Annotated in this window: 50 protein-coding genes and 1 riboswitch (2 of these 51 only partly in view); of the genes, 26 read left to right on the forward strand and 24 right to left on the reverse strand. The window is 71.9% G+C overall.

Translation table 11 applies throughout. The features are described 5' to 3' along the window. Nucleotides 1-374: the 5' portion of a TerD family protein gene (locus EV567_RS19790; protein ID WP_130441939.1), read on the reverse strand. The gene continues 202 nt to the left of window position 1, outside the view; the window shows 374 of its 576 coding nt (coding positions 1-374); its start codon is at nucleotides 372-374; its stop codon lies off the left edge, out of view. A gap of 309 nt (nucleotides 375-683) precedes the next feature. On the opposite strand from EV567_RS19790, the gene arfB reads away from it, so the two are divergent. Beyond that, nucleotides 684-1058, forward strand: a complete 375-nt coding sequence (arfB, locus tag EV567_RS19795) for an alternative ribosome rescue aminoacyl-tRNA hydrolase ArfB (protein ID WP_242620909.1) — start codon at nucleotides 684-686, stop codon at nucleotides 1056-1058. A gap of 66 nt (nucleotides 1059-1124) precedes the next feature. On the opposite strand, the gene EV567_RS19800 is transcribed toward arfB, so the two are convergent. After that, entirely contained in the window at nucleotides 1125-1628 is a 504-nt protein-coding gene (locus tag EV567_RS19800) for a GNAT family N-acetyltransferase (protein WP_130441943.1), read from the reverse strand. 57 nt (nucleotides 1629-1685) lie between these two features. Next, nucleotides 1686-2204: a flavin reductase family protein gene (locus EV567_RS19805; protein ID WP_165430443.1), complete on the reverse strand. Its 519-nt coding sequence runs from the start codon at nucleotides 2202-2204 to the stop codon at nucleotides 1686-1688. A 480-nt stretch (nucleotides 2205-2684) separates the two neighbouring features. On the opposite strand from EV567_RS19805, the gene cdgB reads away from it, so the two are divergent. Together cdgB and EV567_RS19815 are read left to right on the forward strand one after the other, a co-directional pair. Then, nucleotides 2685-4388, forward strand: a complete 1704-nt coding sequence (gene cdgB / locus EV567_RS19810) for a diguanylate cyclase CdgB (RefSeq protein ID WP_130441945.1) — start codon at nucleotides 2685-2687, stop codon at nucleotides 4386-4388. Nucleotides 4389-4561: 173 nt separating this feature from the next. Continuing rightward, the gene (locus tag EV567_RS19815; RefSeq protein WP_130441947.1) at nucleotides 4562-5518 is read left to right on the forward strand and encodes a carbohydrate-binding protein; all 957 of its coding nucleotides are present in this window, start codon (nucleotides 4562-4564) and stop codon (nucleotides 5516-5518) included. A 3-nt stretch (nucleotides 5519-5521) separates the two neighbouring features. Here the strand turns inward: EV567_RS19815 and EV567_RS19820 are convergent, their stop codons facing one another. The 3 genes from EV567_RS19820 to EV567_RS19830 all read right to left on the reverse strand — a co-directional run bounded on the left by EV567_RS19820 (nucleotide 5522) and on the right by EV567_RS19830 (nucleotide 8789). Beyond that, nucleotides 5522-6442 carry a 1-phosphofructokinase family hexose kinase gene (locus EV567_RS19820; RefSeq protein WP_130441949.1) on the reverse strand — a complete coding sequence of 307 codons (921 nt, stop codon included), beginning with the start codon at nucleotides 6440-6442 and terminating at the stop codon, nucleotides 5522-5524. A 173-nt stretch (nucleotides 6443-6615) separates the two neighbouring features. Then, on the reverse strand, nucleotides 6616-7848 hold the full coding sequence (gene nagA, locus EV567_RS19825) for an N-acetylglucosamine-6-phosphate deacetylase (RefSeq protein WP_407071604.1): 1233 nt from the start codon (nucleotides 7846-7848) through the stop codon (nucleotides 6616-6618). Beyond that, a complete protein-coding gene (locus EV567_RS19830; RefSeq protein WP_130441951.1) occupies nucleotides 7848-8789 on the reverse strand; it encodes an ROK family protein in 942 nt (313 codons plus the stop codon). The genes nagA and EV567_RS19830 overlap by 1 nt, the downstream gene beginning before the upstream one ends. 250 nt (nucleotides 8790-9039) lie before the next feature. Here EV567_RS19830 and EV567_RS19835 point away from each other — a divergent pair, with 250 nt between their 5' ends. From EV567_RS19835 to otsB, 3 genes are all read left to right on the forward strand, one after another. Next, on the forward strand, nucleotides 9040-10257 hold the full coding sequence (locus EV567_RS19835) for an extracellular solute-binding protein (RefSeq protein ID WP_130442594.1): 1218 nt from the start codon (nucleotides 9040-9042) through the stop codon (nucleotides 10255-10257). 24 nt (nucleotides 10258-10281) lie between these two features. Continuing rightward, the gene (locus EV567_RS19840) at nucleotides 10282-10524 is read left to right on the forward strand and encodes a DUF3263 domain-containing protein (RefSeq protein WP_130441953.1); all 243 of its coding nucleotides are present in this window, start codon (nucleotides 10282-10284) and stop codon (nucleotides 10522-10524) included. 176 nt (nucleotides 10525-10700) lie between these two features. Beyond that, nucleotides 10701-11537 carry a trehalose-phosphatase gene (otsB, locus tag EV567_RS19845; protein WP_130441955.1) on the forward strand — a complete coding sequence of 279 codons (837 nt, stop codon included), beginning with the start codon at nucleotides 10701-10703 and terminating at the stop codon, nucleotides 11535-11537. Here the strand turns inward: otsB and EV567_RS19850 are convergent. Together EV567_RS19850 and EV567_RS19855 are read right to left on the reverse strand one after the other, a co-directional pair. Continuing rightward, a complete protein-coding gene (locus EV567_RS19850; protein ID WP_130441957.1) occupies nucleotides 11525-12961 on the reverse strand; it encodes a trehalose-6-phosphate synthase in 1437 nt (478 codons plus the stop codon). The genes otsB and EV567_RS19850 overlap by 13 nt on opposite strands. Nucleotides 12962-13025: 64 nt before the next feature. Next, nucleotides 13026-13997, reverse strand: coding sequence for a glucosyl-3-phosphoglycerate synthase (locus tag EV567_RS19855; protein ID WP_130441959.1), 972 nt, complete (start codon nucleotides 13995-13997; stop codon nucleotides 13026-13028). A 179-nt stretch (nucleotides 13998-14176) separates the two neighbouring features. Next, nucleotides 14177-14324, forward strand: a riboswitch (SAM riboswitch). 18 nt (nucleotides 14325-14342) lie between these two features. On the opposite strand from EV567_RS19855, the gene thrC reads away from it, so the two are divergent. The 6 genes from thrC (at nucleotide 14343) to EV567_RS19885 (ending at nucleotide 22059) form a co-directional block, all read left to right on the forward strand. Next, a complete protein-coding gene (gene thrC / locus EV567_RS19860) occupies nucleotides 14343-15650 on the forward strand; it encodes a threonine synthase (RefSeq protein WP_130441961.1) in 1308 nt (435 codons plus the stop codon). A 275-nt stretch (nucleotides 15651-15925) separates the two neighbouring features. After that, entirely contained in the window at nucleotides 15926-16201 is a 276-nt protein-coding gene (locus EV567_RS19865; protein ID WP_130441963.1) for a MoaD/ThiS family protein, read from the forward strand. Between the two features lie 452 nt (nucleotides 16202-16653). Beyond that, the gene (locus EV567_RS19870; protein ID WP_004986573.1) at nucleotides 16654-16857 is read left to right on the forward strand and encodes a cold-shock protein; all 204 of its coding nucleotides are present in this window, start codon (nucleotides 16654-16656) and stop codon (nucleotides 16855-16857) included. Between the two features lie 371 nt (nucleotides 16858-17228). Further along, nucleotides 17229-18851, forward strand: coding sequence for a chaperonin GroEL (groL, locus tag EV567_RS19875; RefSeq protein WP_130441965.1), 1623 nt, complete (start codon nucleotides 17229-17231; stop codon nucleotides 18849-18851). 252 nt (nucleotides 18852-19103) lie between these two features. Beyond that, a complete protein-coding gene (locus EV567_RS19880) occupies nucleotides 19104-20231 on the forward strand; it encodes an NADH:flavin oxidoreductase (RefSeq protein WP_130441967.1) in 1128 nt (375 codons plus the stop codon). Nucleotides 20232-20514: 283 nt separating this feature from the next. Continuing rightward, nucleotides 20515-22059: a carboxylesterase/lipase family protein gene (locus EV567_RS19885; protein WP_130441969.1), complete on the forward strand. Its 1545-nt coding sequence runs from the start codon at nucleotides 20515-20517 to the stop codon at nucleotides 22057-22059. 43 nt (nucleotides 22060-22102) lie between these two features. Here the strand turns inward: EV567_RS19885 and EV567_RS19890 are convergent, their stop codons facing one another. From EV567_RS19890 to murQ, 3 genes are all read right to left on the reverse strand, one after another. Then, nucleotides 22103-22675 (reverse strand): hypothetical protein, encoded by a 573-nt coding sequence (locus tag EV567_RS19890; RefSeq protein ID WP_130442596.1) that lies wholly within the window; start codon nucleotides 22673-22675, stop codon nucleotides 22103-22105. Between the two features lie 105 nt (nucleotides 22676-22780). Further along, entirely contained in the window at nucleotides 22781-24202 is a 1422-nt protein-coding gene (locus EV567_RS19895) for a PTS transporter subunit EIIC (RefSeq protein ID WP_130441971.1), read from the reverse strand. A 16-nt stretch (nucleotides 24203-24218) separates the two neighbouring features. Next, nucleotides 24219-25178 (reverse strand): N-acetylmuramic acid 6-phosphate etherase, encoded by a 960-nt coding sequence (gene murQ / locus EV567_RS19900; RefSeq protein WP_130441973.1) that lies wholly within the window; start codon nucleotides 25176-25178, stop codon nucleotides 24219-24221. A gap of 319 nt (nucleotides 25179-25497) precedes the next feature. Here murQ and EV567_RS19905 point away from each other — a divergent pair, with 319 nt between their 5' ends. Together EV567_RS19905 and EV567_RS19910 are read left to right on the forward strand one after the other, a co-directional pair. After that, the gene (locus EV567_RS19905) at nucleotides 25498-25896 is read left to right on the forward strand and encodes a hypothetical protein (RefSeq protein WP_130441974.1); all 399 of its coding nucleotides are present in this window, start codon (nucleotides 25498-25500) and stop codon (nucleotides 25894-25896) included. A 7-nt stretch (nucleotides 25897-25903) separates the two neighbouring features. Then, nucleotides 25904-26170: a DUF4031 domain-containing protein gene (locus tag EV567_RS19910; RefSeq protein ID WP_130441976.1), complete on the forward strand. Its 267-nt coding sequence runs from the start codon at nucleotides 25904-25906 to the stop codon at nucleotides 26168-26170. A 37-nt stretch (nucleotides 26171-26207) separates the two neighbouring features. On the opposite strand, the gene EV567_RS19915 is transcribed toward EV567_RS19910, so the two are convergent. Together EV567_RS19915 and EV567_RS19920 are read right to left on the reverse strand one after the other, a co-directional pair. Next, nucleotides 26208-26768 (reverse strand): GNAT family N-acetyltransferase, encoded by a 561-nt coding sequence (locus EV567_RS19915; RefSeq protein WP_130441978.1) that lies wholly within the window; start codon nucleotides 26766-26768, stop codon nucleotides 26208-26210. Nucleotides 26769-26820: 52 nt separating this feature from the next. Continuing rightward, nucleotides 26821-27504 (reverse strand): HD domain-containing protein, encoded by a 684-nt coding sequence (locus EV567_RS19920; protein ID WP_130441980.1) that lies wholly within the window; start codon nucleotides 27502-27504, stop codon nucleotides 26821-26823. A gap of 256 nt (nucleotides 27505-27760) precedes the next feature. On the opposite strand from EV567_RS19920, the gene EV567_RS19925 reads away from it, so the two are divergent. After that, entirely contained in the window at nucleotides 27761-28480 is a 720-nt protein-coding gene (locus EV567_RS19925) for a copper homeostasis protein CutC (protein WP_130441982.1), read from the forward strand. On the opposite strand, the gene EV567_RS19930 is transcribed toward EV567_RS19925, so the two are convergent. Continuing rightward, nucleotides 28477-30546 carry an AAA family ATPase gene (locus EV567_RS19930; RefSeq protein WP_130441984.1) on the reverse strand — a complete coding sequence of 690 codons (2070 nt, stop codon included), beginning with the start codon at nucleotides 30544-30546 and terminating at the stop codon, nucleotides 28477-28479. The genes EV567_RS19925 and EV567_RS19930 overlap by 4 nt on opposite strands. Before the next feature lie 309 nt (nucleotides 30547-30855). On the opposite strand from EV567_RS19930, the gene EV567_RS19935 reads away from it, so the two are divergent. Further along, complete coding sequence (locus EV567_RS19935) at nucleotides 30856-31032, forward strand: hypothetical protein (RefSeq protein ID WP_207228811.1); 177 nt, start codon at nucleotides 30856-30858, stop codon at nucleotides 31030-31032. 37 nt (nucleotides 31033-31069) lie between these two features. Here EV567_RS19935 and EV567_RS19940 read toward each other — a convergent pair whose 3' ends face one another. Continuing rightward, on the reverse strand, nucleotides 31070-32713 hold the full coding sequence (locus tag EV567_RS19940) for a DNA repair helicase XPB (RefSeq protein ID WP_130441988.1): 1644 nt from the start codon (nucleotides 32711-32713) through the stop codon (nucleotides 31070-31072). Nucleotides 32714-32894: 181 nt separating this feature from the next. On the opposite strand from EV567_RS19940, the gene EV567_RS19945 reads away from it, so the two are divergent. Beyond that, entirely contained in the window at nucleotides 32895-33437 is a 543-nt protein-coding gene (locus EV567_RS19945) for a hypothetical protein (protein WP_207228812.1), read from the forward strand. Between the two features lie 33 nt (nucleotides 33438-33470). Here EV567_RS19945 and EV567_RS19950 read toward each other — a convergent pair whose 3' ends face one another. Beyond that, entirely contained in the window at nucleotides 33471-36044 is a 2574-nt protein-coding gene (locus tag EV567_RS19950; RefSeq protein WP_130441990.1) for a helicase C-terminal domain-containing protein, read from the reverse strand. Nucleotides 36045-36219: 175 nt separating this feature from the next. On the opposite strand from EV567_RS19950, the gene EV567_RS19955 reads away from it, so the two are divergent. Both EV567_RS19955 and EV567_RS19960 read left to right on the forward strand, forming a co-directional pair. Then, the gene (locus EV567_RS19955) at nucleotides 36220-37203 is read left to right on the forward strand and encodes a hypothetical protein (RefSeq protein WP_130441992.1); all 984 of its coding nucleotides are present in this window, start codon (nucleotides 36220-36222) and stop codon (nucleotides 37201-37203) included. A 59-nt stretch (nucleotides 37204-37262) separates the two neighbouring features. Further along, nucleotides 37263-37898 (forward strand): HAD family hydrolase, encoded by a 636-nt coding sequence (locus EV567_RS19960; RefSeq protein WP_130442600.1) that lies wholly within the window; start codon nucleotides 37263-37265, stop codon nucleotides 37896-37898. On the opposite strand, the gene EV567_RS19965 is transcribed toward EV567_RS19960, so the two are convergent. Beyond that, a complete protein-coding gene (locus EV567_RS19965; RefSeq protein WP_407071605.1) occupies nucleotides 37877-38179 on the reverse strand; it encodes a hypothetical protein in 303 nt (100 codons plus the stop codon). The genes EV567_RS19960 and EV567_RS19965 overlap by 22 nt on opposite strands. 217 nt (nucleotides 38180-38396) lie before the next feature. Here EV567_RS19965 and EV567_RS28410 point away from each other — a divergent pair, with 217 nt between their 5' ends. Continuing rightward, a complete protein-coding gene (locus tag EV567_RS28410) occupies nucleotides 38397-38780 on the forward strand; it encodes a cold-shock protein (protein ID WP_130441994.1) in 384 nt (127 codons plus the stop codon). Between the two features lie 11 nt (nucleotides 38781-38791). Here the strand turns inward: EV567_RS28410 and EV567_RS19975 are convergent, their stop codons facing one another. The 4 genes from EV567_RS19975 to EV567_RS19990 all read right to left on the reverse strand — a co-directional run bounded on the left by EV567_RS19975 (nucleotide 38792) and on the right by EV567_RS19990 (nucleotide 42451). Then, complete coding sequence (locus EV567_RS19975) at nucleotides 38792-39646, reverse strand: 1,4-dihydroxy-6-naphthoate synthase (RefSeq protein ID WP_130441996.1); 855 nt, start codon at nucleotides 39644-39646, stop codon at nucleotides 38792-38794. Then, entirely contained in the window at nucleotides 39630-40373 is a 744-nt protein-coding gene (locus EV567_RS19980) for a futalosine hydrolase (RefSeq protein ID WP_242620910.1), read from the reverse strand. Before EV567_RS19980 ends, EV567_RS19975 begins: the two co-directional genes overlap by 17 nt. 26 nt (nucleotides 40374-40399) lie before the next feature. Further along, a complete protein-coding gene (locus tag EV567_RS19985) occupies nucleotides 40400-40912 on the reverse strand; it encodes a DUF2771 domain-containing protein (protein WP_130442000.1) in 513 nt (170 codons plus the stop codon). A 96-nt stretch (nucleotides 40913-41008) separates the two neighbouring features. Beyond that, nucleotides 41009-42451 (reverse strand): MFS transporter, encoded by a 1443-nt coding sequence (locus EV567_RS19990; RefSeq protein WP_130442002.1) that lies wholly within the window; start codon nucleotides 42449-42451, stop codon nucleotides 41009-41011. Nucleotides 42452-42788: 337 nt separating this feature from the next. Between EV567_RS19990 and EV567_RS19995 the strand changes: the two genes are divergently transcribed. Beyond that, nucleotides 42789-43715, forward strand: coding sequence for a DUF3027 domain-containing protein (locus EV567_RS19995; RefSeq protein WP_130442004.1), 927 nt, complete (start codon nucleotides 42789-42791; stop codon nucleotides 43713-43715). Between the two features lie 240 nt (nucleotides 43716-43955). Continuing rightward, nucleotides 43956-47081: a sacsin N-terminal ATP-binding-like domain-containing protein gene (locus tag EV567_RS20000; RefSeq protein ID WP_130442006.1), complete on the forward strand. Its 3126-nt coding sequence runs from the start codon at nucleotides 43956-43958 to the stop codon at nucleotides 47079-47081. A gap of 98 nt (nucleotides 47082-47179) precedes the next feature. Here EV567_RS20000 and EV567_RS20005 read toward each other — a convergent pair whose 3' ends face one another. Further along, nucleotides 47180-47581, reverse strand: a complete 402-nt coding sequence (locus EV567_RS20005) for a hypothetical protein (RefSeq protein WP_242620911.1) — start codon at nucleotides 47579-47581, stop codon at nucleotides 47180-47182. A gap of 61 nt (nucleotides 47582-47642) precedes the next feature. Further along, the gene (locus tag EV567_RS20010; protein ID WP_130442008.1) at nucleotides 47643-51005 is read right to left on the reverse strand and encodes a hypothetical protein; all 3363 of its coding nucleotides are present in this window, start codon (nucleotides 51003-51005) and stop codon (nucleotides 47643-47645) included. A gap of 314 nt (nucleotides 51006-51319) precedes the next feature. Here EV567_RS20010 and EV567_RS20015 point away from each other — a divergent pair, with 314 nt between their 5' ends. The 4 genes from EV567_RS20015 (at nucleotide 51320) to EV567_RS20030 (ending at nucleotide 56569) form a co-directional block, all read left to right on the forward strand. Beyond that, a complete protein-coding gene (locus EV567_RS20015; RefSeq protein ID WP_130442010.1) occupies nucleotides 51320-51829 on the forward strand; it encodes a hypothetical protein in 510 nt (169 codons plus the stop codon). 438 nt (nucleotides 51830-52267) lie between these two features. After that, nucleotides 52268-53854 carry a trypsin-like serine protease gene (locus tag EV567_RS28250; protein ID WP_242620912.1) on the forward strand — a complete coding sequence of 529 codons (1587 nt, stop codon included), beginning with the start codon at nucleotides 52268-52270 and terminating at the stop codon, nucleotides 53852-53854. Between the two features lie 61 nt (nucleotides 53855-53915). Continuing rightward, a complete protein-coding gene (locus tag EV567_RS20025) occupies nucleotides 53916-55166 on the forward strand; it encodes an acyltransferase (protein ID WP_207228813.1) in 1251 nt (416 codons plus the stop codon). A 158-nt stretch (nucleotides 55167-55324) separates the two neighbouring features. Beyond that, nucleotides 55325-56569, forward strand: coding sequence for an acyltransferase (locus tag EV567_RS20030; protein WP_130442014.1), 1245 nt, complete (start codon nucleotides 55325-55327; stop codon nucleotides 56567-56569). 210 nt (nucleotides 56570-56779) lie between these two features. Here EV567_RS20030 and EV567_RS20035 read toward each other — a convergent pair whose 3' ends face one another. Beyond that, nucleotides 56780-57031 carry the end of a DUF4344 domain-containing metallopeptidase gene (locus EV567_RS20035; RefSeq protein ID WP_242620913.1) on the reverse strand. Its footprint extends 711 nt past the window's final position, so 252 of the gene's 963 nt are visible here — the last part of the coding sequence; its start codon lies beyond the right edge, outside the window — the gene reads right to left on this strand; its stop codon occupies nucleotides 56780-56782.

Raw genomic sequence — 57031 nt, forward strand, 5'->3', positions numbered from 1 at the left:
CGGACCTGGCCGAAGTTCTGCGAGCGGTTCTCCGCGTCGTAGATGGAGACCGGGAAGACGATCTTGTCGATGTCGGCGGGGAGGGCCGCCAGGTTGACGTTGATCGCCTCGTCGTCGCCCGCGCCTTCGCCGGTGCGGTTGTCACCGGTGTGGACGATGGAGTTGTCGGGGGTCTGCTTGTTGTTGAAGAAGACGAAGTGGGCGTCCGAGTAGACCTTGCCCTGGGGGTTGACCGCGATCGCGGAGGCGTCGAGGTCGAAGTCCGTGCCGGTGGTGGTGCGGACGTCCCAGCCGAGGCCCACGGTGACGGCGGTCAGGCCCGGAGCCTCCTTGGTGAGCGAGACGTTGCCACCCTTGGACAGGCTTACAGCCATGGGAGTCCTTTCCCTCGTTGCGTAGAGGCTTCGTGCGCCACGAAGCTACAGCTACCCCTATGAACGCCGTGCGGGATGTCCAAGGTTCCCGTGTCTTTGCTTTCTTTACCGACGGTTCCGCCGACGGTCACACGGACGGCCGCACGGGCGGCCCGCGGCCCTCGGGAACCCAGTCGGATATTCGGGTGACGTGGACGGGTCACAGCCGGGAACATGGACGTCATGTCCGGTTCCTCTCGGGGGCCTGGGGGTCCGACCCCCGGGCGACACATCATCCGCGGCTCCGTCTCACTGCCCGAGGCCGAGCTCATGTGGCGTTTCTCGCGGTCGTCGGGGCCGGGTGGCCAGCACGTCAACACCAGCGACTCGCAGGTGGAGCTGCGCTTCGACCTCGCGTCGACCGAGGCGCTGCCCGAGGTGTGGAAGGCGCGGGCCCTGGAGCGGCTGGCCGGTCGGCTCGTCGACGGGGTCGTCAGCGTCCGCTCCTCCGAGCACCGCTCGCAGTGGCGCAACCGCGAGGCCGCCCTGGTGCGCCTCACCGCCCTGCTCGCCGAGGCGACCGCGCCCCCGCCGAAGCCGCGCCGCCCGACCCGCATCCCGCGGGGCATCAACGAGCGCCGGCTGCGGGAGAAGAAGCAGCGTTCTGAGACCAAGCGCGGCAGGACCAGCCGAGACTGGTCCTGACCTGACCTGACCTGGCCTGGCCTGACGTGGGCGCAGCCGCGAAGGCTCCAGCCCGTGCGCCCGCTGTCAGCCCAGTTCCAGCACACCCACCGTCTCCCCCTCGCTCTTCTCGCCCGTGTCCTTGAAGCCCAGGTTCTGGTAGAAGCGCTCGGGGCCGTGCGGGCCGGGGTGCCAGGTGACGTACAACCGGCGTCCGCCACGGCGGCGGATCTCGGCGGCGACGGACTCGACGGCGAAGCGGCCGTACCCGCGGCCCTGTTCGGTAGCGGCGATGTTCAGCCGCCACAGGCCGGAGCGGATCAGGCTGCCGCCGTCCTGCTTCCAGTCGATGTCGAAGAAGGCCATCAGGAAGCCGACGGGCCGGCCGGCGTCGACGATCAGGCGGGGCCAGGCGACGTCCTGGTACACGTAGGCCTCGGCTAGGGACTTCGCGACGGGGGACACCGCGAATTCCTGCTCGGGGCGGACCTGAATGGCGAGCGCGGCTTCCACATTCGCGCGGGTGATTTCCTCGAGTGTGAGGGAAGACCCGGAAGGAGAAGGCGCGGCGGGGGTGGCGGAGGTCGTCATCCGGGCACGTTAAGGCGGCGATCCGCGGCGGGCCACTGAATTACCGTTCAGTCCGGGTCAGCCCAACTGCCGGTAACGGCCCTTGAAATAGAGCAGCGGGCCGCCTTCGGCGCTCGGCACGCGCGCGCTCAGCACGCGTCCGATCACCAGGGTGTGGTCGCCCGCCGTCACCCGCTGCTCGGTGCGGCATTCCAGGGTGGACAGCGCGCCGCCCACCAGGGGCGCGCCGGTGGCCTCGCCGGTCACGTACGGGATGTCCTCGAAGAGGAGGCGGTCGCTGAGGCGTCCCTTCATGGCGAAGCGGCCGGCGATGTGCCGCTGGCTCTCCGCGAGGACGGACACCGCCCACAGGGGCTGTTCGTCGAGCACGTCGTCCATGCGGGAGCCCGTGCGCAGGCTGACCAGGACCAGTGGGGGGTCCAAGGAGACGGACAGGAAGGCGGTGGCCGTCATGCCGGCGTACTCGCCCTGCGGCGCCAGCGGGTCGTCCGGGTCCAGCGGCGGCTCCTGCGCGGTCACCAGGACGACCCCGCCGGCGAGCCGGGACAGGGCGGTGCGGAACTCGTCGTCGCTCACCCCCACAGCATGCCCGGCGGCCGGCGGGGCGGCCGGGACGGGGTGGGGCGGGAGCAGTTCGGGGGGCATGGGGGAAGGCACGTTCCGCACGCTAGTGTCCGCCGGGGCCGTCCCGCATCGGACCTCCGTCCGAGAGGGGTCGTAGGTCCGGGGACCGATTCCCGTAGGCTCTGCGGCACACTGCGTCATGCGCGCAGGAATGACACAGGAAAAACGCAGAATCATCACTCAAATGTTCACGTTCTTATGTGACTTGAGTCACAAGAGGCGTGAATTGTTGACCCTGTGTACCGAGTGGGGAGCGCGCTGTGATTCAGTGGCGGAGGCGTTACTGAAGACAGGCACAACGTCGACACAGCGCGACACACAGGGGACACGTGTCACGCGCGGATCGAAACAGAAACGACAGCGTCGACAGCAACGACGTCACGCCGAAGACAACCCTTGATTCGCTGCGAAGTCTCGGGGGGAGGGCGAAGCATGGAGACCGAGTCGGAGCCGTATGTCCGCCTTGCGTCCCTGCGACAGCTGCACCAGGTCATGGCCGACATGAACACGGCACGGAGCATGGCCGACACACTGCAGACCGTCGCCGACGGCGTGGTCACCGCACTGGGCTACGAGCTGGCGTGCGTGAACCTCGTGCGCCCCGACGGCGACCTGGTCGTCGCCGCCTTCTCCGGCAACCCCGCCGCCGAGGCCCTCATCACCGGCCGGGTCGGCTCGCGCGAGTCCTGGGAACGCCGCCTGACCATGGGCGAGACCTGGGGAGACCTGGTCTTCATACCCCACACCGAGGGCTGGATCCTCGACGACGACGACGTCCCGCAGTGGTACACCGACGGCCCCGAGCCGCGCTTCGAGGACGAGTGGCACCCCTCCGACCGGCTCTTCGCGCCGATGTACACGCCCGCCGCGCCCGGCGGCGGCTCCTGCGGCGAACTGATCGGCGTGCTCTCCGTGGACCGGCCGCGCAACGGCCGCCGGCCCGGCGCCTGGGGCCGCGAAGCGCTCCAGATGTACGCGTTCCAGGCGGCGATAGCCCTCAGCAACGCACGTCTACGCGCGAATATGCAGCGGGCGCTGGTCAGGCTCGGTCGCGAGCAGCAGGCGCTGCGCGCCAGTGAGGAATCCTTCCGCCAGGCCTTCGAGTACGCCCCCTCCGGCATGGCCATCGCCGAGATGGGCGGCGACCAGCACGGGCGGATCCTGCGCACCAACGACGCCCTGTGCCGGCTGCTGGGCCGCCCCGCCTCCGCGATGCGCCGCTACTCCTTCTCCGACCTCGTCCACCCCGAGGACATAGGCACCCTGCTGCGCACCTCCGCCGAGGGCGGCCGCGCCGAACTGCGCCTCGGCCGCCGTGACGGCACGTACGTGTGGGTGTCGCTGCGCAACTCCGTGGTCGCCGACGCCGCCGACGGGCCCCGCTTCCTCCTCACCCACGTCGAGGACATAGAGGAGCGCAAGCGCCGCGAGCTCCAGCTCGCCCACCGCGCCTCCCACGACTCCCTCACCGGCCTGCCGAACTCCGCCGAGCTGCGCTCCCGCCTCTCCGCCCGGCTCTGCCGGCGCCCCCAGTCCGCCCACCCCGCCGCCCTCGACGCCATGGAAGCCCTGTCCACGACGGACGCCGTGGACACCGTGGAGAGCGCCTACGGCCACCCCGCCTTCGACGCCCAGGACCACGGTTTCGACTACCGGCCGGCCGGCGCCGAGGCGTACGACGCCTACGACCACCACGTGCACACCGTCGCTCCCGAGGAAAGCGCCCGCGACGACGGCTCCAAGGGCCTCGCGGTGCTCTTCTGCGACCTCGACGGCTTCAAGTCGATCAACGACCGGTTCGGGCACAACGCCGGCGACGCGGTCCTCATCGAGGTCGCCCGGCGGCTTTCGGGCGGGGTCCGCGACGGCGACACCGTCGCCCGGCTCGGCGGCGACGAGTTCGTGATACTGGCCGACGGACTCGGCCGGGCCGACGCCCAGGACCTCGCCGTACGCCTGCGCAACGAGATCATCCAGCCGATCCGCGCCGAGGGCCGCGCCGTCCGCGTCGGCGCGAGCTTCGGCATCGGCTGGGCGCACTGCGGGATGACCGCCGACGAGGTCCTGAAGTCGGCCGACGAACGCATGTACGTCGAGAAACGATCTCGTCCCAAACAGCACAGACGCGCGGGCTGACACCCAGGTCAGCGGACCGGTCGCGGAGTTGATGCGACCCGAGTCACCCGTTTGGGGGTTGGGATGGGGGTAGGCTCGGCTTTCTCCGCACGAATCGGTCCGCGCACCGAACGGAATGAAGAACTCCGCCCGCGGACCGCATCCGCCCCGCACCTGTTGAGGAGAACGAAGGGATGACGCCCGGCAACAACGGCGCGAGCACGCCCGAGGACGACGACCCGTTCGGCTACCTCTACGCCGACGGTCAGGCCAACGGAGCTCAGCCGCCCTCCGGGGGCTACGGTTACCCGAACTCGGTCAGCCGTGTGCGTGCCGTCGGCGAGCGCAAGTACGCCCAGCCGCAGCAGCAGTCGACCGCGCAGTACGGGCAGTCGACGGTGCCGCAGCAGGGCGCTTACGGCCAGCCGAACTCTCACTACGCAGCCCCGGAGACCCTCCCCGGCGGCGGATCCGTGCCCACCGGCAACCGGCAGCCGGCGCCGTCCGGCGGCGGCCGGGGCCGCGGCCCCAACACCAAGGGCCTGCTGATCGGCGCGGTCGCGGTCGTCGCCGCGGTCGTGGTCGGCATCGCGGTGGCCATGTCGAACGGCGACCCCGACGACAACAAGAAGGACGACACCGCGGCCTCTCCCGGCCCCGCGGCGTCCGCGAGCGCCTCACCCAGCCCGTCCGGCAGCGGAGAGCCCTCCCAGGAGGCCGAACTGCCGACGGTCGACGCCAAGGCGCTGCGCCTCGGCGGTGCCGCCGCACTGGCCTCCGACGTCAAGGGCGCGCAGTCCGACGGCGGCACTTACGTGGGCAACCTCAACCAGGTCGGCAACTCCGTCACCTGGACCGTCGACGCCATCCCGTCGGAGGGCGACTACACGCTCTTCACCCGGTTCAACGTGACCGGCGCGGACCAGGAGATGACGCTCACCGTCAACGGCAAGCCCTTCGGCAACAAGGTCAACCTCGGCAACTTCACGCACGCCAAGGAGGGCGACCTCGAGAAGGGCTGGACGACCACCTACACGTGGCCGACGCTCAACAAGGGCACCAACACCTTCACCATCTCCTGTGAGAACGGCGACAAGTGCAACGTGCTGCTCGACCAGTTGTGGCTGAAGAAGGGCCAGGTCACGAAGTAGCGGTCAGGCCGCGTTGACCTCGCCGGTCACCGCGACCCGGCCGAGCAGGTCCTCGTAGGCGGCCGGGTCGAACTCGCAGGCCGCCGGGGCGAGGACCTTCGCCGTGGACAGGGCCACCGCGCGGGCCAGGGTCTCCGGCCAGGGGAGGCGTTCGGCCAGGCCGGACAGCAGTCCGGCGGTGACGAAACCGCCGGCGTCGGTGAGGCCGCCGTGCGGACGGGTGGGCGGTACGGCCCGCCAGTGGCCCTCCGGGGTCGCCGCGACCAGGCCCTCGGGGCCCAGAGAGGCCACCACGGAGCGGGCGCCGCGCCGGCGGGCGTCCCGGGTGGCCCGCAACGGCTCGTGCGAGCCGGTGAGTTCGGCCAGTTCGTCGCGGGTCGGCGCGATCAGATCGGGGCGGGCGGCGACCGCGCGGCGCAGCGGCTCCCCTCCGGTGTCCAGCAGTACGGGAACCCCCGCGGCGCGCGCGAGACGCACCAGGCCCGCGTACGCGCCCACGGGCACTCCCGGCGGCAGGCTTCCGCACAGGGCCACCGCGTCCGCGCCGGCCAGCAGACCCTCGTACGCCTGGAGGAAGGCGGTCCACTCGGCGGGCGTGACGAGGGGGCCGGGTTCGTCGAGGCGGGTGGTGTCGCCGGTGCGGGCGTCGACGACGGCGATCGTGCGGCGGGTGGAGCCGGATATCGGTACGAGCGCGTCGGCGACGCCGGTCAGGCGCTCCCGCACGACCCGGCCGGTGGCGCCGCCCGCGAAACCGGTGACGGTCGCCTCGTGGCCGAGCGCGGCCAGGACGCGCGCCACGTTCAGTCCCCGGCCGCCGGGCCGTTCCGTCACCTGGGTCACCCGGTGCGCGCTGTGCGGGCGCAGCGCCGGGACGCGATACGTGACGTCGAGAGCGGTGTTCAGCGTGACGGTGAGGATCACCTGGTCCGACCTCCCCCGAGGGCCGGCTGTTCGCCGTCCGTTCGCGTGCTGTGACTTGCGGATTCCACTTCCGTGGAAGCCGGTTCTCCGTTTTCCGGAGGCACGATCATGCCAAAGAGACGGCGGCCGGCCCAGTCCCCGGGTCGGCCGCCGTCCGCGGGCGGGCGGACGTTTCAGCCCAGTTGGGGATCGACCACCCAATCCCCCTTGCGCATCACGCCCTTGAGGTCGAAGTTCTCGTCGAGGATGACCAGGTCGGCGTCCTTGCCGGGTTCCAGGGAGCCCACCGTGTCGGCCATGCCGAGCAGCCGGGCCGGGGTGGCCGACAGGGCCGTGACGGCGTCCTCGACCGGGATGCGGTCGACCGTCACCGCCCGTTTGAAGGCGCGGTCCTGGGTGAGGGTGGAGCCGGCGATCGAGCCGCCCTCGACCAGCCGGGCGACGCCGTCGACGACGTCGACCGCGAGCGGTCCGAGGTCGTAGCGGCCGTCGCCGAAGCCGGCGGCGTCCATGGCGTCGGTGATGAACGCCACCCGGTGCGGGCCCGCGTGACGGAACGCCAGCTCCAGTGCGGCCGGGTGCAGGTGGACGCCGTCGTTGATGAGCTCGACGGTGACCCGTTCGTCCGCGAGGAGCGCGGCGATCGGGCCGGGGGAGCGGTGGCCGAGGGCGGGCATCGCGTTGAAGAGGTGGGTGGCGACCGTGGCGCCCGCCTCGATGGCTTCGACGGTCTGCTCGTAGGTGGCGTCGGTGTGGCCGACGGCGGCGATCACTGCGTGGTCCCTCAGCAGCCGTACGGAGTCGATGCCGCCGGGCAGTTCGGTGGCCAGGGTGACCATCTTCGCCTGGCCGCGGGCCGCGTCGACGAGCTTGCGCACCTCGGCCGGGTGGGGGTCGCGCAGCAGCCGTTCGGAGTGCGCGCCCTTGCGGCACGGTGAGATGAACGGGCCCTCGAAGTGGATTCCCGCCAGGTCGCCCTGCTCGGCCAGCTCGGACAGCAGGCCGGCCTGTCGGACCAGGGCGTCCATGTCGTCGGTGACCGTGGAGGCGACGAGGGTGGTGGTGCCGTGCAGGCGGTGGGTGTGGACGGCTTTCAGCACGTCGTCGGCCGGGCCGGAGAAGGATGCTCCGCCGCCGCCGTGGTTGTGGAGGTCGACGAAGCCGGGGATCAGCCAGTGGCCCTTCACGTCGATGAGCTGGGCGTCTGCGGGAGTCGCGGCGGAGATGCGGGTGCCGACGACGGTGACGCTTCCGTCCGGGACCGTGCCGGTGGGCAGCACGACCCGGGCGCCGGTGAGCACCTTCGTGCTTCGGCCGCCCGCGGGCTGCGGCTGCGTCGTGGCTTGTCGTGCCCCGCGGCGGAGCCGCATGTCGGCGCTGTCCCGCGCCCCCAGGGGGGTGACCATCAGGGCGTTACCTCCGTGGCGTCGGTTGTTTCGAGGAGATCCCAGGCCAGGAGTCCCGCTCCCAGGCAGCCGGCCGTGTCGCCCAGGGCCGCGGGGACGATCCGCGGCGGTTTCTGGAAGGTGAGCCGCCGCCGGACGGCGTCCCTCAGTGGTGTGAACAAGGTTTCCCCCGACTCCGCGAGGCCGCCACCGATGACGAGCATGTGGGGGTCCAGCAGGGTGAGCGCGGTGACCAGGCCGTCGGCCAGGGCGTCCACGGCGTCCTGCCAGACCCGGACGGCGTTCGGGTCGCCGGCCGTGACGGCCTTCGCGCAGTGGGCCGCGTCCGCCTCCGGGTTCCCGCAGGCGACGGCCCATGCCTCGCCGACCGCCGCGGCGGACGCGTACCGCTCCAGGCAGCCGCGCTGCCCGCAGGGGCACGGGGTTCCGCCGGGCCGTACGACGACGTGCCCGATCTCGCCCGCGAAGCCGTGTGCGCCGGCCTCGACCCGGCCGTCGAGGCCGATGGCGCCGGCGATGCCGGTGCCCAGCGCCACGAACAGGAAGCGGTCGGCGTCCCGGCCCGCGCCGAGGCGGCCCTCGGCGAGCCCGCCGGTGCGTACGTCGTGGCCGAGGGCGACCGGGACGCCCAGGTCGGCGGCGATCAGTTCGCGGAGCGGGACGTCGCGCCAGCCGAGGTTGGCGGCGTAGACGGCGGTGCCGCGGGCCTCGTCGACGATGCCGGGGACGACGACGCCGGCCGCGGCCGCGGGTTCGCCGAGGTGCTCGGCGCCGTGGGCGCGCAGTGCGGCGGCGAAGTCGCGGACGCCGGCGACGACGGCGTCGGGTCCGCGTTCGCGGCCGGTGGCTCGGCGGGCGCGGTGCAGCAGCGTGCCCGCCGAGCCGACCAGGGCGGCCTTCATCCCGGTGCCGCCCACGTCGAGGGCGATGACATGTCTCACGGGGAACAGTGTGGACCGACGGCCCTCAAGAGGTCTAGTCCACTATGGAGTAGACCTCTGGAGTAGACCTCGGTCCGGATAGCGGTTTAATTGGTCGGAACATTCATTCGACGATGTCGACCGTCCGGTGCTCACCGGCCGGTCGCCGGCCGGAGCCCCTGAGCGGCGACGGCCCTCAGGGGAGCGGAGACGGGCAGTGCGGCTGCGGGCAGGGAAATCGGGGACGATCGCGGTGACGACCGCCCTCGGGATGACGGCGGTCCTCGCGGGCTGCGGTGTCGGCGGCTCCGAAGACGTCACGCTGAGACTGGTGGCCGCCGACTACGGCGACAACGGCGCCAACACCTCGAAGAAGTACTGGGACAAGCTCGTCCAGGCCTACGAGGCCGAGCACCCCGGCGTCACCGTCGACGTCAGCGTGTACTCCTGGAGCGACGTCGACGCCAAGGTCAAGGCGATGGTCAAGGCCGGTGACGCGCCCGACATGGCGCAGATCGGCTCCTACTCCGACTACGCCGCCGCCGACCTGCTCTACAAGGCCGACGACGTGCTCTCCATCCCCGTCCAGGCCGACTTCGTCTCCCGGCTCGCCGACGCGGGCCAGGTGCGCGGCGTGCAGTACGGCATGCCGTTCGCCTCCTCCACGCGGCTGCTCTTCTACAACAAGACCCTTTTCGCCAAAGCCGGCATCACCCCGCCGACCACCTGGGCCGAGCTCGCCGACGACGCCGAGGCGCTCAAGGACGAGGGCGTGAAGTACCCCTACGCGCTGCCGCTGGGCCCCGAGGAGGCGCAGGCCGAGACCCTGCAGTGGCTGCTCAGCGGCGGGGGCGGCTACACCCCGAGCGCCACCGGCTACAACTTCGACTCCGCCGAGAACGTCGAGACCGTCACCTGGCTGAAGAACGAGCTGGTCGGCAAGGGCCTGACCGGGCCGGTCGCGCCGGGCAAGCTGAACCGGGCCACCGCGTTCTCCGCGTTCACCGCCGGCCAGGTCGGGATGCTCAACGGGCATCCCTCGCTGATGAAGGCGGCGAAGAAGAAGGGCGTGCAGTTCGGCATGGTGGCCATGCCGGGCGCCGACGGCCCGAGCAAGACCTCCCTCGGCGTCGCCGACTGGATGACCGCCTTCAAGCAGAACGGGCACGCCGAGGAGATCGGCGACTTCCTCGACTTCGTCTACGACGAGGACAACGTGCTCGCCTTCTCCCGCGAGTACGACCTGCTGCCGGTCACCAACTCCGCCTCCGAGACCATGAGCAACGCCCCGGAGGACGCGGACCTGCGGCCCTTCCTGGACATGCTGCCGGTCGCCGAGGCCTACCCCGTCGGGCTGACCTCGTGGGCGACGGTCAGCGCCGACATCAAGCGGCGGATCGGCTCCGCCGTCACCGCGAACGGCAACCCCTCCGGTGTGCTGAGCGAGCTCCAGACGGCGGCGACGACCGCGGAGAACTCCGCCGGCTGAGCCGGTTCGGCTACCGTGCAGGGCATGGAACGGCCTGAGGCGCAGGAGCTGGGGGCGAGGGAGCGGGACATCCTCGCCCTGGAACGGCGCGGGTTCTCCGGGCCCGGCGCGAAGGAGCGGGTGATCCGTGAGGAGCTTCAGCTGTCCCCGGTGCGCTACTACCAGCTCCTCAACGCCCTCCTGGACGACCCGCGCGCCCTGGCCCACGACCCGGTGACGGTCAACCGCCTCCGCCGCGTCCGGGAGGCCCGCCGGGCGGAGCGCTGAGACCCCCTCCGGGGGAGGTGCGCCGATTCGGTGAGCCCATGTGCGTCCTCGCGCCCTGGGGGCTACGCCCCCAGACCCCCTGTCGGCCCTGAACGGGCCTCGTCCTCGAACTCCCCCGGAGGGGGGACCCCCGGACGGGCTGGGATGGTGTCGGCGCCCGCGGATAACCTCACCGTATGGGCACCCAACTCCCCACCCCCACGACCCCCCGCGGCCGGGAGGCGCTCGAGGCGATCCTCGCGCGCCCCGGCGCCACCCTCGTCGCCCTCGACTTCGACGGCACCCTCGCCCCCATCGTCGAGAACCCCGACGACGCCCGGGCGCACCCCGACGCCGTCCCCGCGCTCGCGGCGCTCGCCCCGAAGGTCGCCTCCGTCGCGGTCGTCACCGGCCGGCCTCCCGCCGTGGCCGTGCGCAACGGCGGCTTCGCCGGGGTGCCGGGCCTGGACCGGCTGGTGGTGCTCGGGCACTACGGCGCCGAACGCTGGGACGCCCGCACCGACACCGTCAGCGCGCCCGACCCCCACCCCGGCGTCGCCTCCGCCCGCGCCGAACTGCCGGACGTGCTGGAGGCGGCCGGGGCGTGGCAGGGGACGTGGGTGGAGGAGAAGGGCCGGGCCGTCGCCGTGCACACCCGGCGCGCCGAGGACCCGCAGGCCGCCTTCGAGGCGCTGCGCAAGCCCCTCGCCGACCTCGCCGCCCGGCACGGGCTGATCGTCGAGCCGGGCCGCATGGTCCTGGAGCTGCGGCCGCCCGGCGTGGACAAGGGCGTCGCCCTGACCGAGTACGTGCGGGAGATCGGCGCCGAGTGCGTCCTCTACGCCGGCGACGACCTGGGCGACCTCCCCGCCTTCGCCGCCGTCGACGAGCTCCGCTCCGAGGGGGTGCCCGGCCTGCTCGTGGCCAGCGGCAGCGCCGAGGTCACCGAGCTCTCCGAGCGCGCGGACCTCGTCGTCGACGGCCCGGCAGGCGTCGTACGACTGCTGCGCGTGCTCGCGGATCAGCTGGGCTGAACGCCCCGCAGCGCCTGCAGCTGATCCAGGAACCACTGGGCCGGGGGCAGCGCGGTCGCGGCCGCCGTCAGCCTCTTGGTGTGCTCCGCCCGCTCCTGCGCCGGCGTGGTGAGCGCCTCGTGCAGGGCGCGGGCGGTCTCCAGCACGTCGTAGGGGTTCACCACGATCGCGTCGTCGCCGAGTTCCGCGTACGCGCCGGCCTCCCGGGACAGGACCAGCACGCAGCCCTCGTCGGAGACGACCGGCACCTCCTTCGCGACGAGGTTCATGCCGTCCCGGATGGGGTTGACCAGGGCGACGTCGGCGAGGCGGTAGGCGGCTAGGGAGCGGGCGAAGTCGTCCTTGACGTGCAGGACGACCGGGGTCCAGCCGGGGGTGCCGTACGACTCGTTGATCTCCCGGGCGACCCGCTGCACCTCGGCGGTGTAGTCGCGGTAGACCGCGAGGTCCTGGCGGGAGGGGTAGGCGAAGGCGACGTGGACGACGCGTTCGCGCCACTCCGGGCGGTCGTCGAGGAGCTGCCGGTAGGCCAGCAGGCCGCGCACGATGTTCTTCGACAGCTCGGTGCGGTCGACGCGGACGATGGTCCGGCGGGCGCCGCCGTCGGGAGCGGCGCCGATCTCCTCGCGCAGCGCCGCCATGCGCTCGTCGACGTCCGGCTCGTGGGAGCGGGCGCGCAGGAAGTCGCCGTCCGCGCCGAGCCCGTGCACGCCGACCTCGGTCCCGTCGAGGCCGCCGGCGAACTCGTCGCAGCACGCGGTGAAGGCGTCCGCCCAGCGGCGGGTGAGGAAGCCGAGCCGGTCCGCGCCGAGCATGCCCCGCAGCAGCTGCCGGCGGACGTCGGCGGGCAGCAGGCCGAAGTAGTCCACGGGCGCCCACGGCGTGTGCGAGAAGTGGCCGATGCGCAGGTCGGGGCGGAGCTCGCGGAGCATCCCGGGGACCAGGCACAGGTGGTAGTCCTGCACGAGGACGGCCGCGCCCGGCGCCGCCTCCTCGGCGAGCGCCTCCGCGAAGGCGCGGTTGTACGTCTCGTACGACGCCCACTGGCGTCGGAAGCCGGCGTCGAACACCGGCTCCAGCGGGGTCTGGTAGAGCAGGTGGTGGACGAACCAGAGCACGGAGTTGGCGATGCCGTTGTAGGCGTCGGCGTGCACGTCGGCGGGGATGTCCAGCATCCGCACGCCGTCCTCGCCGACCCCGCGCCGGACCGCCTCGCGGTCGTCGTCGGAGAGGGCCGAGCACACCCACAGGGCGCCCGCCTCCGGGCCGATGGCGGACAGGCCCGACACCAGGCCGCCGCCGCCCCGTTTGGTCTGCAGCGAGCCGTCCTCGGAGACCGTGTAGGAGACCGGGCCGCGGTTGGACGCGACCAACACCTGAGCACCCTGAGCAGCGACGTCGTGCGGGGAAGCCGTGGAAGCCATACGCCTCAACCTAGCCCGCACGGGAAACGCTCAAACGTACGGAAGCCCTCCGAGGGGGTGTCGCTCACGCCACCCTGCGGGAGGCGTATTCCGCGATCTCCGCCATCGGCGGCCGCTCCTCGGTGTCCACCGGGTGGGTGCGCGGCTCGAAGCCGTTCGCGCCGCGCTCGAACTGGGTGAGGGCGGGGCGCACCAGGTGGCCGCGGGCCAGCCGCAGTTGTGCGGTGCGGTAGATCGCCGCCGCCATCCGGCCGAGCGCCTGCCCGTCCTGGTGGCGGTGCCTGCGCACGCCCACGTCGACCTGGGCGAGCGCGTCCAGACCGACCAGGTGCAGCGCGTCGACGAGCATCCCCAGCTCCACCCCGTAGCCGACGGGGAAGGGCAGCCGTTCCAGCAGGCTGCGGCGGGCCGCGTACTCGCCGCCGAGGGGCTGCACGAAGCCCGCGAGATGCGGCCAGTGCATGTTCAGCAGCGGGCGCGCCATCAGTTCCGTGACCCGGCCGCCCTGGCCGGCCGCCCCGGTGGGGGAGGGCGTGTCGGCTCCGGCGCCCAGGGGGCGGTCGTACATGGCCTTGACCAGGTCCACGCCGGGATCGGTGAGCAGAGGGCCGACGATTCCGGACACGAAGTCGGAGGAGAACTCCCGCAGATCGGCGTCCACGAAGCAGACGATGTCGCCCGTGGTGACCAGCAGCGAGCGCCACAGCACCTCGCCCTTGCCGGGCAGCGCCGGGATGCGGGGGAGTATCGCGTCCCGGTGGACGACGCGCGCCCCCGCCGCCGCGGCGACCTGGGAGGTGCGGTCGGTGGAGCCGGAGTCGACGACGACGATCTCGTCGACGAGCGGGGCCTGCCGCATGAGGTCGTGACGGATGACCGTGACGATCTCGCCGACCGTCTCCTCCTCGTTCAGCGCGGGCAGCACCACGGAAACCGACTGGCCCGAGGCGCGCTTGGCGGCCAGGATTCTGTGCAGCGGGCGATCGGTCACCGACCAGGAGCGGGTGGCGAGCCAGCGCCCGACTTCTTCCAGCACGGTCTGCGGCTCCTCACTGTCGCGATCACACCAGGTGCACAGGGGGTGACCGTGTGATCCGTCTCGCGCTTCGGACGACTATCTCAACTGTCCGGGGTGTCGGTTACAGTCTTGAACAACGCGGATGACCATCGCATGTCCGGGGTCAATCCGGCGTTCAGGGATCAACAACTGCATACCGCTCATCCAGAGGGGCAGAGGGACACGGCCCGATGAAGCCCCGGCAACCCTCCAGCCGGCTCTTGTCACACAGACGTGGCGGGGCTCCCGGCTCGGGAAGGTGCCAAATCCGTCTCACGGCGAGATGCGTCGTGAGGAAGATGAGGAGAAAGGGCCTCGCCTCACATGGCTGCGCAGACTGTTGCGACCGGAACCACCGCTTCCATCGGCACCTCCGCCCCCGCCGTCGATCTCGGCCCCGCCGCGGCGCTGAGCTGCCGGGAGTGCGGTCACCGCGTCCCCCTCGGCCCGCTCTTCGCCTGCGAGGAGTGTTTCGGCCCGCTGGAGATCGCCTACGACTTCTCCTCCTACGACACGGAGGAGCTCCGCAAGCGCATCGAGGCCGGCCCTGCCGACATCTGGCGCTACGCCCCGCTGCTGCCCGTCCCGGCCGACGTCGCGGACAAGCCGAACATCAACCCCGGCTGGACCAAGCTCGTCCAGGCCGACAACCTGGCCCGCGAGCTGGGCGTCGAGCCCGGCAAGCTGTTCGTCAAGGACGACTCCGGCAACCCGACCCACTCCTTCAAGGACCGGGTCGTCGCCCAGGCCCTGGAGGCCGCCCGCGCGTTCGGCTTCACCACCCTTTCCTGCTCCTCCACCGGCAACCTCGCCGGCGCGGTGGGCGCCGCCGCGGCCCGGGCCGGCTTCCGCTCCTGCGTGTTCATCCCGCACGACCTGGAGCAGGGCAAGGTCGTCATGGCGGCGGTCTACGGCGGTGAACTCGTCGGCATCGAGGGCAACTACGACGACGTCAACCGCTTCTGCTCCGAGCTCATCGGCGACCCGGCGGGTGAGGGCTGGGGCTTCGTCAACGTCAACCTGCGGCCGTACTACGCCGAGGGCTCCAAGACGCTGGCGTACGAGATCTGCGAGCAGCTCGGCTGGCGGCTCCCCGACCAGCTGGTGGTGCCCATCGCCTCCGGTTCCCAGCTCACGAAGATCGACAAGGGGCTGCAGGAGCTGATCAAGCTCGGGCTCGTCGAGGACAAGCCGTACAAGATCTTCGGTGCGCAGGCGGAGGGGTGCTCCCCGGTGTCCGTCGCCTACAAGGCGGGGCACGACGTCGTCCGGCCGCAGAAGCCGGACACCATCGCCAAGTCGCTGGCGATCGGCAACCCGGCCGACGGCCCGTACGTGCTCGACATCGCGCGGCGCACCGGCGGCGCGGTGGAGGACGTGAACGACGAGCAGATCGTCGACGCGATCAAGGTGCTGGCGCGGACCGAGGGGATCTTCGCGGAGACCGCCGGCGGTGTGACCGTGGGCGTGACGCGCAAGCTGATCGAGAACGGCGTGCTGGACCCGGCGCTGACGACCGTCGTCCTCAACACCGGGGACGGTCTGAAGACCCTGGACGCGGTGGCCGGCACGGGGCTCACCGCGACGATCCGGCCGAACCTGGAGTCGTTCCGCGAGGCTGGTCTCGCCTAGGGCGTGTTTCGAAAGTCCCGCCTGCCCGGCGGCGTCTGGCACGCACGCTCGCCGCGTTGTCGGATCACCCCGATACATCCAGTATCGGGGCGACCCTCCGCCTTGCGATCGCACGCTCCCCCACGCTCGAACCGAACTCGCGCGGGAGGGGCCCCCATCGCCGCCGCCGGGCCCGCCCTACGGGCGGACGACGCTACTTTCGAAACACGCCCCAGTCCCGTCGGGGCACCGGCCCCCGCGCCCGTCAGCAGTCCGCTTCACCGGAGGTCCTGAGCATGAGCGTCACCGTCCGCATCCCGACCATTCTCCGCACCTACACGGGCGGGGCGGCCGAGGTCACCGCCGAGGGCGGGACCCTCGGGGAGGTCATCGCCGATCTGGAGAAGAACCACACGGGCATCGCCGCCCGCGTTCTCGACGACCAGGGCAAGCTGCGCCGGTTCGTCAACGTGTACGTGAACGACGACGATGTCCGCTTCGAGCAGGGCCTCGAGACGGCGACGCCCGAGGGCGCGGGAGTTTCCATCATTCCGGCGGTCGCGGGTGGCTGAACGACTGTCACTACCCGCCGGTAGTAACCGTCGGTAACAGTGATTACCGAGAGTTCATCGAATTGCCCTCTCCGCAAGAGAAGCGGAGGGGGCAATTCAGTGTGGTTGAGCGCGGTACAGTTGGGGAACCGGCCTCCGATTCAATGATCCGGAGCCTTTGATTTCTGCCTTACGTCCGACAAGAAGTAGCCAAAGTGTGTGCGTCTTCTGCGGCTTTTGTAACGTTTGGGCAGTCCGACTCGCCCTGAATCCGGGCGAATTCTCACCACTTTCCGGACGGTGTGCGTCCAGAATTCTCGTCCGATTGACCTGTTGCAGACGGCAGTTGGACAGATACATTCAGCCGCGGTCGACGCGTTCCGGCGCACGCCCCCAACCAACCGGGGGGTGAGGTCTGACCCGGATCCGCGAAGTGTGGATCTGTGCAAGGGCCAGTAATAGGGGAGTTAGGCATGGCTCAGGGCACCGTCAAGTGGTTCAACGCGGAGAAGGGGTACGGCTTCATCGCGGTCGACGGTGGTGCGGACGTCTTCGTCCACTACAGCGCCATTCAGATGGACGGCTACCGCACCCTGGAAGAGGGCCAGCGGGTCGAGTTCGAGATCTCGCAGGGCCAGAAGGGCCCGCAGGCCGACATGGTTCGCGTCACCGCCTGAACGTTTCAAACGAAGGGCTCGCACCCCGCCGACGGGGGTGCGGGCCCTTCGCGCTGCCCGGCCGTCGATCAGGCCGTGCCGCGGGCCGCACATCGGGCCGCGCCGCGGCCCCGTCCCGGTGGTTCCGGGGGCGCCGGCGGTGTTCGCGCATGGCCGACAGTCCCGGCGTATCCGACGAAGGCGCTTGCACTCGCCATGGCCGAGTGCTAATCATTGGCGTTAGCACTCTGAAGGTGAGAGTGACAACGAAGGACCGGGTCGGTGAGGCCCGCAGGCCGGGTGGGAAGGAACCACGAGGCCGGCGAGCCGTCCGTCGCGGGCGCGGGCGCGGTCCGAAGGAATCACCCCCAGTCCTGGAGGGACCACTTCACATGGCCAAGATCATCGCGTTCGACGAGGAGGCGCGGCGCGGCCTCGAGCGCGGCATGAACCAGCTCGCGGACGCCGTCAAGGTGACGCTCGGCCCCAAGGGCCGCAACGTCGTCCTCGAGAAGAAGTGGGGCGCCCCCACGATCACCAACGATGGTGTCTCCATCGCCAAGGAGATCGAGCTCGAGGACCCGTACGAGAAGATCGGCGCCGAGCTGGTCAAGGAAGTCGCCAAGAAGACGGACGACGTCGCCGGTGACGGTACGACCACCGCGACCGTCCTCGCCCAGGCCCTGGTCAAGGAGGGTCTGCGCAACGTAGCCGCCGGCGCCAACCCGATGGCCCTCAAGCGCGGTATCGAGAAGGCCGTCGAGGCCGTCTCCGGTGCCCTGCTGGAGCAGGCGAAGGATGTCGAGACCAAGGAGCAGATCGCTTCGACGGCCTCCATCTCCGCCGCCGACACCCAGATCGGCGAGCTCATCGCCGAGGCCATGGACAAGGTCGGCAAGGAAGGCGTCATCACCGTCGAGGAGTCGCAGACCTTCGGGCTCGAGCTCGAGCTCACCGAGGGCATGCGCTTCGACAAGGGCTACATCTCGGCGTACTTCGCCACCGACATGGAGCGTATGGAGGCCGTCCTCGACGACCCGTACATCCTGATCGCCAACTCCAAGATCTCCAACGTCAAGGACCTGCTCCCGCTCCTGGAGAAGGTCATGCAGTCGGGCAAGCCGCTGCTGATCATCGCCGAGGACGTCGAGGGTGAGGCCCTGTCGACCCTGGTCGTCAACAAGATCCGCGGCACGTTCAAGTCCGTCGCGGTCAAGGCCCCGGGCTTCGGCGACCGCCGCAAGGCCATGCTGAACGACATCGCCATCCTCACCGGCGGCGAGGTCATCTCCGAGGAGGTCGGTCTCAAGCTCGAGAACACCTCCCTGGACCTCCTGGGCAAGGCCCGCAAGGTCGTCATCACCAAGGACGAGACCACCATCGTCGACGGCGCCGGCTCCTCGGACCAGGTCGCGGGCCGTGTGAACCAGATCCGCGCCGAGATCGAGAACAGCGACTCGGACTACGACCGCGAGAAGCTCCAGGAGCGCCTGGCGAAGCTCGCGGGCGGCGTGGCCGTCATCAAGGCGGGCGCGGCCACCGAGGTGGAGCTCAAGGAGCGCAAGCACCGCATCGAGGACGCCGTCCGCAACGCGAAGGCGGCCGTCGAGGAGGGCATCGTCGCCGGTGGTGGCGTGGCCCTGCTGCAGGCCTCCCAGGTCTTCGAGAAGCTGGAGCTCGACGGTGACGAGGCGACCGGCGCCAACGCCGTGAAGCTCGCGCTGGAGGCCCCGCTCAAGCAGATCGCCGTCAACGGTGGTCTCGAGGGCGGCGTCGTCGTGGAGAAGGTCCGCAACCTCCAGGTCGGCCACGGCCTGAACGCCGCGACCGGCGAGTACGTCGACATGATCGCCGAGGGCATCATCGACCCGGCGAAGGTGACGCGCTCCGCGCTGCAGAACGCCGCGTCGATCGCCGCGCTGTTCCTCACCACCGAGGCCGTCATCGCCGACAAGCCGGAGAAGGCCGCTGCCCCGGCCGGCGGCGGCATGCCGGGCGGTGACATGGACTTCTGATCGACCTGACGGTTGATCGCCTGTCCTTCGGACCGAGGGCGGCACCCCCTGCTGACGCGGGGGGTGCCGCCCTCGGGCGTTTCGGCTGCCGCGGCCGGCCTCCGGGTGCGGGCGGCCGGTGCGGGCGTGGGCGGGATCACAGGGTGGCGTGGCCGGGAGCCGGAATGCGGGAGCCGCCCCGGCTGGTTGAACCGTTCGCAGGAACTTGATGCATATGCACATACCAACGGTTACGTCCTGAGGAGCCCCCACGTGAGCGTCACCCCGCCCACTTCCACCCGCGCTGCCGAGATCCTCTCCCGGCCGGTCACGATCAACGGCCTCACGGTCCCGAACCGTATCGCGATGGCGCCGATGACGCGCATGTTCTCCCCGGGCGGCGTTCCCGGCGACGACGTCGTGTCCTACTACGCCCGTCGCGCCGCCGCCGGTGTCGGCCTCATCGTCACCGAGGGTACGTACGTCGGGCACGACTCCGCCGGCCAGAGCGACCGGGTGCCCCGGTTCCACGGCGAGGAGCAGCTCGCGGGGTGGGCGAAGGTCGCCGAGGCGGTGCGCGCGGCGGGCGGCACGATCGTGCCCCAGCTGTGGCACATCGGGATGGTGCGCAAGGAGGGCGAGCCGCCCTACGCGGACGCGCCCGCCGTCGGTCCCTCCGGCATCCGCGTCGACGGCGACGACGTCACCGGCAAGGCCATGACCCAGCGCGACCTGGACGACGTCATCGGTGCGTTCGCGCAGGCCGCGGCCGCCGCCGAGCGCATCGGCTTCCACGGCGTGGAGATCCACGGCGCCCACGGCTACCTCGTCGACCAGTTCCTGTGGGAGCACACCAACCGCCGCACCGACGCCTACGGCGGCGACCCGGTGGCCCGTACGAAGTTCGCCGCCGAGATCGTGGCCGCCGTGCGGGAGACCGTCTCGCCCGAGTTCCCGATCATCTTCCGCTACTCGCAGTGGAAGCAGGAGGCCTACGACGCGCGCCTCGCCGAGACCCCGGAGGAGCTGGAGGCCATCCTGACCCCGCTCGCCGCAGCCGGCGTCGATGCCTTCCACGCCTCCACCCGCCGCTACTGGCTCCCGGAGTTCGAGGACTCCGACCTCAACCTCGCGGGCTGGACCAAGAAGCTCACCGGCAAGACCGCCATCACCGTCGGCTCGGTCGGTCTCGACGGCGACTTCATCAAGGGGTTCCAGGGCGAGGGCTCGCCGGTCAAGGGCATCGACGACCTCCTCGACAGCCTGGAGCGCGACGAGTTCGACATGGTGGCCGTGGGGCGCGCGCTGCTCCAGGACCCGCAGTGGGCGGCGAAGGTCCTCGCCGGCCGCTTCGCCGACCTGGCTCCGTACGACGCGTCGGCGCTGCGCACGCTGAGCTGAGCGGTGTCCGGGGTGCGTCCCGGATGAGTCCGGGGTTGAGCCCTCGCGGGGCCCGGGGTGGAGATCTCTCTGCCTCGGGCCCCGTTCATGTCATACGACTTTCCGGTGCGGCTGTCACTCACACGAGGGGTGACGGCCGCTTCCGGCACTTCCCTCGACCGCCGGCCGTTCCATGAACAGCCGGCCGATGACAGCGGATCACCGCAGACGACAGCTGATCACAGCCGACGACAGTCCATGACAGTCGAAGCCAGTCGAAGTCAGTCGATGACAGGAGTGTTGGATGACGATCGCCGAGTCCCAGCTCGTCGTGCGCACCGCCGCGGGAGCCGTGCGCGGGCGCCGTGAGGACGGCCTGACGGTGTTCCGCGGCATCCCGTTCGCCGCGCCTCCGGTCGGCGAGGCCCGGTTCCAGGCCCCACGCCCGCCGCAGCCGTGGGAGGGCGTGCGGGACGCGTACGCCTTCGGGCCGCCGCCCCCGCAGGAGGCGGTTTTCCAGGGGCTCGCGGCAACCCGTGAGGAGCCCACGGGCGACGACTGGCTGACGGTGAACGTCTGGACGCCGGAAACGGGCGGGCCCGGGGCGGACACGGCGGAGTCCGCCCGGCCGGTGATGGTGTGGATCTACGGCGGCGCCTACAAGCTCGGGCACTCCGGCAGCCCGGGATACGACGCCCAGCACATAGCCCGCGCCGGCGACCTCGTGGTGGTCACCTTCAACTACCGCGTCGGCATAGAGGGGTTCGCGCGGCTGGACGGCGCTCCCGCCAACCGGGGGCTGCTGGACCAGATCGCGGCGCTGGAGTGGGTGCGGGACAACATCGCGGGGTTCGGCGGGGACCCAGGCCGGGTGACCGTGTTCGGCGAGTCGGCGGGCGCCGGTTCGGTGGCCGCGCTGCTCGCCGCACCGGGCGCGCGCGGGCTGTTCGGGCGGGCGATCGCCCAGAGCGTGCCCGGCACGTTCTTCTCCGACGAACTGGCCCGCGACCTGGCGGCGGCCATCGCCGCCGAGGCCGGGCTGCGCCCCACGGCCGCCGACCTGTCCGCGGTGGACCCGCGCCGGCTGACGGAGGCCGGGGCCGCGCTGGGCGCGAAGATGGGGCAGCGGGTGGACCGCTGGGGGCAGGTCGCGCCCACGGCCACGCCTTTCTCGCCGGTCGTCGACGGCGAGGTCCTGCCCGCCACCCCCTGGCAGGCGCTGGCGGCGGGCGCCGGGCGGGACGTGGAACTGGTCGTCGGGCACAACGCGCAGGAGTACCGCCTGTTCGTCGCCATGGCGGGCCGCCTGGGGCAGGTGACGGAGGAACAGGCGGCCGCCGCCCTGCGGACGTTCGCCCCGGACGGCGGGGACGCCGCTTACCGCGCGGCCTACCCGGAGGCGGGAGCCGAGGAGTTGTACGAGCGGGTGCAGTCGGACTGGCTGTTCCACATACCGTCCCTGCGGCTGGCCGAGGCGCAGATCGCGGGCGGCGGCAAGGCCTATCTCTACGAGCTGACCTGGCCGGCGCCGGGCATGGGCGGGGGGCTCGGCGCGTGCCACGCCCTGGACGTCCCGCTGCTGTTCGGTACCTACGAGGCGGACCTCGGGGCGCTGCTGTTCGCGGGGGTGGAGGTGCCGGCGGAGGCCAAGGAGCTGACGGCCCGCTTCCAGGCCGCGTGGACGTCCTTCGCCCGGACCGGCGACCCGGGCTGGCCGGCGTACGACGGACAGCGGCGGCTGACGCAGGTGCTGGACGTGCGGCCGGAGGTGCGGGCGTATCCGGAGGAGACGGCGCGGCGGCTGTGGGAGGGCTACGACTTCCTGGCGCTGCCGCTGCCGGGGCGGTGACCGGGACGGAGAAACAGGAAGGAGGGAGGGGACGGAGAAGGGACTACAGGTTGCCGAGAGGTTCGATGTCGGTGCGGACCGGGGTGCCCCAGATGCGCAGCACCTCGTAGTCGGTGAACTCGTGCACCAGCCGGTAGGCCATCGCGGGGCGGGAGCCGCGGCGCAGGGCGGCGAGGTAGAGCTCGGCCTCGCGGCGGTCCCGGCGGGGGGTGCCGCACAGCTGCCACTCCTGTCCGTTCCACAGCTCCGGGAGCCAGCGCTGCTGGGGCTGGGGGCGGTCGGCGCGGGTGCCGTAGCGGGAGGGGGTGGGAGCGGCCGGGCTCGATGAGTGCGGTGCGGGGCCGTTGAACTCGGCGCGGCGGGCAGCGCGGCGGCGGGTCTCGCAGAGCAGGCAGAGGTCGGGGGCGGCCTTGTCGACGGGGCCGCCGGGGTGCTCGGCGCAGCGGGTGGCGGGCGCGGCGGCGGTGACGCTTTCGTCCAGCAACTCCAGGGCGCGCCGCAGGTCCGCCTTGACCTCGTGGAGCTTGGCGTCCGGGGTGTCGGCGGTGAGGGCCTCGCCGTGCTCACCGAGGAGGCGGAGGGCACGGCCCAGATGGGTGAGCTGGGCGTGGTTCATGGCGGGCGGCTCCGGTTTCTGCTGCTGGCCGAGGTCGCGTCGCACGGGCGACGCGGGGCGGGGGTTCTCGAAACCACGGTCGCACATGTCCGCGGCGGAGCGGGGTCAGGTCGGTGGGCGCGGGCGGTCGGGGACGCCGAAGAGGTAGGTCGCGGTGAAGCCGACGGCGTAGCCCGTCAGCAGGCCGCCCGTGTAGATGGCGAGCAGGGAGCCCCAGCCGTGGTTCCCGGCCAGCAGGGGGAACAGGGCCCAGCCGGACGGACCGATGGCCGTCGCGCCGACGCGGTCGCCGAGCATCGCGAAGAAGCCGACGAACGCACCGCCGGCCGCCCCGCCCGCGCAGGCGGTGAGAAAGGGGCGGCCCAGAGGAAGGGAGACGCCGTAGATCAGGGGTTCGCCGACGCCCAGCAGACCCGCCGGGAGCGCCGAGCGGATCGTCGTACGCAGGGAGGTGTCATGGCGCAGACGGACGTAGACGGCGAGGCAGGCGCCGACCTGGCCCGCGCCGGCCATCGCCAGGATGGGCAGCAGCACGGTGTAGCCCTGCTGCTCGATGAGGGTGGCGTGGATGGGGATGAGGGCCTGGTGCAGCCCCAGCATCACCAGCGGCAGGAACAGTCCGCCGAGGACGAGGCCGGCGAAGGGGCCCGTCGTCGTGAGCAGCCAGTTCGCGGCTGTGCCGATGGCGGTGGACACCGCGCCGGCCGCCCACATCAGCCCGTAGAGGGTGGCGAGGCCCGCGACGAGGACGGTGAGGGTGGGGGTGAGGAGCACGTCCAGGGCGTCGGGGACCCGACCCCGGCACCACTTCTCGACGCGGGTCGCCAGCAGGGCGGCGGCCAGCGCGCCGAGGACGCCGCCCTGGCCGGGGGAGAGCGTCACCCCGAACACGGTGAGCTTCGCGACGCCCGGATACACCACGATCGCGGCGACCGCACCGCCGAGGACCGGCGTGCCGCCGAACTCCTTGGCGGTGTTGAGGCCGACGAAGACCGCGATCAGCGCCATGAAGCCGGAGGCGACGGCGGCCAGCGCGGGCGTCAGCCACGGCAGCAGGCCGGCGTTCACCAGCAGCCCGTTGACTCCCGCGACGACGCCGCAGCCGATGAGGGCGGGGATGAGGGGCACGAAGACGTTCGCGAGGCGGCGCAGGGCCGACTTGAGGGGCGTGGCGTTGCGCCGCCGCCGCTCCTCCCGCAACAGGTCCCCCCGCGCGGCGAGTTCACCGGCGAGTTCGCCGCGTGCCGCACCGGGGGGCTCGCCGCCGGTGGGCGCGGCGAGCAGCGCTTCGAGGGCGGAGGTCACCTGCGTCACCGCGCCCGGGCCCAGCACCACCTGGTACGAGCCGTCGTCCACGACGAGCCCGAGGACGCCGGGCAGGGACCGCAGCGCCTCCTCGTCCACCCGGGACGGGTCGGCGAGGCCCAGCCGCAGCCGGGTCATGCAGTGGGCGACGGAGACGACGTTGGCCCGGCCGCCCACGAGGGGAAGGACGGCGGCGGCGGTGACGGTGGGGTCGATGCGCACTCCCCGAGGGTGCGGCTCAACGCCCCGCGGCGGCGAGCGCGGCGCGCAGACGGCCGTCGGACTCCTCCAGAAGGCGGGCGGCCGACGGCCCGTCGACCCCGGCGAGCAGGGCCAGGATCGCGTGCTTCACCTCGCCGCCGGTGGCCGTGAGGGCGGCCTCGATCTCCTCGTCGGCGGCACCCGTGGCGAGGGCGACGATCCGGCGGGAGCGGGCGCGCAGCTTCTCGTTGGAGGCGCGCACGTCGACCATGAGGTTCCCGTAGGTCTTGCCGAGCCGGATCATGGTGATCGTCGAGATCATGTTCAGCACCAGCTTCTGGGCGGTGCCCGCCTTCAGCCGGGTGGAGCCGGTGAGGAGTTCCGGTCCGACGACGACCTCGATGCCGTGTTCGGCGGCGGCGGCCAGCGCGCTGCCCGGGTTGCAGGCCAGCCCGACGGTCAGGGCGCCCCGGGAGCGGGCGTACTCGACGGCGGCGAGGGCGTAGGGGGTGCGTCCGGAGGCGGAGACGCCGACCACGGTGTCCTCGGGGGTGAGCGCGAGGGCGGCGAGGTCCGCCTCGGCCAGCTCGCGGGAGTCCTCGGCGCCCTCGACGGAGCGGATCATCGCCTCCGGGCCGCCGGCGATCAGTCCGACGACCTGGCCAGGGGCGGTGGCGAAGGTGGGCGGGCACTCGGAGGCGTCGAGCACGCCGAGCCGTCCGGCGGTGCCGGCGCCGGCGTGGACGAGCCGTCCGCCGCGCGCCATCCGCTCGGCGACGGCGTCGACGGCGGCGGCGATCTCGGGCAGCCGCGCGGCGACGGCGGCGGGCACGGTGGCGTCCTCGCCGTTCATCAGGCGGGCGATGTCGAGGGTGGGGAGCCGGTCGATCTCGGCCAGCTCGGGCCGGAAGGCCTCGGTGGTGAGGGAGTCGAGCTGCGAGCGCAGTTCGTCGTGACGGGCACGGGGGCCGGGAGGAGGAGAGGAGGAGGTGGTCACGGGGATGGCTCTTTCCGGTGCGGGTCGATACGGCCGGCTGGGGTGCGCGGCGGTCAGGGCGTGCGGCGGTCAGGACGTGCGGCGGTCAGGGCGTGCGGTCCGCCGCGGGGGCGCGACCGTTGGGGAGGGCCCCTGCCGGCCTGGGGGCGAACACCCCTACGGTTTACCGGTGCCGGCGGGCCGACGCCTCGCACGACGCGGCCAGGGCGGGCGCCGGGCTGTCGCGGGTGCGCCGGGCAGGTGAGCACATGGTCCGCGTACCGGGTCGAAAAGCGCTTCCGGTTCGAGGTCGGGGGAGGGAGTTGCGCACAATGGGGGCATGGACCCCTCCTCCGGCAACCCCGTCGCCCCCCTGGAACAGGCGCTGCACGCGGCCCGCGCCCTGGTGCTCGCCGATCTGGCCGCGGGCGACGTCGCCGCGGCGGACGTCGTCTCGATGGTCGAGGACTCCGTGGTGCAGCGGCGCTGGTGGGTCGAGCAGTGGCCGGAGGGCGTGGCGTTCGTCGCCGGGCTGGTCGCGCAGGACGTGCAGGACGCGCTGCTGGAGCGGTACGGGCGCTGGCCGTTGTGCCCGGTGTGCGGCTCGGGCGACCCGCACGCGCTCGAAGTGGAGCCCGAACTCGGTCCGGACCCGCACTGGGTGTGCCACAAGGCGGGGGTGCGGGTCGCGGCGGTGGGCACGCTGGGCCGGGCGGTCGGCGGGCCGCCGGCCTCGTGAGGTCCCGGTGACGGTCTACATCGACCCGCCGAGCTGGCCCGGTCACGGCCGGCTGTGGTCCCATCTGGTCAGCGACCTCTCCTTCGACGAACTGCACGCTTTCGCCGAGGCGTTGGGTGTGCCTCGGCGCGCCTTCGAACGGGACCACTACGACCTCCCGTCGCACCGCTACGCGGACGCGGTCGCGGCCGGCGCGGTCGAGGTCAGCAGCCGCGAGGTGGTCCGTCTGCTGACGGCGGCCGGCCTGCGCAGACCCAAGGGCCGGCCGGCCTGACGGGGCGGGGTGCGAGAGCAGCGCCCGCCCGCACGTCTCACCCCCGGCTGCGGACGTACAGCAGCAGCTCGTCGCCGTTCAGCCGTGCGCGGGTGAACCCGGCCCGGTGCAGCACGTTCTGGGACGCGGTGTTCGTCTCCTCGACCGTCGCGCACACGCAGCCCACGTCGTCCCGGGCCAGCGTCCAGGCGGTGAGGACGTCGACCGCCTCGGTGGCATAGCCGTGTCCGCGGGCGGACTCGACGAGGTCGTAGCCGATCTCGACGCGGCCCTCGTCGTCGGGGGGTCCGTGGAAGGCGATGCTGCCGACGGCGAGGTCGTCGTCGCGCCGCACGAGCGCGAACATCCCGAACTCGGGCCGGTACACCCCGGCGGCGTGCGCCTGCGTCAGCATCCCGGAGACGTCCCGGGTGCCCTCGAAGGGCGCGCCCCCGAGCCAGGCGAACCCGCCGTCGCCGCCCGCCCGGAGACCGGCGGCGGCGTCCGGGGCCACGCCTTCGAGAGTGAGGCGCGGCGTGGGGATGCGCAGCGTGCCGCCGTGAGGGGACGCCACGACCGTCTCGGCGGGCGCTCCCGGCAGCGGCGGCTGTTCGCTCATGGAGCGCGATCCTTCCGGTAGGGGGACGCGCCCGACGCTACTCCGAGGCAGGTCACCGCGTCAGCAGTTCGAGTTCCGCTCGGAGGTTGTGGCGCGCCGTCGGCTCCCAGTGCTCCACGCCGTGCGGGGTGTGGAACAGGCTGGGCAGGTCGAGGAGTTGGCGCAGGATCGCCGCGCGGCCCTCGCGGAAGGCGTCGTTCGGGACGAAGTGGTACTCCTCGCGGACCGCGGCCGTGTACGCGGCGTACGCGGACGGCGGCGCGGCCAGGATCGCGAGGTCGGCGTCGCAGAGCACCTGGCCGTCGGGGTCGTCGTCGGCCGGGGCGTGGGTGACGGTGAGCCGGACCAGGCGGGCCACCTCGGCGGTCTTCGCGTCCGGCAGACCGGCCTCGGGGAGCGCGCGCTCGGCGAGACGGGCCGAGCGCTCCTCGTTCTCCGAGCGCTCGGGCAGGTAGACGGCGTCGTGGAACCAGGCGGCGAGGCGGACGACGTCCGGGTCGCCGGCGTGCTCCGCGAGGGCGTCGACGTGGTCGAGGACGGCCGTGAGGTGCGTGAGCGTGTGGTAGCGGCGTTGCGGCTCCCGCCAGCGGGCGAGGAGGGCGTCGGCGTAGGGGAGGGGGTCCGGGCCGGGGGCGGGGCCGCGGGCGCTTTCGAGGGCGTGGGCGAAGCGGGCGCGCAGGGCGTCGAGGCCGCCTCCGGCGGCCGGGGCTTCGCGGTCGTCGGCCGATGGGGTCATGGACGTCATTCTTACGCGCCGCGCGACGTGGCCGATGACGGCGCCGCCGACTCCCGCGTCCCGGGCGGGCGGCGTACCCTTGAATTGGACTAGACCTATAGCCGACCCGGAACCTGTACCCGACCCGGACCTGTACCCGGCCCGGAACCTGTACCCGACCCGGACCTGTACCCGGCCCGGACCTGTGCCGGCCCGGACCTCTACCCGATCCCACCCGGACCTGTAGCCACCCGTGAACGCCGACGAATGGGGACCCATGAGCAAGCGTGCAGTCCTGGAGGTGATCGCACTCGACGCCGAGGACGCGATCGCCGCCCAGGCCGGAGGCGCGGACCGCCTCGAACTGGTCGCCGACATGGCCGCCGACGGGCTCACCCCGCCCGTGCGGACCTTCGCGGCGATCCGCGCCGCCGTCGACATCGACCTGCGCGTGATGCTGCGCCTGACCGACGGCTTCGCCGCCGGCGGCCCCGAGGGCCTCGCCCGGCTGGTCCGGGCCGCCGGGGAGCTGACGGCGGCCGGCGCACGGGAGTTCGTGCTCGGCTTCCTCGACGAGGAGGGCGCGGTGGACCTGCCGGCGGTGGAGAGCGTCGTCGCGGAGCTGGCCGGCTGCCGCTGGACCTTCCACCGCGCCATCGACCACGCCGCCGACCGCGACGCCCTGCGCAAGCAGCTGGACGGTCTGCCCGGCCTGGACGCCTACCTCACGGCCGGCTCCCCGGCAGGCGTCGACGAGGGCCTGCCCACCCTCCTCGCGGAGGCCTCCCGCGGCGGCGAGCCGGGCTACGAGCAGCGCCTCCTCGTCGGCGGAGGCCTGCGCCTCGACCACGTGCCCACCCTGCGCGCCGCCGGCGTCGACGCCTTCCACATCGGAGGAGCGGCCCGGCCCGCAGGCTGGACCGAGCCGGTGTCGACCTCGGCGGTGGCGCGGTGGCGCGGCGCACTGGACGCGGACCGGAAACGGGTCAGCACCTAGCCGAGCTGGGCCGGCAGCGGGGTCCTGTGGGTGATGACCAGGCCGGAGACGGCTCGGGTCAGGGACACGTACAGGCGGCGCAGGCCCGTTCGTTCGTCGGGTTCGCCGTCCACCACCGCCTGCGGCTCGTCCAGGACCACGTAGTCGTACTCCAGGCCCTTGGCGAGCGAGGCGGGGACCAGCGTCAGACGGGTCTCGTGGGTGGTCTCCTCGCCGGGGGCGAGATGGCCGATGCCCGCCGCGCCGAGCGCCTCGGCCAGGGCCGGGATGCGGGCGTCCGCCGCGATCAGCCCCGTCGAGCCCTCGTGGCGCAGCAACTCCTCGCACGCGGCGACCACTTCACCGTCCCCCGAGGTCTGGCGGACGGCGAAGAAGCCCGGGTTCTCACGGACCGAGGCGACCGGGGTCAGGCCCGGCGCGATGTGCGGGAGGAGCCGGGAGGCGTAGCCGATGACGTCCGTCGGGACGCGGAAGCCGGCCGTCAACTCCTCGATCACCGCCTCGGGCTTGCCGAGGTGGGCGAGGGCTTCCGGCCAACTTCTCGTCGCCCAAGGCGTGGTGCCCTGCGCGAGGTCGCCCAGCACGGTCGCGCTGCCGGTGGAGCAGCGGCGGCCGACGGCCCGGTACTGCATGGGGGAGAGGTCCTGCGCCTCGTCCAGCACCACGTGGCCCAGCGAGTGCGTGCGCTCGACGAGGTCGCACGCCTCGTCGACCAGCACCGCGTCCGCCGTCGACCACTTCGCCGACTTCACGGAGCGGACCGGCTTCGCCCACAGGATCGTCTTCTGCTCCTCCTCGGTGAGGACGCCCTCGGCGTGGGCGGCGAGGAACTCCGCGTCGGTCAGCAGCCGCAGGACCAGCTTCGCCGGGTCGACCGGCGGCCACACCGCCTTCACCGCCGCCTTGACCGCGCTGTTGCGGGCCACGGCGTCCTGCACCCGGTCGTCGGGAGCCTCCCCGGCCCGCTCCATCTGGACCAGCACCGCGTGCGCGACGCGCTGCGGCAGGGCTTCGCGGGCGGCACCGTAGCGGATGTCCCGCTCCAGCAACTCCCGCACGATCGACTCCAGTTCGTACGCCGGGATCCGCCAGCGGCGGGAGCCGCGCACCACGACGACGGGCTCGGCCGGCATCGTGATGTGCGAGTACAGGGCCCGGCGGAGCACCTGCGCCATACGGGCGTCGCCCTTGACGACGGCCGCCGCCGCCTCGTCCTCGCCGCGCACCTCCACATGCGCGACCAGGTCCTCGACCGTGGCCTGCCGGACCGTCAACTCACCCAGTGCGGGAAGCACTTGCTCGATGTAGTGGAGGAAGGACCGGTTCGGCCCGATCACCAGCGTGCCGGTGCGGGCCAGCCGCTCGCGGTGGGCGTAGAGGAGGTAGGCGACGCGGTGCAGACCGACGGCGGTCTTCCCGGTCCCCGGACCGCCCTGCACGCAGACGCTGCCCGAGAGCCCCGACCGTACGATCTCGTCCTGCTCGGGCTGGATCGTCGCCACGATGTCGCGCATCGGGCCGACGCGCGGACGCTCGATCTCCTGCTGGAGCAGCTTGCTGACGACCGCCGCCTCGGCGGGGTCGGAGAGGTGCTCGTCCTCGTACGCGGTGAGGGCGCCGCCCGTGTAGCCGAAGCGGCGGCGCAGCCCGACGTCCATGGGATCGTGCTTGGAGGCCCGGTAGAACGGCTGCGAGACGGGCGCGCGCCAGTCGATGACCATGGGGTCGCCGTCGTGGTCGTGGACGTGCCGCCGCCCGATGTAGAAGGACTCCCCTTCGGCCCCCTCCGCCTTCTCGGCCCCCGGAGCGTGCAGGTAGTCGAGGCGGCCGAAGAACAGCGGGATGTCGCTGAGGTCGGCCAGCGCCTTGATCCGCTCGCCGATCTGGCGCTCCAGGATCTGCGCGTTGACCCAGTTCGCGGTGACGTCGCTGATGTCGAGGGCCTCGACGTCCTCGCGCATGGCCCGCAGCGCGGCACGCGAGGCGCCGAGGTGGGCGCGCTCACGGCCCAGCGGGTCGTCGACGGCGTCGGGGGAGTCCTGCGCGGGTACGGCGGGCGTGGACAAGGGGGTGCCTCCGGAGGGACCTGCGGGAAGGGCGCTGCGGGAACCGCGCCGGATGCTGGGCTCCGGCGCTGCGGGATGCCGTCCGGTTTCCGGCCGGACGACGGCACTCCGTGAGGGAGGCGGGCAAGAGCGGAGAGTGTAGGTGAGGGGCGCCGGGTGACGCCAATGGATTTACGCCCCCGTTGACGGCCCGCTCCAGGGGCGCGGGGAGACGGACGCCGCCTGTGATCCCGTCGTCCGTGTCCGCCTCGGCGCGGCCCCGGACCGCAGCCGATGCATCACCGGGGAAGCGGCTCGCATGATGGAGACATGAGTGCAGCGACCGTTCACCCAGCCCGCCTCCCGGCCGGCGCCACTCCCGTCGCGGGCGCCCACCGTCACCTCCTCGGCGACGCCCTGCGCGCGGTGAAGGTCTTCGCCGGCGCCGCCTTCGACGTGATCGTCCTCGGTGAGTACGGCGAGGAGGCGGGCGTCCGCCGCAAGTGAGACGCCCGTCGGCCGAACCCGTGGGAAGCTCCCGGCGTCAGCTGTCCGCCAGCAGCTCGTCCGCGTCCACGATCCGGTACGCGTAGCCCTGTTCCGCCAGGAACCGCTGACGGTGGGCGGCGAAGTCCTGGTCGATGGTGTCGCGGGCCACGACCGAGTAGAAGTGGGCCTGGTGTCCGTCCGCCTTCGGGCGCAGGACCCGGCCCAGCCGCTGAGCCTCCTCCTGCCGTGACCCGAAGGTCCCCGACACCTGGATGGCGACCGTCGCCTCCGGCAGGTCGATCGAGAAGTTCGCGACCTTCGACACCACCAGCACGCTGATCTCGCCCTCCCGGAACGCGTCGAAGAGCTTCTCGCGCTGCGCGTTGGAGGTCTCGCCCTTGATCACGGGCGCGTCCAGATGCTCGCCCAGCTCGTCCAGCTGGTCGATGTACTGCCCGATGACGAGGATCTGCTGCCCGGCGAAACGCCGCACCAGCGCCTCGGTCACCTTCCGCTTCGTCGCCGTCGTCGCGCAGAAGCGGTACTTCTCCTCCGTCTCTGCGGTCGCGTACGCGAGCCGCTCGGAGTCGGTCAGGTTCACCCGGACCTCGACGCAGTCCGCCGGCGCGATGTAGCCCTGCGCCTCGATCTCCTTCCACGGCGCGTCGAACCGCTTCGGCCCGATGAGGGAGAACACGTCCGACTCACGGCCGTCCTCCCGCACCAGCGTCGCGGTCAGGCCCAGCCGCCGCCGCGCCTGGAGGTCGGCGGTGAACTTGAAGACGGGGGCCGGCAGCAGGTGCACCTCGTCGTAGACGATCAGGCCCCAGTCCCGGGAGTCGAACAGCTCCAGGTGCGGGTAGACGCCCTTGCGTCTCGTCGTCAGCACCTGGTAGGTGGCGATGGTGACAGGCCGGATCTCCTTCTTCGTGCCGCTGTACTCGCCGATCTCGTCCTCGGTCAGCGAGGTCCGCTTCACCAGCTCGTGCTTCCACTGCCGGGCCGAGACCGTGTTCGTGACGAGGATCAGCGTGGTCGACTTGGCCTGCGCCATCGCCCCCGCGCCGACCAGCGTCTTGCCCGCGCCGCAGGGCAGGACCACCACGCCGCTCCCGCCGTGCCAGAAGTTCTCCACGGCCTGCTTCTGGTACGGCCGCAGCGCCCAGCCGTCCTCGGCGAGCCCGATCGGATGCGCCTCGCCGTCCACGTACCCGGCGAGGTCCTCGGCCGGCCAGCCCAGCTTCAGCAGCGTCTGCTTGATCTGGCCGCGCTCGGAGGGGTGCACGACGACGGTGTCCGGGTCGAGGCGGGCGCCGACGAGCGGCGTGATCCGCTTCGAGCGCAGGATCTCCTCGAGCACCGGCCGGTCGGTGGTGGTCAGCACCAGACCGTGCGCCGGGTGCTTGCTGAGCGTCAGCCGGCCGTAGCGGTCCATCGTCTCCGCGACGTCCACGAGCAACGCGTGCGGCACCGGGTAGCGGCTGTACTGCACGAGCGCGTCCACCACCTGCTCGGCGTCGTGCCCGGCCGCCCGCGCGTTCCACAGGCCGAGCGGGGTGACCCGGTAGGTGTGGATGTGCTCGGGCGCCCGCTCCAGCTCCGCGAACGGAGCGATGGCGCGACGGCACTCGTCGGCCTGCTCGTGGTCGACCTCGAGCAGCAGAGTCTTGTCCGACTGGACGATCAGCGGTCCGTTCACGTACGCACATCCCTTCCGCACGGCCAAACCTCCAGTGTGCCGCACCGCGCGTCCGAGCGGCGGGCCGCTTCCCCGGAACGGCCGGACAACCCTGTGCCCCCCTCGGGCGTCTGACCAGGGGACGACCGGAGGTTGCGGCCGCGCGGGGCGTGGCCGTGGCCGTGGTGAGGGAGGTCTCGGTATGACGGTGCTGTCGGCCCGTGGCTGGGCGACCGGCGCGGGAGCCGTGGTGGTGCTGGTGGCCAGCGGAGTGTGGGCGATGCGGCCGGCCGAGGTCGACGACGGGCTGTGGGGCCGGGTGCGGCCGGTCCTGGAGGACGGGCTGGAGGCGCGCGGGGCCGACGAGGGCGAGCCGGCGTCTCAGGCGCGCTGGTTCTGCCGGGCGGAGGCGCTCGGTCTGGAGGAGCGCGGGGACGCCGTGCGGGCCGACGTCGACACGCTGTGCGTGGAGTACGGGGTGCGCGAGGACGCGCTCGTGGAGTGCGCCGGCGCGCAGGTCCCGCAGGTGGTGCGGCTGGAGCGGGACGCGTCGGCCGCCGGCGGCTACCGGATCGTGTCCCGGGAGGAGCCGCCCGAGGGGGCGGCCGCCGCGCCGTGGGTGCGGGCCCGCTTCGGCGTCGTCGCCGCGTCCGCCGTCCAGGACCCGATGTCCTCCGACGCCCTGGCGGCCGAGGCCCGCGCCCACTTCGACCTGCCGGCCGACGCGGACGTCGGGGACTGCTGAGGCCGACGGCCGCCCGAGGGCGTCCCGGCCCGGTCAGTCGTCGGCCAGCTCCGCGACGCCCGTGATCCGGTGCAGCGGGTAGGTGCGGACCTCGTCCGCCGTGTGGTCGTACGCCGTCACGAAGCCGCCCTCCACCCGCACCGGGGCGATGACACGCTGGCTGGCGGCGCCCTCCGCGTTGACGTAGCCGATCCACAGGGCCTCGCCGGTGAGGACGGCGGCCTGCATGGTGGCGAGGGTCTCGGCCGGACCGGTGCGGGGCAGTTCGCCGGGGGCCAGAGGGGCGGCGTCGGGAGCCTTGCGCGGGGCCGTGGAAGCCAGGTCGCCGGCCCGGATCGCGCGGATCGCGGCGGCGAGAAGGGTGGCGTCGGGGACCGGCGGGCCGTCCGGGACCGGCACGGGAGCCGTGCGGGGCGGGGTGCGGTGGGCGAGGGCCCGGGTGATCACCACGTCCCCCTCCGCGGACTCGGCGGCCGGCGCGTAACCCATCGCGCGCAGCCCCTCCAGCAGTGTCGCCGGGTCGGCCTGGGCGGCGATCACGGTCGGCGCGAGCCGGCGCAACCGCAGGGTCGCGGCACGCTTGTCGGCGAGGATCTCGTTCAGCAGGGCGTCGTCGTCGCAGCGGACGTAGGCGGAGGCCGCGCCCACGCGCAGATGGCCGTGCCGGCGTGCCACGTCGTCGATCAGGTACGCGAGCGGCTGCGGGACCGGCGTGCGGGAGTGCGCGGTGAGAAAGGCGTGCAGGTCGGACGCGGTCTGCCCGGAGTCCAGGGCGCGCCGCACGGAGGCGGGCGTGAAGCGGTAGACGGTCGCGCCGCCCTTCGACTCCACGTCGGCGAGTACGCCGAGGGTGTCGGCGAGCGGGCGGTGCAGGGGGCCCGGTGCCACGGCGGTCAGATCGGCCTGGAGCAGCACGTGGTCCAGCGGCTCGGGCAGCAGCGGCGCGAGCAGCCGGGCGGCGTCGGCGGCTGCGGCCTCCGCGTCGGCAACGCTAGCGGCAACTGCCTTGCCGAGTACGGTGGTTGTGGGGCTCAGGGCCGCTGCGGCACCCACAGTGGTGCCGCCCGCCCCGGCCTCCGGTTCCGCGTCCGCGCCGAGCAGCGCCCGCCCGTGCGCCGACAGCGCGCCCCGGCCGGTCACGCCCAGCAGCTCCGCCTCGCTCAGCGTCCAGCGGGCGAGCCGTGAGCGCAGGTCGTCGTCCTCGCCCCGCGGCGGGTGCGGCTGCCCCTGGGCCGGCTGCGAGACGCCCTGGTTGCGCAACGGCCGCTCCCAGCGCAGCCGGGCCAACACCGTCTCCGCGTCCGGCGCCCCGCCCTCCGGCAGCCGGGCCAGCAGCGTCAGCACGCGGCGCCGTACCTCCGGCGCGGCCGAACGGTCGAGCCCGGGGCCCAGCGCCGACAGCGCGCGGTCCTTCAGGTCCCGCCCGCCCACGACCCCGGACGTCCGGGTCGCCGACAGCCACACCCGGGCGAGCCGCGCCCACCGCTCGGCCGCCGGACGCTCCCGCCACTCGTCGTACTCCGGGGTCGCCGCGTACCGCTCGTCGGCCTCGCCGTCGGAGGCGATCAGCCCCGCCGCGTAGGCCAGTTCCACCCAGAACGCGGCGACGGGCTCGGAGACGTCCAGCGCGACGGCCGTGCGCTTGAGGTCGCGCACGCTGAGCCCGCCCGCCCGCAGCACGGTCGGGCCGCCCTCGTCCCAGTCCTTCAGCAGTTCCTCGACCGTCGTCAGCGCCGTGTACGCCTGCCCGGCCGCCGTCGCGTCCACCACCTGTGGGCGGTGGACCACGGCCGGTTCCACGGCGGGCGGCACCGGCTCCACCGCGCGGTGGGCCCGGCCCGCCCGCAGGTGCAGGGCGACCTCGCGCGGCAGCACGACCGTGCCGGGCGAGGTGGGCAGCAGCAGAGCCCGGTCCAGCAGCCAGCGCAGCCTGGGCGCGGGGTCCGCCGTCACCTGCCCGTACGGCGGCCCCCACACCAGCCGGTCGAGCACGTCGAGGGAGTCGGCCGGGGCCTTGGCCAGCAGCGCCTTCATCCTGCGCCGGTCGGAGAAGAGGGAGCTCAGCGCGGCCACCGCCGACACGGAGTCGTGCGTCGACGGCAGTCCGGCCGCCGCCACGATCTCCTGGATGCGGCCCGGCGACATCCCCGCCGTGGCCTCCCGCACGGAGGGGCCGAGCCCGGTGGGGGACGGGTGCTGCGGCGACGGCGCGAGCAGCTCCCGCGCGGTGCGGACCAGCCGGAGCCGATCGTCGGCGCCCCACACCAGCGCCTGCTCCCGCAGTGCGGCGACCGCGCCGGGCAGCGCCTCGACGACGGCCCGGTCCGGCTTGTCCCCCGCCATCAGCCCCAGCAGTTCGTCGTACGACGCCGGGTCCCCGGCCACCGCGAGCGCCTCCGCGGTCTGCAGGGCGAACCGGTCCAGCCGCTCCAGCGCGCGCACGACGGAGGCGCGGGTGCCGGCGCGGGTGGCGAGCTGGGTGAGGTCGGTGGGGACCGGGGTGATGAGATCGGGGCGGTGGCGCAGGAGGGCGGCCAGGGAGGCGTCGTCCCTGCCGCGGAGGGCCTCCGCGAGGGAGCGGGGGGCCGGGGCGTCCTCAGGGCTCATCTGACCCACGTTAGCGGGTGGGTACGACGGCGGCCCCGGAGAGCATCGCTCAGCCCGTCCGGCGGTCGAGGACACGGCCGTTCAGGCCGATGCGGGGGGTCTGGACGGCGGCACCCCGCCGGCACGGTACCGTGACCAAAGGGGACGACAACGACCAACCCCCCGGAGGGACTTCGTGGGGATCGAGAGCGACCAGGTCGTGTACGAGTTCCTGAGCCGCGTCGGTGACGTGGCCCAGCAGCGGCAGTTGTCCTCGGCCATGCGGATGCGGCTCGTGTCGGACCTGCGGAACGAGATCGACAAACGGCGCGCCAGGTCGCCCGTGGACTCTCCCGCCGCCGTCCGCCGCATCCTCGACCGGCTCGGCAGTCCGGACGACCTGGTGGCCGCCGCGGCCGGCGGCTCCCCTCACGTGCCCGAGGAGCCCGCCGCTCCCTCCGTGCCCGCGCAGCGCGACCGCGAGGACGAGAGCGGGGGCGAGCGGCCCGGGCGGTTCCGCCGGGTCGTGCCGCGCCCCCGGCAGAAGCCGGACACGCCCGCCCCTCCCGACGTCCCGTCCCCGCCGCACCGCGCCGGCGCGCACGAACTCGGCGACGGCGTCGAGTCCCCGGACTGGTGGCGGCGGCGCGAGCCGAGTCCCTTCGACCTGGGCGACGAGGTCCCCGGCTTCGTCGGCGGCGTCGAGATCCCCGACATGCTCAAGCCGCCGCCCCCGAAGCGGACGGAGAAGGAGCAGGCCCCCGAGGAGCCCGAGAGGGAAGAGGAGGCGGAAGCCGCCCCGGCGGGACGTCGGCGCCGGCTGGCCCCCCTGCTGCGGGGCGGCCGCTGGAGCAACCCGCTCCTGCTGCTCGCCGCCGGCTGCCTCGTCGCCGGCGCGGTGGCCGGGAGCTGGCTCGCGCTGATCGTGGGCTGGCTGATCGCCTACGCCTCACGCCGGCTGACCGAGCGGGAGACGCAGTGGGCCGTCATGGTCCTGCCGGGGCTGGCGGTGGCGTCCGGCGTGGTGTGGCTGTGGGGCCGTACCGAGGGCCGCTGGGGCGCGCCCGTCGCCGAGGGCCACCTGAACGACGCGATCCACGAGACCTTCCCGTGGGTCGTGCGGGGGGCGGCGGTGGCGTCGGCCCTGTTCCTGGTGTGGCGGTCGCAGCGGCGGAAGTAGCGCTCGGGGCGCTCGGGCGGGAGGGGGCGGCGGGGGCGCCGGCCCCGCCGGCCAGCACAATGGCCTCCATGGCCACCACCCCCACGCTCACGGTCGGCTTCGACCTCGACATGACCCTCATCGACTCGCGCCCCGGCATCCACGCCTGCTACACCGCCCTCTCCGAGCGCACCGGCCGCCCCATAGACGCCGACCTCGTCGTCACCCGTCTCGGCCCGCCGCTCGCCGACGAGCTGGTCAACTGGTTCCCGGCCGACGAGGTCGACGCCGTCGGGAACCTGTACCGCGAGATCTACCCGACCGTGGCCATCGCCCCCACCCTCGCGCTGCCCGGCGCGCGGGAGGCGATCGCGGCGGTGCGCGCCGCCGGAGGGAAGGCAGTCGTCGTCACCGCCAAGTACGAGCCCAACGCCGAGCTGCACCTCGCCCACCTGGGCATCGAGCCCGACGCGGTCGTCGGCGACCTGTGGGCCGAGGAGAAGGCGGCGGCCCTGCGCGAGCACGGCGCGGACGTGTACGTCGGCGACCATGTCGGGGACGTGCGCGGGGCGCGGGCCGCCGAGGCCCTCTCCGTCGCCGTGGCCACCGGCCCGTGCGACGCGCGGGAGCTGACGGACGCTGGCGCGGACGTCGTCCTCGGGGACCTCACGGAGTTCCCCGCCTGGCTGGCCGCCTACCGTCCCGCGCGCGCCTGACGCCGCCCCGCCGCGACCGACCGCAGCACGCCCGCCCCGGTCAGCAAGAAGCCGACGCCCATGAGCATGCTCAGTCCGAACATGAACGTCGGGAAAGGCGTCGTCCCGAGGAACAGCGGGGCCACGGTGACCAGGGTGGCCACGGCGCCGGCGAAGAACACCAGCGCCCCGGCCCGGATCAGCCTGTCGCCGGGCGCGGGGGTCTCACCGCGAGCACCGGAAGCGCCGGAAAGACCGGGAGTGCCGGAAGTGTCTGAAGTCGTCTCGGTCTCGTCACGCACCGCTCCAGGGTAGTCCCGCTCCTCCCGGGGCCGTCCGGCACGAGGGTCACCGCTTCGGCGGAACGTGATCGTCCCGGCGGTTTCGCGACCCCCTTGGCGCACTGTGCTTCGGCTCGTTTTAAGGCGTGCCCGCCTGGAGAGACCCCCGGTAGGGTGTCATGACGGCAGTTCAACCGGCGTCCAGGAGCGCCCGGGACCGATCGAGGGAGCGTGTGCTTTGCCGACTGGCAAGGTCAAGTGGTTCAACAGCGAGAAGGGCTTCGGCTTCCTCTCCCGCGACGACGGCGGCGACGTCTTCGTCCATTCCTCGGTCCTCCCCGCCGGAGTCGAGGCACTGAAGCCGGGACAGCGCGTGGAGTTCGGCGTCGTCGCCGGGCAGCGCGGTGACCAGGCCCTCTCCGTCGTCGTCCTGGACCCGACCCCCTCGGTCGCCGCCGCGACCCGCAAGAAGCCGGACGAACTGGCCTCGATCGTCCAGGATCTGACGACCCTCCTGGAGAACATCACGCCGATGCTGGAGAAGGGCCGCTACCCCGAGAAGACCTCCGGCAAGAAGATCGCCGGCCTGCTCCGCGCCGTCGCCGACCAGCTGGACGTCTGAACCGCGGGGGCTCAGGGGAAAGCGAGCGCGTCCGGGCCGAGGGGCGGCACCAGTCCCTCGGCCGCCGCGCGCGTCAGCAGCCCGCGCACCGCCGCGTAGCCGTCGTCGCCCAGGTCGGCCGTGAACTCGTTGACGTACAGGCCGATGTGCTGGTCGGCGACGGCCGGGTCCATCTCCTGGGCGTGCGCCATGACGTACGGGCGGGAGACCTCCGGCGCGTCCCACGCGGCTCGCACGGAGGTGCGGATCGAGTCGGCGAGCCGGGTCAGCGCGGCCGCTCCCAGCGCGCGCTTGGCGATGATCGCGCCGAGCGGGATGGGCAGGCCCGTCGTGTCCTCCCAGTGCTCGCCCATGTCGGCGAGCTTGTGCAGCCCGTAGTTCCGGTAGGTGAAGCGGGCCTCGTGGATGACCAGTCCCGCGTCCACCTTGCCGTCCCGCACGGCCGGCATGATCTCGTGGAACGGCATGACGACGATCTCGCCGACCCCGCCGGGCACCTGGTCCGCCGCCCACAGCCGGAACAGCAGATAGGCCGTCGACTTCTCGCTCGGCACGGCGACCGTGCGGCCGGCAAGTCCGAGTCCCGGCTCCCGGGTGAGCACCAGCGGCCCGCAGCCCCGGCCCAGCGCGCCCCCGCACGGCAGCAGCGTGTAGGCGTCGAGGACGTACGGCAGCACGGCGTACGACACCTTCAGCACGTCGTGCTCGCCGCGCTCGGCCATGCCGTTGGTGACGTCGATGTCCGCGAACGTCACGTCGAGCGCGGGCGCGCCGGGCACCCGGCCGTGGGCGAGGGCGTCGAAGACGAAGGTGTCGTTCGGGCAGGGCGAGTACGCGATACGCAGCGGGTCACCGGTCGTGGTCATACGCGTTCCAACTCCTGAGGACGGGCGTGAGCTTCCCGAAGGCCCCGGTCAGGGCGGTCAGGGCGTCGCCGATGCGCCAGGCGGCCCGGTCGCGGGGGCCGACGGGGTTGGAGACCGCGCGGATCTCCAGCACCGGCGTGCCGTGCGCGGCGGCGGCCTCGGCGACCCCGAAGCCCTCCATGGCCTCCGCGAGGGCGCGGGGATGGCGGGAGCGCAGGGCGGCGGCGCGGGCGGCGGTGCCGGTCACGGTGGACACCGTGAGGACCGTGCCGGTGCCCGCCCCGACGGCGGCCGCGGCCTGCCGCACGAGGGCGGCGGGCGGCCGGTGGGTGACGGCGCCGAAGCCCAGGTCGGTGACGGGCAGGAAGCCGTCGGCGGTCTCTGCGCCGAGGTCGGCGGCGGTGATCTCGTCGGCGACGACGAGGGAGCCGACGGGCGCGCCGCTCTCGTCCTGCCCGGCCGGGGCTTCCGCTGAGGGCGTGAAGCCGCCGGCGATACCGGCGGAGACGACGAGGCCGTAGGGGGCGTCGCCGAGGGCGGCGGCGGTCAGGGCGCTCGCGGTGGAGGCGGCGGCGAGGGCGGGTCCCACGCCGGCGGCCAGCAGATCCACCGTCAGCGGCCCCGACGTCGTCCTGAGCAGGCTCGCCCCGGGCAGCCGCACCTCGCGCCCCGGCCCGTCGAACGCCTGTGCCACCGCGTCCCGCTCCACGGGGACCGCGGTGGCCACCAGCACGCGCCGCCCGGCGGAAGCGATCAGTCGTCCTTCTTCAGCTTGAACGACCACAGCCCGGTGACCGCCTGGCTCTCCTTCTTGCCGTCCCCCGCCTTGATGGAGACGAGCGTGGAGTCGCCCTGCGCGCCGTACTGGGCGTTGAAGAAGACGCTGCCGGGGATCGTGCGGTACGTCTTGTCGGTGTCCTCGACGAGCGGCTGACCGTTCATCAGGATCGTCCAGCGCTTCTCGGCGACGTCGGGGTCGACGCCGAAGCGCACCGTCTCGTCCGGGTCGACCTTGATCGACTTGATGTCCGTGTCCTTCAGGCACGCCGTGAGCGCCTCGGTGGTCAGGGTCTTGCCCTCACCGCCGCAGGTGGCCTCCTCGCTGACCGAGGACTGGCCGACGGTGATCGTGGACAGCGGGGTCGGCTTGTCGCAGGCCGACAGGACGAGCAGTCCGGCACAAACGGCGCCGGCGGCGGCGACGGCGCGGCGGCGTCGCACAACGCCGTGGACATCAGCGGCTCCGCCGCGGGGCATCGTGGTCATGGCGGAAGGCTATCTGGCAGGCCCCGAGGTCTCTCTACGTGGGGTACGGCGTGCCCGCGTGTCAGGGTCGTGCGGGGTACGGCGCGTCAGGGTCGTTCACGCCACGCGCGCGCGTGGGCCCGCGCCGTGGCGCGAGGAGACGAGCAGGCCGCGGACCGTGGTGACCCAGCCGAGGGCGACCACCGCGGCCGCCACCGACAGGCCCAGCGTGCCGTTCAGCGGCATCACGATGCCGACCGCGCCGCCGAACACCCACGACATCTGCAGCAGCGTCTCCGAACGCGCGAACGCCGACGTGCGCACCAGCTCCGGCACGTCCCGCTGGATCAGCGCGTCCAGGGACAGCTTCGCCAGCGCCTGCGAGAAGCCCGCCACCGCCGCCAGACACGCCACCAGGAACGCCCCGAAGAACACCGCCGTCGTGATCGCCGCGCCGAGGACGACCGCCACCACCGTCACGATGATCAGCTCCGGCGCCCGGGACCGCAGCCACGCCCCCATCGCCGTCCCGAGCGCGTTGCCCGCGCCCGCCGCGACGGCCACCATGCCGAGCGACACCGCCGCGCTCTGCCCGGTCAGCGGGTGCTCGCGCAGCAGGAACGCCAGGAAGAACGTCAGGAACCCCGACAGCCAGCGCAGCGCGGTGTTCGCGCCCAGCGCGTGCGTGACGGCGATGCCGACGGTCCTCAGGCCCGGCCGCTTCACCGGCTGCCGGTGCGGGCCGTGCAGATGCTGCTCGTCCGCCGCGAGCAGGGCGGTGTCCTCGCCCTTCGCCGAGTCCACCTTCGGCGGCAGGGAGAACGACAGGAACGTCCCCACGACGAAGATGACGAACGCGCCGTAGAGCGGATAGCGCGGGCCGAGCGCCTGCAGCCCGGCGCCGACCGGCGCGGCGACCCCGGTGGCGAGGAGCCCGCCCAGCGTGACGCGCGAATTGGCCTTCACCAGGGAGAAACGCGGTGGCAGCAGACGCGGCACGACGGCGCTTCTGACCACGCCGTACGCCTTCGACGCGACGAGCACGCCCAGGGCGGCCGGGTACATCTCGATGCTGCCGGTGACGACGGCGCCCGACAGCACCAGCGCGAGCAGCGCCCGCGCGCCCATCGCACCGGCCATGGCGGCCCGGCGGCCGTGCGGCACCTTGTCCAGGAGGGGGCCGATCACCGGCGCGAGCACCGTGAACGGCGCCATGGTGATGGCGAGGTAGAGCGCCACGCGGCCGCGGGCCTCGTCGGTCGGCACCGAGAAGAAGACCGTCGACGCGAGCGCGATGGTGATCATGACGTCGCCGGCGCCGTTCACGCCGTGCAGTTCGATCAGCTTGCCGAGGCCGGACTCGCCGGCGCCGTGCGCGTGGGTGGCCTTGCGGATGCCACGCGCGGTGCCGGTGAACGGCAGGTGCAGGGCACGGCCCACCGCGCGGACGGACCCTCCGACCCGGCCCGAACCGCTCACCCGACTCTCCTCCTCGAACCCCTTGTGCCCCTCGGCCCCGCCCGTCCCGGCGGCGTCAGGGGGCGTCCTCGCCGTTGCCACCCCGTCATAGTGCCCCGAGATGGGCGGACGTAGTGCGGATACCGCGCGTATGGGCGTGCGGGGGGCGGGGTGGCGGAGCGGGCCCGCGGGCGTCGTAGGGTGGGAAACGTCCCGTCGGTGTAGGCCGAGCGGCGGTGAACAGGTAGCGTGCGTAGCGCGCCGTGGCGATTGTTCTCGGCCGCGCGCCTCCCGGCCATCCCGCAGAATGGATGACAGCAGGTGCGTCCGAGCGCGATCGGGCGCGGACGTCGACGCGGCCCTCAGGTCCGCTCCGTCCGCACCCGCCCGCCTTCAGGCCGGCGCACTCGAGAGACGGCGTAGGAGAGAAGCGATACCTGTGAGCGCAGCGACCACGCGAAGCCGCATCCCCGACCGCCTGTGCGCCGAGGCCGTCGACCTCGCCCGCGCCGCGGCGGAGGAGGCCGCCGCCCCCGGCGTCGTCGGGGAGCACGTAGGGGTGGTCTCCGACGGGGACCGCGTGGTCACGCACTTCTTCGAGTGCAAGGAGCTCGGGTACCGCGGCTGGCGCTGGGCGGCGACGGTAGCGCGGGCCTCCCGCGCGAAGACCGTCACCCTCGACGAGGTGGTGCTGCTGCCCGGCCCGGACGCGGTCCTGGCCCCCGAGTGGGTCCCGTGGAGCGAGCGCCTGCGCCCCGGCGACATGGGCCCCGGCGACCTTCTGCCCACCGACGCCGAGGACCTGCGCCTCGAGCCCGGCTTCACCGGCGAGGACGCCTTGCCGCCGAACTCGGCCCTCTCCCACGAGATGGCGGAGCTGGTCGAGGCGGAGGACGCCGAGGTGACGGAGGAACCGCCCGCGCGGCTGCCGTCCGCCCCCGCGCGCGGCTCCATCCCCGCCGTCGCCGAGGAACTCGGCATGCGCCGGGCCCGGGTCCTCTCCCGCTACGGCCTCCACGCCGCCGCCGACCGCTGGGAGGAGGCCTACGGCTCCAAGACGCCCATGGCCCAGGCGGCCCCCGCCTCCTGCGTCAGCTGCGGTTTCCTCACCCCCATCGGCGGCTCCCTCGGCCAGGCCTTCGGCGTCTGCGCCAACGAGTTCTCCCCGGCGGACGGCCGCGTGGTGTCGCTGGCGTACGGCTGCGGCGGCCACTCCGAGGCCGCGGTCATGCCGAAGCCCCCGCGGCCGGCCCCGCCGGTCATCGACGAGACGCGGGTGGACCCCTTCCCGCTGCGCCCGTCCGCCGACTCTGGTTCGGTGCCGGCGACGACGGACGAGGAGTCGGCGGAGCTGGGGCACTCGTAGTGCTCGTGCGCTCGTCTCGTGCGCTTGTTTCGTGCGCTTGTGAAGTCTCCTTTGACCTCTGGGAGTTGAGGGGCGGGCCGGGCAACTCCGGGATCATGTGCCGGTGCGCGTCGGCGGCGGCGCCGCTTCGGCTTGGCCTTCCGGCGGCAGCGGCCGTCCCCGTCCCGTACTCCTCCGGAAGCTGACCCCCTTCCTCGCGCGATACCTTCTCCTCACGCAGACGACGAGAGGGAAACCGACGTGAGCAAGTTCGTGCGGCCGGCACCCGAGGGAGCGGACCCCTTCGGCACGGCCCGTCTGCGCCGCGGTGTCCTGGACGCCTGGGCGACCAGTCCCGCCCGTTTCCGGGAGGACGCCAACGCCGAGGAGGACCTCGTCCTCGGCGGCTACCGGGACCGCCTCGTCGTCGAGCTGGCGCAGAACGCGGCCGACGCGGCGGCGCGGGCCGGCGTCCCCGGCCGGCTGCGCCTCACCCTCCGCGAGGGCGTCCTCGTCGCCGCGAACACCGGCGCCCCGCTGGACGCGGCCGGCGTCGAGTCGCTCGCCACGCTCCGCGCCTCGGCGAAGCGGGACACACGGCAGTCGGCGGTGGGCCGGTTCGGCGTCGGCTTCGCCGCCGTGCTCGCCGTCACCGACGAGCCCGCCGTCGTCGGCCGGCACGGCGGGGTGCGCTGGTCGCTCGCGGAGGCCCGCGACCTGGCCTCGGACACCGCCCGCCACAGCCCCGGCCTCGGCGACGAGATCCGCCGCCGCGACGGCCACGTCCCGCTGCTGAGGATGCCGTTCGCCGCCGAGGGCACCGCGCCCGACCCGTACGACACGGCCGTCATCCTGCCCCTGCGCGACCCGGCCGCCGCCGACCTCGCCGAGCGGCTCCTGACCGCCGTGGACGACGCGCTGCTCCTCGCCCTGCCCGGCCTGCACGAGGTCGTCGTCGAGGTGCACGACCAGGAGCCGCGCACCCTGCGCCGCGCGGCCGACGGCGAGCTGACCGTCGTCGAGGACTCCCGCGACGGGAGCACCCGCTGGCGGATCGCCGCAGCCGACGGCCCGCTCACGCCGGACCTGCTGGCCGACCGTCCGGTGGAGGAACGGCTGCGGCCGTACTGGTCGGTGACCTGGGCCGTCCCCGTCGACGGCGACGGCGCACCCGCGCGGCCCCGCACCGGCCCCGTGGTGCACGCGCCCACCCCCAGCGACGAACCCCTCGGCGTGCCCGCGCTGCTCATCGCCTCGCTGCCGCTGGACACGACCCGTCGGCACGCCGCGCCCGGCCCGCTGACCGACTTCCTCGTCCAGCGCGCCGCCGACGCCTACGCCGGGCTGCTCGCCGCGTGGCGGCCGGTGGGCGCGGGGATCATCGACCTGGTGCCGGGCCCGCTCGGCAAGGGCGAACTGGACGGCGCCCTGCGCCAGGCGATCCTGGAGCGGCTCCCGCGCACCGCCTTCCTGCCGCCCGCGGTCCCGCCGGCGCCGGAGGACGAGCTTCCGCCGGCGCTGCGTCCACGGGACGCGGAGATCGTGGAGGGCGCAGGCGCGGACACCGTGCGCGTGCTGGCGGAGGTCCTGCCCACGCTGCTGCCGGCCGGCCTGGAACGGCGGGTCGAGCTGCGCACCCTCGGCGTGCCCCGCATCCCGCTGGCCGACGCGATCGACCGGCTGGCGGGACTTGAGAAGGACCCGCACTGGTGGCACCGGCTCTACGACAGCCTCGCGGGCGTCGACCCGGACCGGCTGACCGGCCTGCCCGTGCCGCTGGCCGACCGGCGCACGACCATCGGACCCCGCCAGGTCCTGCTGCCCACCGCGGACACGACCGGCGTCGACGCGGACGTCCTGGCCCGCCTCGGCCTCAAGGTCGCCCACCCCGACGCCGCGCACCCGCTCCTCGAGAAGCTCGGCGCGCTGCCCGCGACGCCGCGCGCGGTCCTCACCACCCCGCAGGTGCGGGCGGCCGTCGCCGCGTCCCTGGACGACGACGGCGGAGCCTTCTACGACGACCAGGACGCCCCGGACGCCGAGGAACTCGCCGACACCGTCCTGGCGTTGGTCCGGGACGCGGACCTCGCGCCCGGCGACGAACCCTGGCTGGGCGCGCTCGCCCTGCCCGACGAGGACGGCGAGCTCGCCCCCGCCGGTGAACTCGTCCTGCCCGGCAGCCCGTTCGCATCCGTCATCCGCGAGGACGAACTCGGCATGGTGGACGCCGAGTTGGCGGAGAAATGGGGCGAACAACCGCTGGCGGCTTGCGGGGTGCTGGCTGGCTTCGCACTCGTGCGCGCCACGGACGTCGTCCTCGACCCGGACGAACTGGAGCCCCGCGAGGGCGACTTCCCCGAGCCGGACGACGCGGGGCTGCTGGACGCGGTGGACGTGTGGTGCGAGGACGTCCTCGACCGGTTCCCCGACGTGCCGGTGCCGCCCGTCGCCACCGAGCTCGTCGCCGTCCGCGACCTGGACCTCGTCGACGACGACAAGTGGCCCGAGGCCCTCGCCCTGCTCGCCCGGCCGCCCCTGCGCGACGCCCTCACCCAGCCGGTCCGCGTCCTCCTGCACGACGGCACCCACGAGGTCGTACGCCCGTACACGGCGTGGTGGCTGCGCGGGAACCCGGTGCTCGACGGCCGCCGCCCCGCGGGCCTGCTGGCCGCGGGCGGCGACCCGCTGCTCCACGGCCTCTACGACGAGGCGGACGCGACCGGCTTCGACGACGAGCAGGTGCTGCGCGCGCTCGGCGTCCGCACGTCGGTGTCCGCGCTCCTCGACGAGCCGGGCGGCGCTGCCGAACTCCTGGACCGCCTGGCGGACCCGGACCGCGAGGTATCCGCGACCCAACTGCACGGCCTGTACACGGCGTTGGCGGACCTCGACCCCGAGCAGGTCACCCTCCCCGACGACCTGCGAGCCGTCGTCGACGGCGAGATGAGGATCGTGGACGCGACCGAGGCGATGGTGGTCGACTCACCCGACCTCCTCCCCTTCACCCAGGGCATCCCCCTGCTCCCCGTACGCCCGTCCCGTGCGGCCGAGTTGGCGGAACTCTTCCAGGTCCGCCGCCTCAGCGAGTCCGTGACGGCCGCGATCGACTCCGAGGGCACGGAACACGAAGTCCCGGACTCGGTGCGGACCCTGCTCGGCCCGAGCACACCCCACTCGTACGTCGAACACGAGGAACTGATCGTCGACGGCGTGGAGATCGACTGGCGCCTGACCCCCGACGGAGTGCTCCATGCCGCCACCCTGGAAGGAGTAGCCGCCGGCCTGGCCTGGTCCACAACCCAATGGCCCCGCCGCTTCGAGGTGGCAGCCCTCCTGGAAGACCCGTCCCGCACGGAGGAACTGGCCAGGGACCGCTGGTTCGACTGACAAAAATGGGGCCGTCCCGTCGGGCGGCCCCATTTTTGTCAGTCTGCTTCGGTTTCGATCGCTGTGGAGCCCGGTATCCCGGGCTCCACAGCGATTGTTCAGCTGGCCAAAATGAACGCCAGGAAGCACATGACGATGACAGAAGAGAGCGTGAATATTTGATATTTACGGGGATATTGATACTGTTCTCTTTTGATCCCGTTTCGAAATTCTTCGCTGTACTGGAGGAGGATTTTTCGATATGGCAGAAACCCAATCGCCAGCCCCGTCCATGCGAACGAGTACAGGATCAGCATTTGATGGGCGTTCCAGTGCTGCCATTGAGCTTTGCCGACCGCGATCATGCCGAGGCAGGAGGCGATGGAGAGGGCGAAGAACATCAATGTCAACTTGCGCACCTTCATCCATCTGTCCACTGCAAGGCACAGCAGCAAAGTTGCGAAAGTGGCCATCATGATCAGGTAAATCAGGGGAAGCCGGGCAAGCACAAGAGGTCCCATCGGTAGTCAGGGGGCCGCCGGCCGGCCGGCGGCCCCCTGCAGCACTGGCGTCTTCAAGTGTTCAGAATAGAGATCCGAGCAGACCGGTGACGGGTGATATGAGATCGTGCCCGAACTGCGTGATCTTGGTAGCCACCTTCGTGCCGCCGAGGGCGCCGATCCATTTTGACTGGCCGAAGGTAAACACACCCAGAGCGGTGCTAGCCACGGAGCTCTTGAACTCGCTGCTGCCCCATCCGTAGCCGATCCCGGTGAAGAGGGTGTTCAGACCCGCGAAGCCCAGCGAGGCGTAGGCGAAGCCTGCCGCAAAACCTTCTACGAACGGCACGGCGGGCGGGAAGACCACGCCGGCGCCCAAGCCGCTGACGCCGAGAATGGCAGACATGAAACCGGTGCCGATGCTCAGCCAGTTGGTGGCGTTAGCGAGCCACCTCGCGTCTTCCTGCCACCAGGGAAGACCGCCCTGTACGCTGTCGTTGTCAGGAGTGTCGGCCGGGTTCGTTCCGCCTGCCTTGGCCTTGCGTGCCTCCTCAGCTGCTTTTTTGGCTGCTTCTGCGAGTTCGGCTGTCCGCTTGGCGGAAGCGATCTGCTGAGCTTGGCTTGCGGCGGCTGAAGCCGCTCGCGCGTCTTGGCCGGCTTGGATGGCAGAGGCGCGGGCGGCTGCTGCGGACGCTTGAGCGAAGTTCGCGGAGGCGACGGCGCTGCGGGCGGACTCCAGAGCACGATTGGCGGAGTAGTTCGCCGAACGCGCGGCCGTGCGCGCAGTGCTGGCCGCTTGTTTGGCTCTGTCCGCGGAGGCTTGTGCATTTTTGGCGGCCTGCTCGGCGGCGTCCGCGTTCGCCTTTGCCTGCGTCGCGTAGACAGCGGCCTGATCGGCTGCCTGCTTTGCTTTGTTGGCCCACTGCAGCGCTTCGGATGCTGCGTTACGGGCCTTGGCCGCTGCTTCCTGGGCGCGGGCCGCGTCTTCCTGGGCCTTGTTTGCGATCTTCGCGGCAGCGGCGATTGCGCCCTGCATGGCGGCGATATGTGTGGCCGAGTCGTAGTCGAGTTGTGCGGTCTTGTATTGCACCGAGGCGATGAAGTTGCGGCGCATCCACGCCGGGCCCTCCAAGGCGGCCTCGGCGTGGGCTTTGGTGTAGGGGCCTGCGGTGGCCAGGATGGTGGCGGTGGCGACCGCGTCATCCTCCCGCTGTGCTGCTTCGCCGGTGACGGTGAGGAAGCGGTACATGGCTTCCGCTGTTCCTGCGTTCAGCGCTTCGGTCGCCGCCTTCCTCACCGCGGTGCCGGGGTTGTTACTCAGGAAGCGGGCCACGGCGACGCGATTGTCCTCCGCGGCGGCGCCGATGACACCACTGCTGAGGAACTTCGTTGCGGCCTCTGGATCGCTGTCCTGCAGCACCGTAGTCGCGGCATCTGCGACGTTGGGGGTGGAGACTCGAGCCAGAAACAGCGCGGTCTCGCGATCGTCCTGCCGCTGGGCGAGCAGTCGGTCGGCGTCGATCCAGGCGTGAACGTCCGAATCAGACCCCGACAGAGCGAAGCGCGCAGCCTCACGCGACCACGTGCCGTGGGAGTTCATGACAGCGATGGCTGCCTTGCGCCCGAGGAGCGCGGCAACGGATTCGTTTCCCGCCTTGAGCGCTGACTCGGCCTTGGCGATGAGGTCCTTCGTGGCCTGGTCGGCTTGTTCTGCCTGTGTCCGCTTCTGAGCGAGTCCTGCCTTCTCCTGCTGTTCGATCTGCGCCAGCAGGCGCATTTCCTCGACCGCTTGCTTCCGGTCCTCGTCCAGGCGCTGCCATTCAGCCTCGCGTGCCTTCTTCTCCACGTCGATGGCCTGGGTGACAGCGTTGGTGGCGGTGTTCGCAGCCTTGGTGGCTTCATTGGCGAACTCAGTGGACTTCTTCGCGTACTCAACGGCCTGTCCCGCATACTGGGCAGCCCACTCGGCAGCGTCCGCAGCCTTGTCTGCGTGAGTCGCGGCACTGTTGGCGGCGTCTCGTGCGGTACGGGCGGCGACTGCCGCACTGTTCGCCAGCGCCTGCGCAGTGCCGGCGGCGTTGGTGGCGATCTGCGCGTTGGCGGCAGCGATCTGTGCCTGCTTGGAGGCTTCCGCGGCCTCGGCCTGCGCCTTGCCGGCGGCGCTGGCTGCCGCAGCGGATGATGTCGCGGCAGCGGCGGCGTTACGCGCCGCGGATGCGGCCGCTGACCCGGCGCTCGCGGCCTGGGCTGAGGCACCGGCCGCGTAGTCGGCGGCAGTCGCTGCACTTCGGGCCTTGGCGGCAGCGTTGCGTGCGGCTACGGCGGCAGTCTTGGCGGCGGATGCTTGCGAAGCATCCTTGGATGCGGCGATCGCAGCGTTGTAGGCCCGGGCGGCAGCGGAGCCGGCGCTTGCGGCAGCCTGGCTTGCTGCGCTGGCGGCATAGGCGGCACGGCGCGACGCCTGGACCGCGGCGTGGGAAGCACGGATGGCGACTCGGGCCGAGTCCGCCGCGCCCTGCGCGGCCTCGGCAGCCTTGCGCGCTGCTGCACCGGATTTGATGACGTCGTCTTGCGCGGCCTGGGCCTCGGCCGCGGCCTTCTCTGCCGCCTCCTTGGCCTTGGCGGCGGCCTCGACAGCGCGAGCAGCGGCCTCTTCGGCCTGCTTCGTCTTCGCATCTGCCTTCTTGCCTTCGCGCTGGACGACCGCGACCAGCTCCTCGATCGTCATGGCCTCCTGGTCTCGGGCACGCGCGATGTGCTGACCGATCTCCAGAAACCATTCGATGTCGTCGGCGGTGCCGGATAACGCACGGGATGCGTACTTCTGAACCTCAGGACCAGCCTGTGTCAGAAGCTTGGAGGTCTCGAAGCGCATGTCTTCCAGGCGAGCGGTGTACTGGCCCTGCGTCAGGAACTGTTCTAACGCCGTGCGGGTCCCCGCGTTCAGGGCTGCGTTGCCCTCGCGACGCACGGCCTTGTCACCCGCGGCCATCACCGTCGCAGTGGCCACCCGCAGGTCCTCCATGAGGCCAGTCTTGAAACCGCCCTTCAGATAGTCGGCGATGGAGGCGTCGCCGCCCTCGAGCGCGGCGACGGCATCGCGACGACTGCCCTTTCCGGCACCTGCAAGGGACGTGGCGAGTGCGACACGGTTGTCCTCTGCGGTGGCCCTACGAAGCTCCACAGCCAAGAACGTCTGGACGTCGGTATCCGAACCGGTCAGCGCCAACTCCGCAGCAGCACGGACGGCTTTGCCGCCCAGCAGCCATGCATGGACGACCCGAGCGCGGTCGGTGTCAGGCAAATTGAACGGGTCGCCGTCGGGCGGCGCTGTATCGGCTAAGGCCAGGGAGGGACTGAGCACAAGGCTCGAAGTAGCAGCTAGTGCTGTGGTGGCCGCGAGGGCACCGAGAACGCGCCGTCTGCTCCAGTAGGTGGTCTCCAAGGCGTTCCTCCAGCTGATTGTCAGGCAGCGGCGTCACCCTTGGTGACGTCCGCCGTACGAGCTTGGTGAGGGTGTGTCAAGAGTTGGCTCGGGCTGTGGTTGCACCGCGCGGCGGGCGAGCCCCGTGACGATAAGCATGTAAAGAGCCTGTTGGCTACATGGATAATCTGCCTACGGCAAGAGGGAGCGGCAACAAGATCATTTTGCGCCACTGTGCTGCAGACAGGCTGATTTCCGTGTAGCCCCTGACTGTGAACGAGTGCTTGAATCCCACGTCTCTGTGTTGATCACTACCGTTCAAGCAAGGAACCTGCATGACAGTCATACGGCGGGTCATCGCTACGGCTGCGACTGCTGCCGGTGCGGCCGCGATCGTCGCCACCGCCTTATCCCACACCGCACGCAGCAACGCGCCCGAATCGGTTTCGGTGGTCGACAGTCAACCGGGCCCTGCCATCGAAACCTTCGACTACCCGAACGCAGATCAGATCAAGGCGCAAAAGGGGATCACCCTCAAGCGAGGCGATGGCAACATCACCCTGGTCGACTGCTCCTCTGGCACCGGCCTGATGGAAGTCTGGGCACGCAGCAACGACAAGTTCTGCTTCCGAGCGACCGGCAGCTCCGGCTGGCTCAGCCTGGAGCTCCCTTCCGTGCACGTGGTCAAGGGGCCGGGCGATCAGGCTGCAGAGGTCACCCTGACCGCACCCGACAACACCCAACAGGAGGTCAAGGTTCCTAAGGGCACCTGGACGTCCGTCGGAGAGGCCACCGATCCGCAAGGGCGCGAGTTCGTCCTGGTCGAGATCCGCACGACTAAGTAGCGGGACGCACCCGTACTGTCGGCGGTCGGCCTCCGGGCCACCACCCTCCTTGCTGGGGGCGCCCTAAGCGCGGTGCTCGACCATTCGCAGGCGGGCATGTAAGCGTCAGGGCACGAGGTGAGATTCGCGAGGCGGGCTTCCTACCGCTTGCTGCGGCTGTCGAACCGGCGGCTGCGCCACTTTCGCTTTTTCACTGTCCCGCTGCTAACTCCAATCGCCGGGTACGGCAGTCGGTCTCGAAGGGCTCGCGGTATCGCCGCTGCGACGAAGTCCCGTCTTTCCTGACGGCAGGTCTTCGAGACACACAAGTCCGAGTGCCTATATGGACACTGCACTCTGTCCCAGAATTCATACTTACGGGGATCATTAATGCATCACACGCAATCCGGCCGCTTAGTCAGTCTTGCCGCCGCGACTGCACTACTGACCGTGCCTCTGGTGCTTGCAACTCCTGACCCTGCATCCGCCCTCGCGGGCTCGCCCGAAACGGGCAACTCCTACACGTTCACCGCGAAGCTTGCCATCGGCGATGAGTTCAGATCCTGCACAGGAACGCTCATCAACGCCCAGTGGGTGCTGACCGCGAGCAGCTGTTTCGCCGACGACCCCGCCGCCGGCTACACCATCGCCGCCGGCAAGCCGAAGTGGAAGACCACCGCGACCGTCGGACGCACCGATCTCGCCACGACGACCGGTCAGGTCAGAGAAGTCGTGGAACTCGTCCCCCGGACAGATCGCGACCTCGTTCTGGCCAAGCTCGCCACGCCGGTGCGCGGCATCACCCCGCTTCGGGTCGGCTCCACGTCGCCTGCCGTGAACGATCAGCTCAAGGGCGCAGGTTACGGTCGGACGAAAGACACCTGGGTGCCTGGCCGCCTCCACGCGGGGGACTTCACCGTCAACCAGGTGGACACGAACCGCCTTCAGATCGACGGCACGCCCGTCTGCAAGGGCGACACGGGCGCTCCCGTCTTCCGCGAGAAGAACGGTGTACTCGAACTCGCCGCCGTGGCGACCGCTTCGTGGCAGGGCGGCTGCCTGGGAACGTCCGAGACGCGGACCGGCGCTGTCGCCACTCGGGTGGACGATCTCGGCACCTGGGTGAGGCAGTCGACCGCGTCCACGCTCACGCCATGGCGCCTTCAGATGGTCACGGTCGCGGGCAAGGACCTGTACCACTCGGTCAGGGACAGCAACTGGGACTGGACGGCCTTCGGTGCCGTCGAGCAGGCGGCCGGTGGCATCGGCGATGTCGAGCAGGCGGCCGAAGCGGGCATCAGCGGCACGAACACCGTCCTCGCGCTGGGTGCGGACGGTGTCGTCTACGAGACCAAGCGCAACCCGAACGGCGCGTGGGTCCCGTTCCGCCCGCTGACGTCCGAGCTCGGCAGCTTGGCCGGCCTGAAGAAGATCTCCGTCACCTCCATGGGCTCCACGCTCGGGCTCGTCGGCATCGGAGGCGGCCGGGTTTACCACAGTGTCCGGGACGCGTCGGGCAAGTGGATCAAGTGGGGTGACGTCTCCGCCGCTGCCGGCAATCTGACCAACCCCACCGACATCACCATCACGAAGGTGGGAGACGCCACGCACGTCGGCGTCGTCGCCAACAGCAACAAGGCCTACCACGTCGTCCGCGACAGCCTCGGCAACTGGGGCTCCTGGGGCGAGATCACCAAGATCACCGGCGCGCCCACCAGTGTCAGCGCCGTGGCCTTCTCCGGTACCGGCGCTGACGACCTCCAGGCCGTCCTCGTCGAGCCCAACGGCGGCCTGAGGCACGTCGCCCGCCTGTCGAACGGCAACTGGACCGCGTTCGGCGACCTCGCCGGCCCCGTCCTCGGCACAGGCCCCGTGACCGCCGTCAGTGCGGCGACCGTGGACAACGAGTTCCACACGGCGATCATCCGCAACGGCACCATCAAGCACACGGTGCGCCACGTCGACGGCACCTGGGAGCCGGCCGACACCCCGCCGGGCGCTCCGGCAGACCCCACATCCCTTGGCATCACGGCCAGCCGGAACTGATCGGTTCGGCTCCGGTCCGACGCGGACCGGAGCCGGACTTCCCCTCGAAAAGGTGTATGTCATGCAACGTGCCCTTGTGCGCCGCCTGCAAGCGTGGCGCTGGTCGCACGGCACCGTTGCCGAGCTGCTGTCGGGCCGGGACAACAGTCTCGGATTCCTGCGGTTGGCCCTCGCCACCGCCGTCATCGTGTCGCACGCCCGTGCTCTCGGCTACGGCGGCAAGGAATACGGGCGCGGCTTCTCCGGGGAGCAGATCTCTCTGGGCACTCTCGCCGTCTACGGCTTCTTCGTCCTCTCCGGTCTTCTGGTCACCCGCAGTGGCTTACGCCTTCCGGTGGGCCGGTTCCTGTGGCACCGGGCGCTGCGTATCCTGCCCGGCTTCTGGGTGTGCCTCGCGCTGACCGCGTTCGTCGCCGCCCCGCTGCACTACTGGCACGTGCACTCCACCTTCGACGGAATCGGCGGCCCGACCGGTCCGATCCGATACGTCCAGGCCAACTGGGTCATCGCGACACGCGAGTACGACATCTCCGGGCTCATGGAGTACGAGCGCTCCCGCGGGGTCACACACGCCGCCGCCTTCAACGGGTCGCTGTGGACGCTGCGTCACGAGGCGCTCTGCTACATCGGCGTCGCCCTCCTCGCCGTCACCGGGATCCTCGCCCGGGCCCGCCGTGCCGTCGTACTCATCACCGTCGTGCTCGGCTGGCTGGTCGTGCGGCAGGCGATCCACACCCCCTACTGGGGCGGTCCCGTCCAGGCCGGCTACCTCCGCACCTTCTGGCTGCCGCTGATCGGAGCCGTCACCCCGGCCTTCATGTTCTACCTCGGCCTGGCCTTCTGCCTCGGCATGCTCGGCGAGCTGTACAAGAAACACGTCCCCGTGAGCGACCCGCTCGCCCTCGTCTCCTTCGCCGTCCTGCTCGGTAGCCTGCACTACGGCTACTTCTACGTCGTGGGCATACCGGCCTTCGCCTACGCCCTGCTGTGGCTCGCCATCCGACTGCCCGGCGCCTTCCGCCGCATCGGCGCCCGCAACGACTACTCCTACGGCATCTACATCTACGGCTTCCTCGTGCAGCAGGCCCTCGCCGTCGCCGGCTGCACCCGCTTCGGGCTCACCGTGTACTTCCTGCTGACCATGGCGCTCACCCTGCCCCTCGCCGTCGCCTCCTGGCACCTGGTCGAGCGCCCCGCGCTCCGCCTGAAGGACCTCGGCAGGCGCCGGGCCGTCGTTGCCCCGGGGGTGCCGCCCGTTCCACGGGACGGCGGCAGGTCCGAGGAGCGCGCCGAGGATCGCCTGGTGCGCTAGCGGCAAAGCGATCTGGATCGCTCGGACGGAACCGGCGATGGTGCAGAAACACTCTTCCTCACCGTCGCCACTCGGAGAAATCCTCTCGATGCAGGGCGACATGACGTTACGTCAGCTGTTCGGGCATCGATCACACAGTCACGACAAACGGGGAAGCAATGCACCGCGTCTTAGCGATCCGGTGGTCACACGGCACCGTCGCGGAGCTCCTGACCGGCCGCAACAACAGCCTGGGCCTGCTGAGGATGTGCCTGGCCCTGGCGGTGGTCGTCTCGCACGCCCGCATCCTGGGGTACGGCGGGAAGGAGTACCTCCACCACTTCAGCGGAGGTCAGACCGAGCTCGGCAAACTGTCGGTCTACGGCTTCTTCGTGCTCTCCGGCTTGCTCGTCACCCGCAGCGGTGCCCGGCTTCCGGTGGGTCGCTTCCTGTGGCACCGGGCGCTGCGCATCCTGCCCGGCTTATGGGTGTGCCTGACCGTCACGGCTTTCGTGATAGCCCCCTTCCTCTATTGGCGCCTGCACTCCACGCTCGACGGTTTCAACGGTCCTCGCGGACCGTTCGAGTACCTTCAGGCGAATTGGAGCGTGACTACCATGCAGCCGGACATTGCCCGGATCATGGCCGACGGCCGGTCAGCCGGGCGCATACACGCAGGCGCCTTCAACGGTGCCTTGTGGAGCCTGCGTTACGAAGTGACGTGCTACCTGGGGGTCGCGGTCCTCGCCGTCACCGGCGTTCTGGCCCGTGCCCGACGGGTCGTCCTGTTGATCACGCTGGTACTCGGCTGGCTGGTCATACGCCATGCCAGTACGGACCCTTTCTGGGCCGGTCAGTACTCGTCCCACTACCTGCGCGACCTGCACCCGCCGCTGGTCGGCCAGCTCAGCCCGACGTTCCTGATCTACCTCGGCTTCGCCTTCGGGCTCGGCGCGGTCATCGAGGTGGCCCGTCACCGGATTCCCGTCAGCGACCCACTGGGCCTTGCTTCCCTGATCGTCCTGGTCGGCAGCCTCCACTACGGTTACCTCTTCACCGTGGGCATACCGGCCTTCGCCTATCTGCTGGTGTGGCTCGCCGTCCGCCTCCCGGCTCCCTGCCGCCGTATCGGGGCCCGTAACGACTATTCCTACGGCATCTACATCTACGGCTTCCCCGTCCAGCAGGCCCTCGCGCTGCTCGGCGGCACACGGTGGGGCATCGCCGCCTACCTGGCCCTCACCCTGGCGTTCACCCTCCTGCTCGCCGCGGCGTCCTGGCACTTCGTCGAGCGTCCGGCCATGAGGCTGAAGGATCTCCGTCTCCGCAGGGGCGGCCGGGACAGCGATCCGGTAGAACCGCCGGCTGACCCGAAGGCGGTGATGCCGCAGCCCGTCGGAGCCGTGCCGGCGAACCTGCCGTGAACCCCGGCCGATGCCCGAGCTGATGCGACCGGACTCCTGGTGACTTTCCGGCGGGAGGGAATTCCGGCAGAGGGTATTCGCTTTCATGGCGGTTTTCGATGGCCGACTTTTCGGCGGCGCAGAGTCGGTCACCTTTCGTTACGTCGAGCCGAGTGATCCGCCGGCACCTCACGAAAGGGCCGGACGGGCACATGAGCCTCTGCCGCAGGCTCATTGCCCGGTGCGGATCTCGTCGAGCTTCTCCGCGAGGGCCTTCGTCTCGGCGATCAGACGCTCATGTGCCTTCTCCTGCGTCCTGTCGCCCTGCTCCTTGAACGCCCCGCTGAAATGCGGTCGGAGTTGGGTCCACCAGCCGTAGTCCAGCATCGCCCAGGCCTGCGGGCAGAGCGGGGCGCGGGTCTTCGGCAGGTACCCCGGCCCGACCAGCGGCTCGTAGTACTTCTTCGGGTCGCTCCCCTCGAG

The organism is Streptomyces sp. BK239, from assembly GCF_004217285.1.
Lineage (GTDB): Bacteria > Actinomycetota > Actinomycetes > Streptomycetales > Streptomycetaceae > Streptomyces.

What these genes read in the sequence shown, in the direction of transcription:
- arfB (WP_242620909.1), top strand. Translation starts at nt 684, where the DNA reads ATGTGGCGTTTCTCGCGGTCGTCGGGGCCGGGTGGCCAGCACGTCAAC.
- EV567_RS19800 (WP_130441943.1), bottom strand. Translation starts at nt 1,628, where the DNA reads ATGACGACCTCCGCCACCCCCGCCGCGCCTTCTCCTTCCGGGTCTTCC.
- cdgB (WP_130441945.1), top strand. Translation starts at nt 2,685, where the DNA reads ATGGAGACCGAGTCGGAGCCGTATGTCCGCCTTGCGTCCCTGCGACAG.
- EV567_RS19815 (WP_130441947.1), top strand. Translation starts at nt 4,562, where the DNA reads ATGACGCCCGGCAACAACGGCGCGAGCACGCCCGAGGACGACGACCCG.
- nagA (WP_407071604.1), bottom strand. Translation starts at nt 7,848, where the DNA reads ATGGTCACCCCCCTGGGGGCGCGGGACAGCGCCGACATGCGGCTCCGC.
- EV567_RS19835 (WP_130442594.1), top strand. Translation starts at nt 9,040, where the DNA reads ATGACGGCGGTCCTCGCGGGCTGCGGTGTCGGCGGCTCCGAAGACGTC.
- EV567_RS19840 (WP_130441953.1), top strand. Translation starts at nt 10,282, where the DNA reads ATGGAACGGCCTGAGGCGCAGGAGCTGGGGGCGAGGGAGCGGGACATC.
- otsB (WP_130441955.1), top strand. Translation starts at nt 10,701, where the DNA reads ATGGGCACCCAACTCCCCACCCCCACGACCCCCCGCGGCCGGGAGGCG.
- EV567_RS19850 (WP_130441957.1), bottom strand. Translation starts at nt 12,961, where the DNA reads ATGGCTTCCACGGCTTCCCCGCACGACGTCGCTGCTCAGGGTGCTCAG.
- thrC (WP_130441961.1), top strand. Translation starts at nt 14,343, where the DNA reads ATGGCTGCGCAGACTGTTGCGACCGGAACCACCGCTTCCATCGGCACC.
- EV567_RS19865 (WP_130441963.1), top strand. Translation starts at nt 15,926, where the DNA reads ATGAGCGTCACCGTCCGCATCCCGACCATTCTCCGCACCTACACGGGC.
- EV567_RS19870 (WP_004986573.1), top strand. Translation starts at nt 16,654, where the DNA reads ATGGCTCAGGGCACCGTCAAGTGGTTCAACGCGGAGAAGGGGTACGGC.
- groL (WP_130441965.1), top strand. Translation starts at nt 17,229, where the DNA reads ATGGCCAAGATCATCGCGTTCGACGAGGAGGCGCGGCGCGGCCTCGAG.
- EV567_RS19885 (WP_130441969.1), top strand. Translation starts at nt 20,515, where the DNA reads ATGACGATCGCCGAGTCCCAGCTCGTCGTGCGCACCGCCGCGGGAGCC.
- EV567_RS19890 (WP_130442596.1), bottom strand. Translation starts at nt 22,675, where the DNA reads ATGAACCACGCCCAGCTCACCCATCTGGGCCGTGCCCTCCGCCTCCTC.
- EV567_RS19905 (WP_130441974.1), top strand. Translation starts at nt 25,498, where the DNA reads ATGGACCCCTCCTCCGGCAACCCCGTCGCCCCCCTGGAACAGGCGCTG.
- EV567_RS19915 (WP_130441978.1), bottom strand. Translation starts at nt 26,768, where the DNA reads ATGAGCGAACAGCCGCCGCTGCCGGGAGCGCCCGCCGAGACGGTCGTG.
- EV567_RS19920 (WP_130441980.1), bottom strand. Translation starts at nt 27,504, where the DNA reads ATGACCCCATCGGCCGACGACCGCGAAGCCCCGGCCGCCGGAGGCGGC.
- EV567_RS19925 (WP_130441982.1), top strand. Translation starts at nt 27,761, where the DNA reads ATGAGCAAGCGTGCAGTCCTGGAGGTGATCGCACTCGACGCCGAGGAC.
- EV567_RS19935 (WP_207228811.1), top strand. Translation starts at nt 30,856, where the DNA reads ATGAGTGCAGCGACCGTTCACCCAGCCCGCCTCCCGGCCGGCGCCACT.
- EV567_RS19945 (WP_207228812.1), top strand. Translation starts at nt 32,895, where the DNA reads ATGACGGTGCTGTCGGCCCGTGGCTGGGCGACCGGCGCGGGAGCCGTG.
- EV567_RS19950 (WP_130441990.1), bottom strand. Translation starts at nt 36,044, where the DNA reads ATGAGCCCTGAGGACGCCCCGGCCCCCCGCTCCCTCGCGGAGGCCCTC.
- EV567_RS19960 (WP_130442600.1), top strand. Translation starts at nt 37,263, where the DNA reads ATGGCCTCCATGGCCACCACCCCCACGCTCACGGTCGGCTTCGACCTC.
- EV567_RS19975 (WP_130441996.1), bottom strand. Translation starts at nt 39,646, where the DNA reads ATGACCACGACCGGTGACCCGCTGCGTATCGCGTACTCGCCCTGCCCG.
- EV567_RS19985 (WP_130442000.1), bottom strand. Translation starts at nt 40,912, where the DNA reads ATGACCACGATGCCCCGCGGCGGAGCCGCTGATGTCCACGGCGTTGTG.
- EV567_RS20005 (WP_242620911.1), bottom strand. Translation starts at nt 47,581, where the DNA reads ATGGGACCTCTTGTGCTTGCCCGGCTTCCCCTGATTTACCTGATCATG.
- EV567_RS20015 (WP_130442010.1), top strand. Translation starts at nt 51,320, where the DNA reads ATGACAGTCATACGGCGGGTCATCGCTACGGCTGCGACTGCTGCCGGT.
- EV567_RS20025 (WP_207228813.1), top strand. Translation starts at nt 53,916, where the DNA reads ATGCAACGTGCCCTTGTGCGCCGCCTGCAAGCGTGGCGCTGGTCGCAC.
- EV567_RS20030 (WP_130442014.1), top strand. Translation starts at nt 55,325, where the DNA reads ATGCACCGCGTCTTAGCGATCCGGTGGTCACACGGCACCGTCGCGGAG.